Genomic DNA, 54,271 nt, shown 5'->3' with positions numbered 1-54,271 from the left:
TCAGCAACGCCGCCGGCTACGAGAGCGGGGAGGTCACCGACCTCGCCGACGACGCGTGGGAGCAGATGCGCGCCACCAACGTCGACGCCTTCTTCCACCTCGCCAAGGCCGCGCTGCCGCGGCTGGCGGAGTCCGGCGGCAACCTGGTCGCCGTCTCCTCGGTGTCCGGGCTGCGCGGTGACTGGGGGCAGGCCGGCTACAACGCCACCAAGGCCGCGGTGACCAACTTCGTGCGGTCGCTGGCGCTGGACTGGGGCCCGCGCGGCGTGCGGCTCAACGCCGTCGCGCCGGCCTTCACGTTCACCGAGCTCAACGCCGACGCACCCCGCGACGACGAGTCGCTGGCGCCGTTCCGCAACCGCATCGCGCTGGGCCGCCCGGGGGAGCCCGAGGACATCGCGCCGTCGGTGCTGTTCCTCGCCTCCGAGGGCGCGCGGTACGTCACCGGCGCCGTGCTGGCCGTCGACGGCGGCACCAGCGCCTCCACCGGCCAGGCCCACGTCTGACGGCGCACGGGTGACCGGCCGCGCCGCCTCCGACCGGCTGGCGTTCGTCGCCGGCGTGGTCGCGGCCGCGCCGGGGGAGCGGGTGCTCGAGGTCGGCTGCGGCGCCGGCGTGCTGGTCACGGAGCTCGCGGCCACGGTCGGCGGCGGCCGGGTGGTCGCGGTGGACCGGTCGGCGCGGATGGCCGCCGCGGCCGCCCGCCGCAACCGGGAGGCGGTCGACGCCGGCCGGGTGCGGGTGCTCGCCGCGCCGCTGCTCGACGCCGACCTCGCCGGCGAGCGCTTCGACGCCGTCGTGGCCGTCGACGTCCGGGCGTTCTGGACGCCCCCGGCGCCGGAGTGGGACGTCGTCGCACGGGTGCTGGACCCGGGCGGGCGCGTGGTCCTCGGGTTCTCGGTGATGCGCCCGGGCGACCGGGACCGGGTGCGGGCGGCCGTGGCGGGGCCGGCGGGGGAGCGCGGGTTCGCGGTGACCGTGACGGCGGAGGCGGCCACGGTCCCGTTCCCGACGGCCGCGATCGAGGTGCGCCGTCCCGGGTAGGGGAGGGGCACCCACCGACCGGAGGACCTGCGATGACCGACGAGCTGCCCGGCGACCTCTACGGCTACGAGACGCTGCTGGACGACGACGAGCGCAAGGAGCTGGCGGGCATCCGGCGCTTCCTGGCCGAGGAGGTCCGGCCGCGGGTCAACGACGCCTGGGCGGCGGCGGAGTTCCCGATGGACCTGGTGCCGCGCTTCGCCGAGGAGGGCATGGTCGGGCGCAGCTACGACCTGGAGCACCGGCCGCGCGCCTCGCGGCTGTTCACCGGGTTCATCGCGCTGGAGGCCGCGCGGGTCGACCCGTCGATGGCCACGTTCCTCGGCGTGCACAACGGCCTGTCGATGGGCTCGATCGTGCTGCTGGGCTCCGACGAGCAGCGCGCGCGGTGGGTGCCGGACATGGTCGCGCTGCAGAAGATCGGCGCGTTCGCGCTCACCGAGCCGCACGGCGGCTCCGACGTCGCCCGCGGGCTGGAGACCACCGCCCGCCGCGACGGCGACGGGTGGGTCATCGACGGCGCCAAGCGGTGGATCGGCAACGGCACCATCGCCGACGTCGTCGTGGTGTTCGCCCGCGACGTCGCCGACGACGCGGTGAAGACCTTCGTCGTCGAGAAGGGCACCCCCGGCTTCACGCCCACGAAGATGGAGGGCAAGTACGCCCTGCGCACCGTGCAGAACGCCGACATCGTCTTCGACGGCTGTCGCGTGCCCGCCGAGAACAAGCTCGAGCACGGCAACTCCTTCAAGGACGTCAACCGGGTGCTCAAGCTGACCCGCGGCGGCGTCGCGTGGTCGGCGGTCGGCTGCCAGATGGGCGCCTTCGAGGCGGCGGTCGCCTACGCCAGGGAGCGCGAGCAGTTCGGCCGCCCGATCGGCGGGTTCCAGCTGATCCAGGACCTGCTCGCCCGGATGGCCGGCAACGTGACCGCGAGCCTGGGCATGGCGGTGCGGGTGTCGCAGCTGCAGGAGGAGGGCGTGTTCAGGGACGAGCAGGCGGCGCTGGCGAAGGCGTTCGTCACCGGCCGCGCCCGCGAGACGGTGGCGCTGGCCCGCGAGCTGTTCGGCGGCAACGGCATCCTGCTGGAGAACGACGTCGTGCGGTACTTCGCCGACGCCGAGGCCCTCTACTCCTACGAGGGCACCCGGGAGATCAACAGCCTGATCGTCGGGCGGGCGCTGACCGGGCTGAGCGCCTTCGTCTGAGAGGGCCCCCTCGCGAGGGGGAGGCCGCCCCGCGCCCGGCTGCACGCCGCGGCGCGGGGCGCCGATGTCCTCCAGGTGACGGGCGGGACCGCCGCCCGCGGGCCGGGGAGGTGCGGTGGGCGTGCAGTCGGTGCTCGTCGTGGAGGACACCGAGGAGATCCGCGAGCTGGTGGTCACGGTGCTGGAGCGGGCCGGGCTCGACGTCCGCGCCGTCGGCTCGGGCGCGGAGTGCCTGGCGGAGGTGCGCCGGTCGGCGCCCGACCTCGTCGTCCTCGACCTCGGGCTGCCCGACGGCGACGGCACCGAGGTGTGCCGGCAGCTGCGCGCCGAGAGCGGCTGCTACGTCCTCATGCTCACCGCCCGCGCCGAGGAGGTCGACCTGCTCGTCGGCCTCGCCGTGGGCGCCGACGGCTACATGGCCAAGCCGTTCTCCCCGCGGGAGCTGGTCGCGCGGGTGCAGGCGATGCTGCGCCGCCCGCGCACGGTCGTCGCCGTGCCGGAGCCGGACGACGCCGTCGTCCGGCTGGCCGACCTCGAGGTCGACGAGGACACCCGCGAGGTGCGGGTCGACGGCGTCGTGGTCGACCTGACCCGCACCGAGTTCGACCTGCTGGCCGCGCTCGCGTCCCGGCCGGGCCGGGTGCTGCAGCGCGAGACGCTGCTGCGCGAGGTGTGGCGCACCGACTGGGCCGGCAGCCTGCGGCTGGTGGAGGCGCACATGTCCAACCTGCGCCGGAAGCTGACCGCCGCGGGGCTGCGGGCGGCGCAGATCCGCACCGTCCGCGGGGTGGGCTACCGGCTGGTGGCCTGACCCCGCCGGGGCTCGGGCACCCGGGTGCCGGCGCAGCAGGTGGCCCGCGCGCGCAGCCGCCGCACCAGGACCGGGTCCGCCGCGGGGGTCGCCGGGGCGGCCGGTGCCGCGGCGGGATCGGCGAGGAAGGCCAGCAGCCGGGCCGGCAGCTCGCTGCCCGGCTCCGGGGCCCGCTGTACCGGGTCGGCGTCCTGCGTGCTCACGCCGGGGAGCCTGTCACCGGCCCCGCGGACGGTCCGCAGGACCCCCGCGCGATCCCCGCAGGACCGGTGTGCTCAGCGCGGCAGGACCAGCGTCGCGGTGGTGCCGCGGCCCTCGGTGCTCGCGAGCTCCAGCCGCCCGCCGTGCGCCGCCGCGATGGCGTGCGTGATCGACAGGCCGAGCCCCACGCCCGGCACGCCGGCCCGCACGGCGGTGGTGGCGCGGGTGAAGCGGGTGCCCAGGCCCGCCCGCTCCGCGCCGGGGATGCCGACGCCGGTGTCGCGGACCTCGATGCACACCTCGCCGTCCGCCGTGCCCAGCCCGAGCTCCACCCGCCCGCCGCGGGGGGTGAACTTGACGGCGTTGGACAGCAGGTTGTCGACCGCCTGGCCCAGCCGCAGCGCGTCGCCGGGCACGACCGGCCCGGCCGTGGGCGCGGTCACCGCCAGCGTCACCCCGGCGGTGTCCGCGGTGACCTGCGCCGACTCCCCGGCGGCGCGCACGAGCGCGGCCAGGTCGACCTCGCCCGGGGTCAGCGCGAACCGGCCGGCCTCCACCTGCGCGGTGAACAGCAGGTCGCCGACCAGCCGCTCGAGGCGGTGGGCGTTGCGCTGCACGGTGGCCAGGTACCGGCGCGGGCCGGCGCCCACCGCCGGGTCGTCGAGCACCAGCTCCAGGTAGCCGAGCACCGACGACAGCGGGGTGCGCAGCTCGTGGCTGACCAGGGCGACGAACTGGTCCTTGAGCCGCTCGGCCGCGCGCACCTCGGTCATGTCGGTGCCGACGAAGGTCCAGCCGGCGGGGCCGCCGTCGTCGTCGGCGCGCGGGGTGACGGCCACCGAGACGGTGCGCCGGGTGCCGTCGGCGGCCACGTAGGTCCAGTCGCGGACGTCGCTGCCGCGCGCGGCGGCGACGGACACCAGCGCGTCCAGGCCGCGGCCGGCGAGCTCCCCGGGGTCGTGGAAGTCGGTGATCCGGCGCCGGCGGACGACGTCGGCGCGGGGGAGCCCGAGCAGCCGCTCGGCGCCGGGATTCCACACGCGGACGACGCCGTCGCGATCGGTGCCGACCACGGACTGCTCGGTGATCGCGTCGACCACGCTGGTCATGGTGGCGGCGCGGGCGCGCAGCATGCGGGCGGCGACGGCGAGCTCCTCGCCGCGGGCGTCGACCAGCGCGGTCAGCGTGGCGCGCTCGGCCCGCAGTGCGGCGACCTGCGCGCGCAGCTCCGCGACCTCGGCGTGCGTCACACCGGCAGCGTCGGCCGCCGCCGGGTGCGGCTGCAGCCGGGGCCGGCCCGGGTCACCCGCCGAGGGGAGACACGACAGCGCCCCGCCGGGTGGGACCCGGCGGGGCGCTGCTGAGCTGCTGGGATCAGCTCGACGAGGCCTGGCTCTGCACGGACTCGCGGGACTGCTGGGCCTGGCCCTGCACGTCCTGCGCGGCCGACTGGCCCTCCTGCTTGACGTTCTGCGCCGCGTCCTGCGCGGTCGACTTGACCTCCTCGACGGCCTGCTGGGCGGCCGGCTTGAGCTGCTCGCCGACCTCCTGCGCCGCCTGCTTGGCCGGGGCGAGCAGCTCGTCCTTGTGCTCGCGGACCGCGTTCTCGGCCTGCTCGGCCAGCTGCCGCTCCTTCTCGGTGGCGGGCAGCAGGCTCGACACCAGCCAGCCGACACCGAAGGCGATCAGCCCGGCCGCGAGGGGGTTGCCCTGCGTCTGGCGGACCACCGCGTCGGGGGCCTGCTGGACGGCGTGCGCCGCCTGGGAGGCGGCGTCCTGGACCGTGCCGGCCGCGCTGGACGCCGCGTCCTGCACCGTGCCGGCCGCGCTGGACGCCGCGCCCTGCACCGAGCCCACGGCGTGCTGTGCCACGCCGCGGGCGTCCTGTGCGGTGCCGCGCGCCGAGGACCGGGTGTCGTGGGCCGAGCCCATGACCTTGTCCTTGACGTTGGCGAAGCGGCCCTTCGCCGAGGACATCCGCCGGTCGATGACGCGGGCGGGGTTGACCTTCTCGTTGAGGGCGTCGACGTCGTAGCTCAGCTCGCGACGCGTCTCCTCGATCTGCCGCCGGATGACGTCCGGGTCACTGCTGCTGGTCATGTCTGCTCCAGGGGGTGTGGTGGCCTGACCGGTCGGGTCGCGGGCCGAGGGTCAGTGGGGCTTGAGGGCGCCGGGGACCTGCTGGAGGGTGTCCACGGTCCGTTCGGGCTTCGGGTTCACCTGCCGGAACTTCTTGCGCCCCATGGCGTAGGCGACGGCCCCGATGACGCCCCAGATGACCGCCACGATCAGCGCGGCCAGGCCGGCGTCCATCACGTTCTCCAGCGCCCACCACAGGGCGAAGGAGAGGAACAGCAGCGTCATGTAGCCGGCGAAGCCCGCGGCGCCGAACATGCCCGCGCCCTGCCCGGCCTTCTTGGCCTCGACCTTGAGCTCGGCCTTGGCCAGCTCGAGCTCCTGGCGCATGAGCACCGACAGGTCCGTGGTGACCTCGCTGATGAGCTCGCCGACGGAGGTGCCGGAGACCTCGGGCCGGCCGGCCTCGGTCATCGGGGTGCCGCGCTCACCGGCGTGCGCCCCGTAGGACTGGGTCGGGTACTCCTGCTCGCCCGCGTAGCCCTGCTGACCGGTGTAGCCCTGCTCGTAGCCGGGGGTCACGGCGTAGTTCGCCTGCGGCGGCTCCGGGGGGTAGCCCTGCTGGCCGCCCACCGGCGTGGCGCCGGAGTAGGGGGAGGTCATGGTCAGACCCCCTGGCCCGGGCGGCGGGTCGGGTCGTCCCAGCCGGCGGGTGCCGACGGGGGCACCACGCTGCCGGCCGGCGGGACCGTCCCGTACGGCGGGGGCGGCACCGGGGTGCCGGGGGTGGCGGCGTGCTCGCCGTAGGAGCCCGTCGTCGTCTCGTAGCCACCGGTCGTCCCGTAGCCGGTGGTCGACTCGTAGCCCGAGTAGGTCGGGGCCGGGTCGACGTAGTTGCCGGTGGTGTAGCTCGACGGCGTCGAGGCGAACTGCTGGGTGCCCGACGAGGAGCCGTTGCTGTGCGCGGCCTTGACGCCGCTGGTCAGCCGCCCGGCGAGGACGCCTGCGACGGCGGCGCCGAGGAGGAAGGTCCCCGGCCGACGACGGGCGAAGGAGCGGACCTCCTCGAGCAGGTCGGCCGGCTCGCGGTTCTGCAGCATCTCCGCGAACTCCTGGACCTTGCCGGCGCCCTGCTGGATGAGGTCGCGGGCGGGGCCGGGGGCCGGGGCGTTGCCGTCGACCATGCCGCGCAGCTGCTCGGCCAGGCTCGACAGGCTCTGGCCGGCCTTCTGCTGCTGCGACACGACCTGCTGGCGGGCCTGGGTGCGGCCCTGCTCGACCAGGCTCTGCGCCTGCTGCTTGGTCTCGGCGACGACGTGCCTGGCCTCGTCCGCGGCGGTCGAGGCGACCTGGGAGCCGGCCTGCTTCGCGGTCTGGCCGACGTTGCGGGCCTCGTCCTTCGCGACGTCGGTGGTCGACGGCGAGCCCGAGGTGGTGGTCGAGGTCGTACTCGTCTCCCCGTAGCCGCTCGCGCCCGAGGAGGGCGGCGGCGGGAGGGGGGCGTCGATGGAGTGGGTCATCGTTCCTCCTGAGTGGATCTCGGTCGAGGCTGGCGCTACCCAGAAATGGATCACTCACACACATCCCGGCGACGGCCGTCGCCGGGGCGGATGCGGGTGGAGCGGGGCCGGCGACGAGTGCCGCCGGCCCGGTGGACCGTGGGGAAGACGCGGTCGGGGAGCCGGCCGGCCCGGACGTCCGTGCCCGGCGGCGTCGCCGTTCCCGCAGGCCACGGGCTACCCGGACGCCCAGGTCCGAAACGGCGAGGGAACTCCCGGCGAGCGCAGGTAAGGTGAGCCTTCCCTGATCCGAGGAGGGCCCATGGCCGACCGGTCCCCGCGCCGCAGGCGGACGCCCCGTACGGGCACCGTCGTGCGCACCAGCCGCGTGACGCCGCACGTCGTCCGCGTCGTCCTCGGCGGGGAGGGGCTGTCCGGCTTCGCGCCGCAGCACACCGACTCCTACGTCAAGCTGCTCTTCCCGCCGGCCGGTGCGCCCTACGCCGCCCCGTTCGACCTCGACGACGTGCAGGCCCGCCTGCCGCGCGAGCAGTGGCCCGCCACGCGCACCTACACGGTCCGCTCCTGGGACGCCGCGGCCGGCGAGCTGACCGTCGACTTCGTCGTGCACGGTGACCAGGGCGTGGCCGGCCCCTGGGCCCAGGCCGCCCGCCCCGGCGACACGCTGCAGCTGTTCGGCCCCGGCGGCGCCTACACCCCGGCCGCCGACGCCGCCTGGCACCTGATGGCCGGCGACGAGACCGCGCTGCCGGCGATCGCCGCCGCGCTGGAGGCGCTGCCCGCCGGGGCGCGGGCGGAGGTGTTCGTCGAGGTGGCCGGGCCCGAGGAGGAGCAGGAGCTCGCCACCGGCCCGGGCGTGCGGGTCACCTGGGTGCACCGCGGCGCGGCCCCCGGGGTGGCGCTGGTCGCGGCCGTCGTCGCGGCGGACCTGCCCGAGGGCGACGTGCACGTGTTCGTGCACGGCGAGGCCGGCGCCGTCCGCGAGCTGCGCCGGTTCGTGCGCACCGGGCTCGGCGCCCCGCGCGAGCGGCTGTCGGTGTCCGGCTACTGGCGGCTCGGCAGCACCGAGGACCGCTGGCAGGCCGAGAAGGGCGAGTGGAACGCCGCCGTCGAGGCGGAGGAGCAGGGCCTGTCGGTGGCCTGACCGCCCATCGCGCGCGAGAGGCTCCTCACGGCCTCCAGGGGAAGCGCGGGGTGCGCCGCTCGGTGAAGGCGGCCACGCCCTCGGCGAGCTCGCCGGCGGCGATGGTCTCCCGGTACCAGCGGCGCGCCACCTCCTCGCCGTCGCCGCCCGCGGCCAGCGCGGCGGTGACCTCCTTGGCGGCGCGCTGGGTGAGCGCCGACCGCTCGGCCAGCACCCCGGCGAACCGGCGCACCTCGCCGGCCAGGTCGCCGGCGGGCAGCAGCCGGTCCACCAGGCCGGTGCGCAGCGCGGTCTCGGCGTCGACGAGCTCCCCGGAGTACAGGAGGTAGCGGGTCGTCGCCGGGCCGACGAGCTCCACCAGCTGCCGGGTCGACGTCGGCGTGTAGACGATGCCGACCTTCGCCGGGGTGACGCCGAAGACGCCGGTCGGGTCGGTGAACCGCAGGTCGCAGCAGGTGGCGAGCTCGACGCCGCCGCCGATGCAGTGGCCGCGGATCATCGCGAGCGTCGGCCGCGGGAAGTCCCGCAGCGCCGCCTGCGCGGCGAGGTTGTCGCGGCGCAGGCGCGCCATGGGGTCGTCGGTGTCCGGCCCGCCGAGCAGGTCGGAGATGTCGGCGCCGGCGCAGAAGCTCGTCCCGGCGCCGGTGAGCACGAGCACCCGCACGGACGGGTCCTCGGCCAGCCCGGCCAGTACCCGGGGGAGCGCGGCCCACATGCCGGCGGTGAGCGCGTTGCGCTTGTCCGCGCGGTCGATGGTCAGGACGGCGACGGCGCCGTCGCGGCCGACCCGCAGGTGGTCGGCGGGGTCGCTCGGGGTCACGGGCTCAGCCCAGGTCGTCGGTCGAGAAGGTGTCGCACTGCCGCGGGTCGCCGGTCTCGTACCCGGTCAGGAACCAGCGCCGGCGCTGCTCGGAGGAGCCGTGGGTGAAGGTGTCCTGGTCCACGGTGCCGCCGCCGAGGTTCTCCTGGATGAAGTCGTCGCCGATGCGGCCGGCGGTGTCCAGCGCCCGGTCGACGTCGTCCCGGGTGATCTCGGCGATCAGCGGGGCGCCGGACTCGTCGGGCACCGTCTCGGCGTGGTTGGCCCACACGCCGGCGTAGCAGTCGGCCTGCAGCTCCAGCCGCACCGTGCCGCTGGTCGGGCCGGTCTCGCCCGGGGTCACCTGCCGGTTGGCGCCGAGCAGGTTCTGCACGTGGTGCCCGTACTCGTGGGCGAGCACGTACGCGTTGGGGAACGCGCCGCCCTCGGCGCCGAACTGGCTGCGCAGGGTGTCGAAGAAGGTCAGGTCGATGTACACGAGCTGGTCGGCCGGGCAGTAGAACGGCCCCGACCCGCTGGTGGCGCCGCCGCACTGCGTCTGCACCTCGGTGGAGAAGAACACCGTGTCGGTGGGGACGTAGTCCGCGCCGAGCGCCTGCGACCAGTAGTCCTGGATCGAGTCGACGTCGGCGACGACGGCGCACTCGACGGAGGTGTTGGCGTCGCCGCTGTCGTCGCAGGACTGCTCGAGGGCGCTGTTGTCGGCCGTCTCGCCCGCGCCCAGGCCGCCGGACAGCGCGCCGAGCCCGGCGCCGGCACTGCCCCCGCCGCCGAGGACCTGGAACAGCACGATCACCAGGAGCCCGACGAGGCCGATCCCGCCGCCGCCGACCGCGAGCCCCCGGCCCCCGCCCAGGCCCCCGCCGCGTCCGCGCCGGTCCTGGATCGACGACGTGTCGAGGTCGCCGCCCTCCCTGTACCTCATCCTGTGCAGTCCTCCCGGTGGCTGGCCGTCGTCCGACCGTGCCACCGGCCCCCGCGCTCCGCGACCGGAGGGTCAGGGCCCGCGATCACGGCGCCGTGACCGCCCCGGGACGCCGGACCGTGGTTCCGGCGCCATGATCGCGGCCTGGCGGCGCGGGTCAGGCGCGCTCGGCGGGCTCGGCGCCGGTGCGCGGGGCGGCGTCGCGGTCCTCGCGCAGGAACAGGTACCAGTACGACGTCCCGACGAAGACCACCGCGCCGACCAGGTTGCCCGCCCCGGCCAGCAGCCAGTTGGTCACGGTGTCGCCCCAGTTCGCGCCCTCGACGCCGGCGAACACCGCCGCCGGCAGGAAGAACATGTTGGCGACGACGTGGTCGAAGCCCATCGCCACGAACGCCATGACGGGGAAGAAGACCGCCAGGATCTTGCCCGACACGCTCGAGGACGCCAGCGACATCCACACCGCCAGGCAGACCAGCCAGTTGCACCCGACGCCCCGCAGGAACGTCTCCCACGCCGTGTGGTGGGTCTTGCCGTCGGCGATCTCCGCGAGCCGGGTGAAGGTCAGCTGCGCGCTGCCGGTGCTGTCCGGGTCGCCGATCACCCCGGTGGAGACGGCGAGGAAGTAGGCGACGAACAGGGCGCCGAGCAGGTTGCCGAGCAGCACCAGCGTCAGGTTCCGGAGGACGTCGCCGCCGGTGATCTTGCCGTTCATCGCGCTGAGCGGGACCAGCATCATGTTGCCGGTGGCGAGGTCGGAGCCGGCGATGAGCACCAGCACCAGGCCCAGGGTGAAGGCCGCGCCCATGAACAGGGTCGGCAGCGTCCCCCACGTGTCGGCGGACAGGCCCGAGGAGACGGTGATCGCCACCAGCGCGCCGAAGGAGATGTAGGCGCCGGCGAGGAACGCGCTCACCAGTATCCGGTCCCAGCTGCGGTGCACCTTCTTGGCGCCGGTCGCGGCGGCGACCTTCGCGACCTCGGCGGGTTCCTTCGCGGTCATCACGCCTCCCGGGACGGCGGGCTCGCCCCGGGACGCTAGTGGAACAGCTCCGTCCGCGCCGCCCGGGGACGCCGACTCCGCAGGTCGGGCCTAGGGTCGGGCCGACGATCACACGGGGAGGAGCCCATGGCGTTCGGCAACCGGGTGCGCAGCGCCCTGACCACCACGGTGCTGGCCACCGCCGCCACCGGTTTCCTCGCCGGCTGCGGCTCCGACGACGAGCAGGAGCAGGTCGCCTACTGCACGAACGAGGACGGCGAGATCGTCGACGAGGACTACTGCGACGACGACTACCGCGGGGGCGGCGGGCTGTTCTTCCTGTACCTGGGCGCCTTCCGTCCCGGCCTGCCGGTCGGCACGGTGCTGCCGGCCGGCGGCACCCGCGTCAACCCCACCGACACCGCGGCCCGCCAGCGCTACGGGCTGCCCGCCACCGGCAAGGTGTCCGCCGGCCAGCGGGTGACCGGCGGCATCGGCTCGGGCGTCGGCGGCGGCTCGGGCTCCTGAGTGCGGCGCGTCGAGGGCGGCGTCGTCCGGCCCGGCTGGGAGGCCGAGGTCGAGGCGCAGGGGCTGGTCTACAACCGGACGACGACGCCGGGCGGTGAGGTCCGCAGCTACTGGCGCGAGGGCCCGTACTACGACTTCACCGCCGCGGAGGTCGAGCGGCTCGAGGGCGCCGTCGCGCAGCTGTTCGAGATGTGCGTCGCCGCCGGCGACCACGTCATCGAGCACGACCTGTTCGACCGGATGGGCATCCCGCTGATCGCCCGCTCCGGCATCCGCGCCTCCTGGGAGGCCGAGCCGCCCAGCGTCTACGGCCGCTTCGACCTGCGCTACGACGGCGAGGGCCCGCCCAAGCTGCTGGAGTTCAACGCCGACACCCCGACCGGCCTGGTCGAGGCGGCGGTGACCCAGTGGAACTGGCACCTGTTCACCGGGCAGGGCCGCGACCAGTGGAACGCGCTGCACGAGAAGCTGGTCGCCGCCTGGCAGCGCAACCTGACCCGCTGGGAGCGGCGCACGGGGGTGCGGCCGCGGGTGCACCTGGCGTGGACCAGCGCGGAGACCTCCGGAGAGGACCGGATGACCGTCGCCTACCTCATGGACACCGTCGTCCAGGCCGGCTACGAGGCGGTCGAGGTCCTGGTGGAGGATGTCGCGCTGGACTCCGGCGACGGCCGCTTCTACGACCCCGCCGGCCGCCACCTCGACGTGGTCTTCAAGCTCTACCCCTGGGAGTGGCTGGTCGACGACGAGTTCGGCGCGGCCGTCCTCGCCGACGCCGCCCGGCCGGGCGGCACCACGTGGGTCGAGCCGGTCTACAAGATGCTGTGGAGCACCAAGGCGCTGCTGCCGGTGCTGTGGCAGCTGTTCGGCAACGACCCGGTGCTCGGGCAGTACCTGCTGCCGGCCTACTTCGCCGACGAGATGCCCTCGTCGTGGCGGGACTACGTGCGCAAGCCGCTGTGGGGCCGCGAGGGCGCCAACGTGCAGGTCGTCCGCGGCGGCCAGGTGGTCACCGCGATGCCTGGCCGCTACGGCACCGAGGGGTTCGTCGTCCAGGAGTTCGCGCCGCTGCCGGACTTCGCCGGCGTCGACGGGCCGCACCACCCGGTGCTCGGCGCCTGGGTGGTCGACGGCGAGCCCGCGGGCCTGGGCATCCGCGAGAGCGACGGGCTGATCACCGACAACCTCAGCTTCTTCGTCCCGCACACCGTCGACGCCCGCTGACGGTCAGGCCGGCCGGTAGGTCAGCAGCGTGACGCCGCCGGCGAGAGCGCGGGAGCCGGCGGTGGTGAGCCGGACGTCGGTGCCGTCGGGGAACAGCCGCCGGCCGCGGCCGAGGACGCGGGCGTGCACGAACAGCCGGTACTCGTCGGGCAGCCCGGCGCCGATCAGCGCGTGGCACAGCGTGATGCTGCCGGTCACCCCGACCTCGCCGTCCCGGTCGGCCACCAGCCGGCGGACCTCCTCGACCGGGTCCCCGGACAGCACCGTGGTGTTCCCCCAGCCCGGCTCGGTCAGCGTGCGCGAGACGACGGCCTTCTCCACCGCGTCGAGGTGCGCGGTGATGCCGGTGCGGTCGTCGGTCTGCCGCGGCCAGTACGACCGCATGTCCTCGAAGGTGCGCCGGCCGGTGAGGAACACCGTCTGGGCGGCCATCTGCTCCCGGACCACCTCCAGCAGGTCCGAGGGGTCGTCGCGCTGCGGCGCGAACCAGTCGTCGACGGCCTCCGCGACGCCGTCGACGGTGACGTTCTGGGTGACCACGAGCCGTGCCATCCCGCTCTCCTCTCCTCGCCGCCTCCGCCAGGGGTGACCGGCCGGGCGGCGCGGACTCGTCGCGCCTACGGTCGGGGCATGCCGCTGGAGGGGAAGTACGAGCCGAGCCCGCAGCAGTGGGTCCGCGACCAGGTCGAGCGCTACGAGGCGACCGGCGGCCGCGAGGCGAACACGCTGCGCGACACCGGCCTGCCCGTCGTGGTCTTCTCGACCCGCGGGGCGAGCACCGGGAACGTCCGCAAGCAGCCGCTCATGCGGGTCGAGAAGGACGGCGTCTACGCGATGGTCGGCTCCCAGGGCGGGGCGCCGAGGGACCCGGCCTGGGTCGCCAACCTGCGCAAGCACCCGGACCAGGTGACCGTGCAGGACGGCCCGGAGCCCTGGGACGGCGTCGCCCGCGAGATCACCGGCGAGGAGAGGGCCGAGTGGTGGGAGCGCGCGGTGGCCGCCTACCCGCCCTACGCCGAGTACCAGCAGAAGACCGACCGCGTCATCCCCGTCTTCCTGGTCGAGCGGGAGAACTGACCCGCCCTCTCGACTGAGGAGAGGCTGTCCTAAGTTGACTCCCGGCGCCGGGCGGTCCGGTGCCGGGAGGAGGGCAACGGTGCTCTGTGCGGGAACGGGCCGGCGGGTCGCCGGGACGACGGCGGGCGGGCTGCTGCTGGCGGCGGCGCTGCTGACCGGGTGCGGGGACACCGACCCCGTGGCCGAGGCGGCGCCCGCGGAGGAGACGCGCACGGTCGAGCACGCGATGGGGGAGACCGAGGTCGCCGGCACCCCCGAGCGGGTCGTCGTCCTCGACACCGGGGAGCTCGACGCCACCCTCGCCCTCGGCGTGACCCCGGTGGGTGCGGTCCGCACCGACGTCAGCGACGAGCTGCCCGGGTTCGTGGCGGAGGCAGGCGTCGACCCCGCCGACATCGCCGCCGTCGGCACGATCGCCGAGCCCGACCTGGAGGCGATCGCGGCGCTGGAGCCGGACCTGATCCTGTCCAACTCCGTGCGGCACGCCGACGTCTACGACCAGCTCGCGCAGATCGCCCCCACCGTGTTCGCCGAGGCCATCGGGGAGAGCTGGCAGGAGAACCTGCTGCTGGCCGGCGAGGCGCTCGGCCGCGAGGAGCAGGCGCAGGACCTGCTCGACGAGTTCGCCGCGCGGGCCGAGGAGGTCGGCGGCCTCTACGGCGACCCGGCGCAGACCGAGGTCAGCGTCGCCCGCTTCCTCGACGGCACGACGGTGCGGCTCTACGGCGAGGGCTCGTTCATCGGGTCGGTGCTGGCCGACGTCGGCTTCGCCCGGCCGGAGCTGCAGCGGACGGCGGAGACCTTCGTCGAGGTCTCGCCCGAGCAGGTGACCCAGGCCGACGGCGACCTGCTCTTCTACGGCGCGTACGGGGCCGACGGCGCGACGGCGGCCGACCAGGTCACCGCCGGGCCGCTGTGGCAGTCGATCCCCGCGGTCGCCGAGGGCCGCGCGGTCGCGGTGGACGACGACCGCTGGTTCCTCGGCCTGGGCCCGCTCGGCGCCGGGCTGGTGCTCGACGACCTCGAGGAGCTCGCGCCGCAGCTGGCCGGCTAGGTGTCCTGACCGGACAGGTTGTTCACGCGGCGAGGCGGCTGATCGGTGGGTGACCGCCGAGGGCGGAGTGGCTGCGGGCAGTGTTGTAGTGGCTCAGCCAGCTGTCGAGGGCGGCGGTGCGCTGGTCGTTGCTGGTCCAGCCGGTGGCGTAGGCCCACTCGGTGCGCAGCGTGCGGTTGAACCGCTCGGCCTTGCCGTTGGTCCAGGGCCGGCCGGGCTGGATGAAGCGGCGGGCGATGCCGAGCTCGGCGCAGGCGGTGATCCAAGCGGCGCCGCGGCGGTAGCTCATGGCGTTGTCGGTGAGCACCCGGGCCACCGCGACGCCCTGGGCGGCGAACCAGGCCACCGCGCGGATCAGAAACCCGGCGCAGGTGCCGGTGCGCTCGTCGGGCAGCACCTCGACATAGGCGGCTCGGGAATGGTCGTCGATGGCCACGTGCACGAAGTCGAAGCCGATCAGGGTCGGCTTGTGCCGATGGTCGACGGTGCCCGCCCGGCCGTGCACCCGCCAGCCGCCGCCGGCGGGGATGCGGCCGAGCTTCATCACGTCGACGTGCAGCAGCTCGCCGGGATGCTCGCGCTCGTAGCGGCGGTCGCTGTGCCGCCGGCCGCGCAACAGCTCGCCGGTGAGCCGATCGAGATCGGCCAGCCTAGGCACTCCGGCCCGGGCGATGACCGCGCCGATCGTCGAGGCGGCCATGCCGAGGAGCGCGGCCAGCCGCAGTGGCCCGGCGTGGTGCTCCCGCCGGGCGGTGAGGATGCGCCCGACCGTCTCCGGTGAGCTCCGCCGCGGCATCCGGTGCGGGCGGGAGGAGCGGTCGGCCAGCCCGGCGGCCCCCTCGGTGCGCCAGCGGCGCAGCCACTTGTAGACCGTCTGCCGGCTGATTCCCAGCTGTTTGGCCACCTCGCCAGGCCGGTGCCCGGCCAGGACGCGGACGACGATCAGCTTGCGGGCATAGACGGTGGTGCGGGCATTAGCGTGGGCCACGGAGACCTCCGGTTGGCAACGGCGACGTCAGACATCGCCACTCCTTCCGGAGGTCTCCTTCACAATCAACCCGCCACGCCGACCGTCAACAACGTGTCTGGTTGCGACAGCTAGGACGCGGCGAGCCGGCGGCCGAGGTCGGCGGCCACGGCGTCGTCGCCGCGGGCGCGGGCGCCGAGCAGGCCCCAGCCCAGGTCGGCCACGACCCGCGCGGCGTGCACCCGGGCGGTGAGCGCCGGCGTGGGCAGCAGCTCGGCCCGGGCGGCGGCCGACACCTCCGCCAGGTGGTCGAGCGCGGCGTGCAGCCGGCGGTCGTCGCCCGCGGCCGCCGCGGCGGTCACCTCCCGCACCGCCGCGGGCAGCCGCCGGCTCGAGGCGCGGGGGAGCAGCGTGAGGCCCGCGGCGAGCGCGGCGACGACGCCCACGCCGGTCTCGGCCAGCCGCTCGGCGACCAGCTGCCCGGCGGTGGGCGCCGGGATGCCGAGGTGCACCAGCAGCAGCGCCAGCGGGGTGATGCAGGAGACCGCGAGCACGTACTGCGCGGCGATGAGCAGCTCGACGGCCAGCTGCAGCAGCCCGGCCAGCGCGATCGCGACGGCGACCGGCGGGTCCAGCGCGACCAGCAGCCCCGCGACCAGCACGCCGAGGGCGGTGCCGACCGCGCGCTGCAGTCCCCGGGCGCGGGTGGCGCGGGCGTCGGTGCCCAGTTGTACCGCGACCGCCGTCGTCACTGCCCAGTAGGGGCTGGACAGCCCGAGCGCGACGGCGGCCAGGCCCGCGGCGGCCGACCCGACGCCGAGGCGCAGCGCCGTCGCCGCCGCGGGGGCGTGCCACCACCGCGACGGTGCCGGGTCGAGGGGCGGGGCGGCCGCCGGCGGGGGCGCCGCGGGCAGCGCGGCGAGGAACCGCCGCTCGACGTCGTCGAGGCGGGCGCGCAGCCGGCCGTCGCCGCGGGCGCTGCCGCCGCGGACCGCGACGTCGGCCAGCCGCACCGCCCGGGCCGCGCCCGCCGGGAGACCGCCTCCCGCCGCCGTCCCCACCGCCGCCTCGGCCGCCTCCAGCGCGCGCCGCTCGGGGCCGGCCGGGTCCCACAGCCAGGGCAGCATGCAGCCGGCCCAGGCCAGCGCCGCACCGGCCGCGGCGGCGAGGGCGTGCGCGCCGAGCCCGCTCGGCGTCGTGCCGAGCGCGCTGGAGCCGCCGGCCACCAGGACGACGCCCAGCGGGCCGGGCGGGCCGACCCGCCGGACGACGCCCGCCGCGGCGGCCGCCGCGGCCAGCGCCGCGCAGACGAGCACCAGCGCGGCCGGGTGCCCGCCGGCCAGCGCGCCGAGGGTGCTGCTCGCCACCAGCACCACCCCGACGACGGCGACGACGCCCGCGCGCCGGCGGTAGGGCAGCGCGTGCCCGTAGACCGCGGTGAACGACGCCAGGCCCGCCGCCGAGCCGAGGTCCGGGCGCCCCAGCGCCACCCCGGCGGCCAGGGTCAGCACCAGGCAGGCCGCGGCGGTCACCCCGCGGCGCCCGCCGGCCTGCCACAGCGCCCGGAGTGGGGGGACCGGCGGGCCGAGGAGCGGGCGGACGGCGGTCACCCTCCCATCGTCGCCGCGCCCCGCGGGCCCGGCCGCGCGCCGCGGGCGTGATCCCGGTCCCTGGACGCGCCGCGCCCGGCTCCGGGACCATGCCCGGCACGACCACCGACCGGCTGCTGCGCGCCGCTGTTCGTCAAGGGACTCGACGGCGCGGTGGAGCTGCTGGCGGGCCTGGCGCTGCTGGCGGCCGGCCCGCGCGCGCTGGACGGCCTGACCCGCCGGGTGGTCGGCCACCACCTGCTGGGCAGCCCGGACGGCGCCCTGGCCGGGCGCGTCCTCGCCGGCGAGGCCGCGCTCGGCACCGAGCGGACCTTCGCCGTCGTCTACCTGACCCTGCACGGCCTGGTGAAGCTGGGCCTCGTGGTCGCGCTGCTGCGCGAGGTGCTGCCCGCCTACCCGGTCGCCGCCGCCGTCCTCGGCCTGTTCGGCGGCTACGAGGTGTACCTGGCGGTGGACCGGGGCTCGTGGGGGATGTGGGCGGCGGGCGGCCTCGACCTGCTGCTGACCGTGCTGGTGGTGCGCGAGTACCTGAGGCTCAGAAGCCGACGACGGCGTGCGGGCGGTACGGCTCCTCCAGGCGGGCGACCTCCTCGTCGGTGAGCCGCAGGTCGACGGCGGCGACGGCGTCGTCGAGGTGCGCGGCCCTCGTGACGCCGACGATCGGCGCGGTGACCACCGGCTTCGACAGCAGCCAGGCCAGCGCCACCCGCGCCCGCGGGAGGCCGCGCTCGCGGGCCACCTCGGCCACCCGCTCGACGATCGCCCGGTCGCCGGCCTCGTCGTAGAGGCGGCCGCCGAACGCGTCGTTCTCCGAGCGGTGCGTCGTCTCGTCCCAGTCGCGGGTCAGCCGGCCGCGGGCCAGCGGGCTCCACGGGATGACGCCGATGCCCTGGTCGGCGCACAGCGGCAGCATCTCCCGCTCCTCCTCCCGGTTGAGCAGGTTGTAGTGGTCCTGCATCGACACGAACCGGTGCCAGCCGCGCTCGCCGGCCAGGTGCAGCGCCTTGCCGAACTGCCAGGCCCACATGCTGCTCGCGCCCAGGTACCGCACCTTGCCGGTGCGGACGGCCGAGTCCAGCGCCTCGAGCGTCTCCTCGACCGGCGTGGCGGGGTCCCAGCGGTGGATCTGGTAGAGGTCGACGTGGTCCACCTGCAGCCGGCGCAGGCTGGCCTCGAGCTCGCGCAGGATCGCGACCCGGGAGAGCCCGCCGCCGTTGGGGCCCGGGCGCATCCGGCCGTGCACCTTGGTGGCCAGGACGACGTCGTCGCGGGTGGTGAACTCGCGGATCGCCCTCCCGGTGATCTCCTCGCTGGAGCCGGCCGAGTAGACGTTGGCGGTGTCGAGGAAGGTGACGCCGGCCTCGAGCGCCTTGCGGATCAGCGGCATCGCCTCGTCCTCGGGCAGGCTCCACGGCGTCATCCCGCGGTCGGGCTCGCCGAAGCTCATCATCCCGAGGCAGATCCGCGAGACCTCCAGGCCGGTGGCGCCCAGGCGCACGTACCTCATGCCGTCGTCTCCATGCGCCCAGCCTTCCCCGGCGACCCCGCCGTCGCCTCCCGGCCGCGCACTGCCGGGGTTCCCCGTGCGCTGCCGGTGCTGCAGCACGGGCAGCGGACGAGGAGAGCCCGCACTGCGGTCGGGTTCGGCTCCAGGTGCGTTCTCCACGCTCCCGGGCTCCTGCGGAGCTCCAGCTGCGCGAGACGGGCTCCAGGACCGGCGTCCGAGCGACTTCCGCGGTGCTGCCCCCTCTCTTGCGGTGCTGCAACCCCGCAAGAGCGGTCCCAGGACCGCAGAAGCGGCTCGTCGCCGGCGTCCTCGGTGCACTGCCGGTGCTGCAGGGCCGTGCGCGTGCCGAGCGCGCGGCGGCCGAGAACACCGGCGACCACGCGTCAGGGGAGGGCGGCGGCGAGCTCCGGCACGCGCTCGGCGACACCCTCGGGGAAGGCGGTGAACGGCTCGGCGGTGGCGACCCGCTTCGCGCCCTTCCCGGTCCACCGCCACGTGCCGACCACCTGGCCGCCGCAGACGACGGTGGACCGGAACACCCCGTTGCCGCCGGGCACGATGCGGTCGGCGAACTCCGGCGGCACCGTGCAGGTGCGGTCGGCGTAGCCGAGGACGACCTCGTCGAAGCCGGGCAGCAGGTGCAGCCCCTCGGCGTCGGCGCGGCAGGCGGCCAGCCGCTCCGGGGTCTCCGGGTCGAGGTACGCCTCGGTGCCGCCGACGTCGACCGCGGCCAGCCGGTCCCGCACCCGCGCCAGGCCCGCGCGGGCGTCACGGACCGTCGTGCCCGCCCAGCGCACCAGGTCCGCGACGGTGGCCGGCCCGTGCCCGGTGAAGAACCGCAGCGCGAGCTCGGCCAGCGCCTCCTCGCGGTCCAGGCGGCGCTGCGCGGGCACCCACTCGTCCAGCAGCACGAACGCCTGGTCGCCGTCGTCGGTGGGGCCGAGCACCAGCGTCCCGGTCTGGGAGAGGTACCAGAGCGTGTGGTAGCCCCTCTGGCCCGCGACGTCGCAGCCGGCGTCGCCGAGGGCGGCCAGCAGCGCGGCCCGGCCCAGCCGCCGCCCGCCGGTCAGCGCGGCGACGGCGACCTCCCGCGACCGCTCGAGGTCCTCCTCGGTCAGCCCCACGACCGCCCGCCGCTTCGCCGCGCCGGCCAGCACCCGCCCGCCCAGCAGCTCGAGCATCCACGGCAGGTCCTCGGCGGCGACCAGGTGCAGCGTCCCGCGCATCGGCCACGAGCGGACGACGTCGCCGGCGTCGAGGGCCGCGGTCACCCCCGTGCGGGAGCGGCCGGCGGTGCGCAGCGCCACCGACGTCAGCGCCCCGGGCAGGTCCTGGCCCTGCACCGCGCCGAGCGCCCGCACCGCCGCCGCGGCGTCGGGGAACGGCGGCCCGGCCACCCGCTGGGCCACCAGGCGCAGCAGCGCGACCTCCCGGGGCGTCACCGTCGTCATGCCGGGAGGGTGCCAGCCGGGGGTGACCGTCAGGCGTCCTGCCCGCGCTCGAGCCCCAGCGTGGCGAGCAGGTCCTCGTGCAACTGGATCCACACCGTGTGGCAGGAGTCGACCTCGGGGGAGTCCACCCAGCGCCGCTCGCCGCGGTCGACCCGGGCGAGCGCGGCGGCGTAGCGGTCGGAGTAGCCGTCCAGGCGCTGCAGGCAGCGGGCCGGCGGGTCGGTCACCGCGGCCAGGTCGCGGCCGAGCGTCCCCAGCGCCCGCAGCACCCGCTCGTCCCACCTCCAGTCGGTGTGGTCGTTGGCGGCCATCGGCTCGGTGCGGGTCGGCCGCAGCTGCCAGTCGGTGCACACCTTCCCGAACCTGCGGTTGAGCGGGACGAACCGGCCGTGGGCCTCGGCGACCACGTCCCGCGCGCCGGTCAGCTCCAGCTCCGCGCCCATCCGCCGCTCGTCCTCGGCGCGGCCGGCCTCGGTGAGCGACCACCCGGCGCTGTCGGCGAAGCGGGTGTGGGTGACCCAGCCCCGGGTGGCGTGCTCGATCAGCCGATCCTCGACCTCGTCGCGGTCGAGCCCGAAGCGGGCGGCGATCCGTCCCGGGGAGGCGAAGCCGAGCACCCGGGGGCCGTGCAGCGCGAGGTCGTCGGGGTCGGAGACGTGTGCGGGCACGGGGCCATCCTCGGTCACGGCGCCGCCCCGGTCAGCGCTCCCGGTGCAGGTAGAGCATGTCCTCCGCGTCGGGCTCCGTGGTCAGCGGCGTGAACCCGGCCGCGGCGGCGACCCGCAGGCTCGCCGCGTTGTCCGGCTCGATGCCCAGCACAAACTGCTCGACGTCGGCGGTCTCGGGCGTGGCCACCAGCGCCCGCAGCGCGGCGCTGCCGTGGCCGCGCCCCCGGCACGCCGGGTCGACGACGTAGGCGACGCCCATCGTGCGGCGCGCGTCGGTGGCGAGGACCCGTTCGGCCACCGGGTCCCACGTCGTCCACCGGTCGTAGACGTCCCCGCCGAGCTGGGCGACCGGGCGCCCGGTGTCGTCGAGCGCGACGAAGGAGTGGCTGCGCAGCACCCGGCGCCCGCGGAACTCGTCGGTCCACCGCGTGCTGCGCAGCGCCATCTCCCGCACCGGCCACTCGCGGCCGCCCAGCCGCCGCCGCGTCGCCTCGTCGTCGAACCACGGCGTGACGGCGGGCAGGTGCTCCGGCTCGAAGCGGACCAGCCGGAGGGCGCTCACCCGCCCACCCTCGCCCCGGCCCGGGCGGTGCGCACGTCGTCGCTGCCACACTGCGGCCCGTGCAGGCCGAGGACTGGGACGCGCGATACGCCGAGCGGCAGCAGTGGTCGGGGGAGCCCAACCCGCTGGTCGCCGCACTGGTGGAGGACCTGCCGCCGGGCGACGCCGTCGACCTGGCCGCGGGGGAGGGCCGGCACGCGCTGTGGCTCGCCCGGCGGGGCTGGCGCGTGACCGCCGTCGACTTCTCTGCCACCGGCCTGGCCCGCGGGCAGGCGCAGCCGGACGCCGGCCGGGTCACCTGGGTGACCGCCGACGTGACCACCTGGTCGGCGCCGCCCGCCTCCCTCGACCTGGTGCTGGTCGCCTACCTGCACCTGCCGGACCCGCCGATGACCGACACCCTCCGCCGGGCCGTCGGCTGGCTGCGCCCCGGCGGGCGGTTCCTGCTGCTGGGCCACGACGCCGAGAACGTGCCCGCCGGCGTCGGCGGGCCGCAGGACCCCGCGATCCTGCACAGCACCCGGCGGCTGGCCCCGGTCGCCGGCCTGCTCGACGTCGACCGGCTCGAGCAGGTCCGCCGGGAGACGCCCGACGGCACCGCGCTCGACACCCTGCTCTGGGGACGGCGACCTGCCTGAGACGTCGTCCGGCGGCGCTACCGTCCGGTCCGTGACCGACACCGTCGAGGAGTGGTTCGCCGCCGCCGGGCCGCGCGAGGCGGAGCTGCGCCGGGTCGACGCCCTGGTCCGCGAGGCCGCGCCCGGGCTGGACCGGGAGCTCGTGCCGGCCGGGGCGGGGCGGATGCTCGGCTACGGCCTGCTGCCCTACCGGCCCCGGTCGGCGAGGGAGACCACCCGCTGGCCGCTGGTCGCCCTCGCCGCGCAGAAGCGGCACCTGTCGCTGTACGTGTGCGCCGTCGTCGACGGCGAGTACCTGCCCGAGGCGCGCGCCGCGCGTCTGGGGCGGGTGTCCTGCGGCAAGAGCTGCATCCGGTTCACCTCGCTGGACCGGGTCGACCGGGCCGAGCTCGCCGCGCTGGTGCGCGACGCCGCCGCGGTCACGTCGTCGGGCGGCAACACCTTCTTCGTCTCCTGACCGACACGCCGGGCCGGTCCTCGGCGGGGGACGAAGGTCCCTGTTTAACACCCGTCCCACCCGCCACCGTGGACGCCGTACCCCGCACGGACCGAGCGAGGAGTCCCGCGCGCCCATGACGTCGATCGAGCAGATCCCCGCCGACCCCAGCGTCGAGCAGGCCGTCACGCGCCTCGTGGAGGAGTTCGGCACCCGGCTGCGGCCCCAGGTCGTCGGCAACGTCGTCCGCATGTCCCGGCAGGACCTCAGCGGCGTCCCCGCGACCGCGCTGCCGGAGATGGTGGAGCGGCTGGCCCGGACCCGCCTCCAGTCGGTCGGCTGAGGAGGCCCCGCCGAATCCACTTGCCCGGCCCCGGACGATGTCGGGGTGGGTTACGTCGACGTGAGCGGGGTCCGGTACACGCTGCCGGGCGGCCGGGTGCTGCTGGACGACGTCTCGTTCCGGATCGGCGAGGGCGCCCGCGCGGCGCTGGTCGGCGAGAACGGCGCGGGCAAGACGACGCTGCTGCGGATCGTCGCCGGTGACCTCGTGCCGGAGGCCGGCACCGTCGCGCGCAGCGGCGGCCTCGGCGTCATGCGGCAGTTCATCGGCTCGGTGCGCGACGACACCACCGTCCAGCGCTTCCTCGTCGACCTCTCCGCCCCCGCGGTGCGCGCCGCCTGGGCCGCCGTCGAGGCCGCCGAGCTGGCCCTCATGGAGACCGACGACGAGCCCGCGCAGCTCGCCTACGCCGACGCGCTCGCGCAGTGGGGCGACGCCGGGGGCTACGACGCCGAGGTCACCTGGGACACGGTGACCGTCGCGGCGCTCGGCGTCCCCTACGACCGGTGCAAGTACCGCGAGCTGTCCACGCTGTCCGGCGGGGAGCAGAAGCGGCTGGCGCTCGAGGCGCTGCTGCGCGGGCCCGAGCAGGTGCTGCTGCTGGACGAGCCGGACAACTACCTCGACGTCCCCGGCAAGCGCTGGCTGGAGCAGCGGCTGCTGGAGACCCGCAAGACGGTGCTGTTCGTCAGCCACGACCGCGAGCTGCTCGCCACCGTCGCCGACCGGGTGGTCACCGTCGAGGGCGGGACGGCGTGGGTGCACGGCGGCGGGTGGTCCTCCTATCCCGAGGCCCGCGAGGCGCGGCACGAGCGGATGGCGGAGCTGCGCCGCCGCTGGGAGGAGGAGCACGAGCGCCTCGTCGAGCTGGTCCGCACGCTGCAGCAGCAGGCGGCCAACTCCCCGGACATGGCCTCGCGGTACCGGGCGATGCAGACCCGGCTGGCGAAGTTCGAGGCGGCCGGGCCGCCGCCGGACCGGCCGCCGCAGCAGCAGGTGACGATGCGGCTGCGCGGCGGGCGCACCGGCGTGCGGGCGGTCATGGCCGAGCAGCTCGAGCTGACCGGCCTCATGCAGCCGTTCGACCTGGAGGTCTGGTACGGCGACCGGGTCGGCGTCCTCGGCGCCAACGGCGCGGGCAAGTCCCACTTCCTGCGGCTGCTGGCCGGCCAGGACGTCGCCCACACCGGGTCGTGGCGGCTCGGGGCGCGCGTCGTCCCCGGCTCCTTCGCCCAGACCCACGCGCACCCGGAGTGGCAGGACCGCACGCCGGTGGACCTGCTGTGGCACGGCGAGCCCGGCCGGCCCGGCGTCGACCGCGGGCGGGCGATGGCGGTACTGCGCCGCTACGGGCTCACCGACTCCGCCGACCAGCCGTTCCGGACCCTGTCCGGCGGGCAGCAGGCGCGCTTCCAGGTGCTCGTGCTCGAGCTGTCCGGCGCCACGCTGCTGCTGCTCGACGAGCCCACCGACAACCTCGACGTCCTCTCCGCCGAGGCGCTGGAGGAGGCGCTGGCCGCGTTCGACGGCACCGTGCTCGCGGTGACCCACGACCGCTGGTTCGCCCGCTCCTTCGACCGGTTCCTCGTCTTCGGCGCCGACGGGCGGGTGTACGAGTCCGCCGAGCCGGTGTTCGACGAGACGCGGGTCGTCCGGGCGCGATGAGCACCCGCGAACGGAACCGGCCGGACCTCCGTCGTGGGAGGTCCGGCCGGGGACGAGCGGCGTGGGACTACGGGAGGGCGTAGAAGACGCGGTCGGTCGAGTCGAAGCTCACCGTCGGCTCGACGGACAGCTGCCCGCCCGCGATGGCGGCCGGCGGGACGTCCATGCAGAACTGGAACGTGTCCGAGCCGCCCGGGTTGAGGGTCGGGGCGTCCATGGCGTCGTCGGCCAGGATCGCCGTGCACTCGGCGTCGCTGTACTGGCGGGCGTCGGAACCATGGAAGACGGTGGTCAGGTCGAAGCCGGGCATGCCCTCCGTCGTGCCGGTGTAGGTGACGGTCAGCTGGGTGAGCACGTACTGGCCGGTGGCCGGCTCGTTGTACTCGTAGGCGGCCAGCACGGCTTCGTCGGCGTCGAGCTCCACGGCGTCCACGGTGACCAGGTAGTCGCCGACCTGGGCCGGGACCCCCAGCGGCACGACCTCGTCGGCCGGGGCGGCCTCCTCGGGGGCGGGCTCGAGCAGCCCCGCCGTCCCGCCGTCGGGCAGGACACCTTCGCTGCTGAGCTCCTGGTCGAGGCTGTCGGCGACCTCGTCGACGACGCTGGCGTAGAAGGCCTGCGTCGCGAACACCACGGCGATGGCCACCACCGAGGTGACGAGGCCGGTGATGGCCAGCCCCTTGCCGCGGTGGGTGCCGCGCCGGGCGCGCAGCAGCGCGGGGATGCCCAGGGCCAGGCCGACGACGGCGATCACGGCGGCGACGTTGTTGATGATCGGCACCCAGCTCAGCAGCAGCGCGATGATCCCGAGGACCATCGACGCGACGGCCAGGCCGGCGCCCTTCTGCTGGGGGGCGTACGGCGGCTGGACCGGAGCGTAGGGCTGCTGGTACGGCGCCTGCGGGGGGTGGGACACGGAACGGCTCCTCGCGAGGGCTGGGTGGAATCGGATCGAGACCGTGTCGTTCTTCGGCCGAACTGCCCCGCAAGTGATCCGAACCGCCCGGAGGCGTCTCAGCCGCCGCAGGAGAAGCACCCGTCCCGTCGGGGCGGCCGCGCGTCGGCATCCCGTGCCTGTCAGGCCGTCCTGACGGACGATGGGTCATGGACGTCGACGACCTCGAACGGCGGCACACCCTCGCCAGCGCCGTCCGCCGCTACGACGAGCTGCGCACGCGCGACTCGCTGGCCGACCCCGACGACCCGGCCGGCCCGCGGCCGCTGACCCGCGAGGAGGCGCTGGAGCTGCTGGCGCTGGGCGAGGTGGTCGCCCGGCGGGCGGCCCAGGGGCGCCAGCTCACCGTCCGGACGGCGCGGGCGACCGGCGCGTCGTGGGCGCAGATCGGCCGGGCGCTGGGCGCCACCCGGCAGTCGGCGTGGGAGGCGCACCGGCGCTGGGTCGACGCCCAGGTCGACCACCCGGAGGGCTCGGGCGGGCTCACCGAGGAGGAGGCCGCCGAGGCGCGGGCCCTCCTCGCCAACGACGCCGACTGAGGCGCTCCCCAGGGACGGCAGGAATGGCCATCTCTGCCGCCTCGGCCAGTCGATCACCGGACGTGTGCACGGTCGGCCGGCGTGTCCGACCGTGTCGCGGGCACGCGTCCGATGATCACGTCGGGGGGCTCAGCCGAAGGCGTGGCCCTCGCCGCGGTAGGTGGGAACGGCGCCGGTGAGCCGGTCGCCGGCCAGCGTGTGCAGGACGTCGACGTGCTCGCACAGCTCGCCGGCCTTGGCGTGCCGGAACCAGACGCGGTCACCGACGGCGAGCCCGTCGGCATCCGGACCGCGCAGCGGCGTCTGCACCTCCCCGGCGCCCTCGGTGCCGAGCACCCGCAGCCGGGCCGGGTGCACCGGGCGCGGCAGCCGGTCGGCGCCGGGCGGTCCGGAGGCGATCCACCCGCCGCCCGCGACGGTCACCGTCCCGGGGGCGGGGCGGCGGGTCACCGGCAGCGCGAACAGCAGTGCCGGGCGGCCGCGGAAGGCGCGGTACCCGTCGAACAGCGTCGGCTGGTACAGCCCCGAGCCCGCGGCGACCTCGGTGACCGACGGGTCGGCCGCGGTCCGCTCCAGGCTCCCGGTGCCGCCGCCGTTGACGAACGCCAGCGGCGCGACGGCGGAGACGGCGGCCACCGCGGCGGCCCGCCGGGCGGTCAGCTCCCGCACCGACAGCGCCTGCACCCCGCGCACCGCCAGGCCGCGCAGCGGGCGCCCGGGCGGCGCGTCGGGCACGCCGGCGACCTGCGCCTCGTAGGCCATGAGCCCGACCAGGGCGAAGCCGGGCCGGTCGCACACCGCCCGGGCCAGCGCCGCGGCGGCCGCCGGGTCGTGCACCGGCGACCGGCGCACCCCCACGTGCAGCCGCCCGGCCCGCAGCGACGCGTCGAGGTCCAGGCAGATCCGCACCGGCGGCCGCGAGCCGGGCCGCGCCACCGCGTCGACGACGTCGAGGTGGTCGGGGGAGTCGGCCATCAGCGTCACCCGCGCGGCGAGCGCAGGGTCGGCCACCAGCGCGCGCAGCGCCGCGCGGTCCACCGAGGGGTAGGCGACGACGACGTCGTCGGACACCGGGTCCTCGCCCCCGGCCAGCCACAGCGCCTCGGCCAGTGTGTAGGCGAGCACGCCGGCGAAGCCGGGCCGGGCCAGTGCCCGCCGCAGCACCGCGCGGCTGCGCACCGACTTGCTCGCCACCCGGACCGGGCGCCCGCCGGCGCGGCGGACCAGGTCGGCGGCGTTCGCGTCCAGCGCGTCGAGGTCCAGGACGGCCAGCGGCGGGTCGAGGTCCGCGGTCGCCCGGTCCAGCCGGGCCCGCGCTGCGGCCGGGGAGGTCATGGCGCGGCAGCATCCTCGCGGACCGTCGAGTGGGTCAAGCGTCCCAGTCGCTTGACCCGGTCCAGCGGGCACGGGACGCTGCCGCCCACCAGCGGAGGAGGCGGCGTGGGCACCTGGCGCAACTGGGCCGGCAACCAACGGGCGGACGGCGTGACCGTCGTGCACCCGGCGGGCACGGAGGAGATCGCCGCCGCGGTGCAGGACGCCGCCGCCGCGGGCCGCCGGGTCACCGCCCTGGGCAGCGGCCACTCGTTCACCGGCATCGGCCGCCCGGAGGACGTCGGGTTGGCGCTGGACCGGCACGCGGGCCTGGTCGGCGTCGACGACGCCGGGCTGGTCACCGTGCAGGCCGGCATGCCGCTGCACCGGCTGAACGTGGAGCTGGCCGCCCGCGGCTGGGCGCTGACCAACCTCGGCGACGTCGACCGGCAGACCGTCGCCGGCGCGATCTCCACGGGCACCCACGGCACCGGCGCCCGGTTCGGCGGGCTGGCGACGCAGGTGCGCGGGCTGGAGCTCGTCACCGCCGACGGGTCGGTCCTGCGCTGCTCGCCCGACGAGCACCCCGACGTGTTCTCCGCCGCGCGGGTCGGCCTGGGCGCCCTCGGCGTGCTGAGCACCGTGACCCTGCAGGCGGTGCCGGCGTTCGCGCTGCGCGCCGAGGAGGGCCCCGCCGCGCTGCCGGACCTGCTGGCCGACTTCGACGGCTTCACGTCCTCGACCGACCACGTCGAGTTCTACTGGTTCCCGCACACCGACCGGTGCCGGACCCTGCGCAACACCCGGGTGCCGCTGGCCGAGGTCGCGCCGCTGGGCCGGGCACGCGCGTTCTGGGACGACCAGGTGCTGGCCAACGCCGGCTTCGCCGCCGTCGTCGCCGCGGGCCGCCGGGTGCCCGCGCTGGTGCCGCCGCTGGCCCGCGTCTGTGCCGGCGGGTGGGGCGGGCGCACGTACACCGACGTCGCGCACCGGGTGTTCGTGTCCCGCCGGCGGGTGCGGTTCCGGGAGACGGAGTACGCGCTCCCGCGGGAGGCGGCCCCGGCCGTGCTGGCGGAGCTGCGGCGGGTGGTCGACGCCGGCCCGCACCGGGTGCCGTTCCCGGTGGAGGTGCGCGTCGCCGCCGCCGACGACGTCCCGCTGTCCACCGCCTACGGCCGCGACACCGCCTACGTCGCCGTCCACGTGCCCGCCCGCAGCGAGCCCGGCGGGTACTTCGCGGCGTTCGAGGCGATCGCGCTGGCCGCCGGCGGGCGCCCGCACTGGGGCAAGGAGCACGGCCTGGACGCCGCGGCGCTGGCGCAGCGGTACCCGCGGTTCGAGGAGTTCGCCGCGCTGCGCGCGCGGCTGGACCCCGCCGGGGTGTTCGCCAACGCCCACCTCGCCCGGGTCCTCGGCCCGGCCGGGCAGCCCGCCGGGCTGGCCTGAGGTGCCGCGGCTGCCGGCCGCGCAGCGGCGCGCGGCCCTGGTGGAGGCGGCGCTGCGGGTGATGGCCCGGGACGGCCTGGCCGCCGGCACCACCCGCGCGGTCGTCGCCGAGGCGGGGATGCCGCTGGCCGCCTTCCACTACGCCTTCTCCTCGCGCGACGAGCTGCTGCGCGAGCTGGTCACCCGCGTGGTCGGCCGCGAGCTGGCCGCCGCCACCGCCGGGCTGGACCCGGCCGCGGGCCTGGCCGGCTGCCTGCGCGCGGCCGCCGCCGGCTACCTCGACCACCTCGAGCGCGAGCCCGGCGCCGAGGCGCTGATGCTGGAGCTGACGCTGCACGCGGTGCGCGACCCGGCGCTGCGGCCGGTGGCGGCCGCGCAGTACCGCGCCTACACCGCGGCGGCGACCCGCCTGCTGGAGGAGGCCGCCGCCGCGACCGGCGCCACCTGGCGGCGGCCGGTGCCGGAGCTGGCCCGGCTGCTGGTCACCGTCGTCGACGGCGCGACGACGACCTGGCTGGTCGACCGCGACACCGCCGCCACCCGCGCGGTGCTCGAGGCCGCGGTCGACCAGCTCGTGGCACACGCCGCCGGGCCCTGAGCGGCGGAGATGGCCATTTCTGCCGCTCGGGGCCCGGCGGGTCAGAGGTCGACGTCGGGCTCGCCGGTGCCGCCGATGCGGTCGAGCTCCGCCATCTCCAGCGGCCCCAGGACCCGCGCGCCGGCCTGCAGGTTCTCCTCGAGGTGTGCCACCGACGACGTCCCCGGGATCAGCAGGACGTTGGGGGAGCGGGCCAGCAGCCACGCCAGCGCCACCTGCATCGGCGTGGTCTCCAGCCGCCGCGCGACCGTCTCCAGCGCCGCGGACTGCAGGGGCGTGAACCCGCCGAGCGGGAAGAAGGGCACGTAGGCGACGCCCTCGCGGGCGAGCGCGTCGAGCATCGGGTCGTCGTCGCGGTGCACGAGGTTGTAGTGGTTCTGCACGCACACCACCGGCGCGATCGACCGCGCCTCGGCGTACTGCTGCGTCGTCACGTTGGACACGCCCAGGTGGCGGATCAGGCCCTGCTGCTGCAGGTCGGCCAGCGCCTCGAACGGCTCGGCCAGCGAGCGCTCCACCGGCGCGGCGAACCCGGGCATGCGCAGGTTGACCACGTCGAGCACGTCGACGCCGAGGTGGTCGAGGTTGTCGTGCACGGCCTGCTTGAGCTCGTCGGCGGACAGCGCCTCGGGCCACGCGCCGTCCGGCGTCCGGCGGGCGCCGACCTTGGTGACGATCGTCAGCTGCTCGGGATAGGGGTGCAGCGCCTCGCGGATGACCTCGTTGGTCACGTGCGGGCCGTAGTAGTCGCTGGTGTCGACGTGGTCCACGCCCAGCTCCACCGCCCGGCGCAGGACGGCGACGGCGGCCTCCCGGTCGGCCGGCGGGCCCATGACGTGCGGGCCGGCCAGCTGCATCGCGCCGTAACCGATGCGGTGGACCGGCCGGTCCCCGAGCGTGAACTGTCCCGACCTCTCGGCCGTCGGAGTCGTCATGCCCGCCTCCTACCCGGGGAGGCCGGGAGAACCCTCAGGCGGCCAGCCGGCTGCCGACCTCCGCGTGCCACCGGCCGACGTCGGCGGTCACCCGGGCGGTCTCGCGCCGGTCGGCCCGCCGGGCGACCAGCGCCAGGCCACTGCCCAGGAGCGCCAGGCCCGCGCCCACCCACATCGGCGCGGTGTAGCCCAGGCCGAGGGAGATGACCAGCGCGCCCAGCGCCGCGCCCACCGCGTTGGCCACGTTGAACGCCGCCTGGTTGGCCGCCGACACCAGGCTGCCGCCGGAGACCCGCGCGGCCACGATCACGCCGTTCTGCACGACCGGGCCCATCGCGAAGGCGACCGTGCCGAACAGCACCAGCAGGACGACGGCGGCCGCGGGGGTGCGGGCGAGGAAGGCGAACGCGGCCAGCAGCACCGCGGTGGCGAGCAGCCCGACGACGACGAACGTCCAGCCGAACCGGTCGCCGAGGCGGCCGCCGGCCAGCGTGCCGACGGTGGTGCCGACGCCGAACAGCGCCAGCACGGGCGTCACCCAGCCCTCGGGCAGGCCGGCCAGGTCGGTGAGGATCGGGCTGACGTAGCTGTAGACGGCGAACAGCGCGGCGAAGCCGACCATCGTCAGGCCGAGCACCAGCCACACCTGGGGACGGCGGAAGGCGGCCAGCTCGGCGCGCAGGTCCCCGCGCTCCCCGGTGCCGGCGGGCAGCCAGGTCAGCAGCCCGGCGATCGTCACCAGCCCGATGCCGGCGATCGCGCCGAGCACCAGCCGCCAGCTCAGCTGCTGGGCGACGAACGTGCCGAGCGGGACGCCGACGACGTTGGCCAGCGTCAGCCCGACCATCATCAGCGAGATCGCCTGGGTGGCCCGCTCCGGCGGGACCAGCCGCCGCGCGGCCACCGCGCCCACGCCGAAGAACGACCCGTGCGCCAGGGCGGTCAGCACCCGCGCCGCGGCGAGGGTCTCGTAGGTGGGCGCCACCGCCGACAGCGCGTTGCCGACGACGAACACGACCATCAGCGCGACCAGCGTCTGTCGCGGGGAGAACCGGACGCCGAGCGCGGTGAGCGTCGGCGCGCCGAGGACGACGCCGGCCGCGTAGGCCGAGATGAGCAGGCCGACGGCGGACACCGAGACCCCGAGGCCGCCGGCGATCTCGGGCAGCATGCCCATCACGACGAACTCGGTGGTGCCGATGCCGAAGGCGCCGATGGCGAGCGCGAGCAGACCGCGGGGCACGGGGGACTCCAGGAGGGACGACGGCGGACGGGGAGCGTGCGGACGTCGTCGTCCGTGCTGGGTCCTGCGGGGGGACTACCTACCGATGGGCAAGGCACCGGCCGCGCGGGACATGCCCCGCGCGGCCGGTGGGTGTGCTCACACCCGGGTCAGGGCTGCAGCAGCACCTTGACCGCGCCGTCCTTCTTCTCGCGGAAGTCGGCGTAGGCCTGCGGCGCCTGCTCCAGCGGCACCCGGTGGGTGGCGAAGTCGTCGACGCCGAGCGGGTCGCCGTCGACCAGCAGCGGGAGGATGTCGGGCACCCAGCGCCACACGTTGGCCTGGCCCATCCGCAGCTGGATCTGCTTGTCGAACATCCGCATCAGCGGCAGCGGGTCGGTGGCGCCGCCGTAGACCCCGGACAGCGAGATGGTGCCGCCGCGGCGGACCGCGTCGATGGCGGTGTTCAGCGCGGCCAGCCGGTCGATGCCGGCGACCTGCATGACCTTCTCCATGATCGCGTCCGGGACGACCGCGGTCGCCTTCTGCGCGATCTGCGCCAGCGGCGAGCCGTGCGCCTCCATGCCCACGGCGTCGATCACCGCGTCGGCCCCGCGGCCGGCGGTCGCGTCCTGGATCTGCCGGACGACGTCGTCCTTCTTCGTCGAGCGGATGACGTGCGTGCCGCGGGCGGTGGCCCGCTCGAGCCGCTCCGGGACGACGTCGGAGGCGTACACGTTCTCGATGCCCAGGTGGTGGGCGATCCGGGTGCACATGTCGCCGATCGGCCCCAGGCCCAGCACGAGCAGCGTGCCGCCGGGCGGCGTCGCGGCGTACTGCACCGCCTGCCAGGCGGTGGGCAGGACGTCGGAGAGGTAGACGAAGCGGTCGTCCGGCGGGCCGTCCGGGACCTTGATCGGCAGGGTGTTGCCGAAGGGCACCCGCAGGTACTCGGCCTGGCCGCCGGGCACCTGCCCGTAGAGCTTGGTGTAGCCGAACAGCGAGGCGCCGAAGCCCTGGTCGCGGTTCTGGGTGGTCTCGCACTGCGACTGCAGGCCCTGCGAGCACATCCAGCAGGTCCCGCAGGAGATGTTGAACGGGACGACGACGCGGTCACCGGGCTTCACCGCCGTCACCGCGGAGCCGACCTCGCGGACGATCCCCATCGGCTCGTGGCCCATGACGTCGCCCTTGGTCATGAACGGCGCCATCACCTCGATCAGGTGCAGGTCGGACCCGCAGATGCCGCTCGAGGTGATCTCGACGACGACGTCGGTGTCCTCCTGCAGCGTGGGGTCGGGGACGGTGTCCACCTGTACGTCGGCACGTCCGTGCCAGGTCACTGCGCGCACGAGATCCTCTCCTCGGGTCGTCGGCCGGAAGCGCTGTCGATCGGGCTGTCCAGGGGCCTCGTGCCCGGTGTGGGCCTCCTCGCCCCTCGTTCAACGCTCAACCGGCGTGTTGATCACGGTGCGTCACGTCAGTTCGACGCACCGTCGAATGACACCCGTGCAGCTCGGTGACCCGGGTCACGCATTTGGCCCTCCATACCCAGGTCGTCAGATCACGTAACGGTCACGGCGTGTTTACATGGGCCCCGCCCGCTCCCCCGGGCACAGCACGACGTCCCTGTCCCCGACGGAAGTCAGGTGCATGACCGAGCTCCACCCGGACCGCCTCCTCGACGGAGGGACGGCCGCGCAGTCCGCGGCCGGCACCCCCCTCCGGAAGGCAGCGGCAGCGTCGCCCGACGGGCGACCCGCCGACGCCGCGACGACGGCCCCGCGGCCCACCCCGTACCGACGTCAGGGGGAGACGTCGCCGAGCGGGGACCGCACCGAGTCCCGATCCCAGTCCCGCCCCGCCCGCCGTCCGAGCCCCCGGCCGCGGCCCACGCCGTCGCCGCGGACCTCGCCCGAGGCGACCGCCGTCGAGACGCCTGCTCCCGCGACCCCGGTGGCCGGCCTCGAGGCCCGCACCGTCGTCACCGGGACCGAGCCCGCCCCGGCTCCCGAGGCCGCCGAGCCCGCCGAGGTCCTCGCCGTCGCCGTTGCCGTCGCCGACGCCGCCGAGCTGGTCGAGGCCGCCGACGCCCAGGCGCTGGCCGCCGTCACCGCCGCGGGCGCCGACGACACCGCCGCCGTCGAGCCCGAGGGGGCCGACGCCGCAGAGGAGCGCGTCCCGGTCACCGTCGTCGCCGGCCACGGCCGGCACCGGGCGCTGGCCCGGCTGCGGCAGCTGCCGCGCCGCCGGCCCGCCTTCTACCTCGCCGCCGCGCTGGTCGGCGCCGTCGGGATCGGCTCCTTCTCCGCGGGGGACCGCGTCGCCCAGGCCGACGGTCCGGAGGCGGTCAGCTCCTCGGTCAGCGTGGCCGAGGAGCTCGGCATCGCCGACCAGGACCTCCCCGCGGCCGCCGAGGTCGCGACCCTGCGCTCGGAGGCCACCCTGCTCGGCGCGGTCACCGCCAGCCGCAACGCCCGCGAGGCGCAGGAGGCCGCCGCGGCGCAGGTCCAGGCCGACGCCGACCGTGCCGCCCAGGAGGCCGCCGCGGCCGCGGCCGCCGAGGCCGCCCGGCCCAGGACCGTGCTGCCGGTCAGCGGGGCGCGGCTCACCAGCGGCTTCGGCGCCCGCTGGGGCACGCTGCACGCCGGCATCGACCTCGCCGCGCCCATCGGCACGCCGGAGTACGCGGCCGCCGACGGCGTCGTCCTCGAGGCCGGCCCCGCCAGCGGCTTCGGCCTCGCGGTGTACATCCAGCACGAGAACGGCGACGTCACCGTCTACGGGCACATGGAGGAGATCCTCGTGCAGCCCGGCCAGGTGGTCCGCGCCGGCGACACCATCGCGCTGCTGGGCAACCGCGGTCAGTCGACCGGCCCGCACCTGCACTTCGAGGTGCACGTCGGCGGCATCGACGGCGAGCGGATCGACCCGCTCCCGTGGCTGCGGGACCGCGGCGTCGCGATCTGAGCAAGGACCCCGCTGCCCCCCCGCCTCGCGAGCTCGGCGCGGGCCCCTGCAGCGGGGCCGTTCCAGCCCGTCACACGACACACGCCCCCTCCCGGCAGGTCCGGGCAGGGGGCGCGTGCCGTCGGAGGACACTGGAGGGGGAGGTGGGCCGATGGGAGCCGGGCACGCACACGGCCGTGCACACGGACACGCGCACGGGCACGCCACCGCCGCGGCGGCCTCGCGGGGGCGGCTGGCGGTCGTCCTCGGGCTCACCCTCGCCGTCCTCGTCGCCGAGGTCGTCGGGTCGCTGGTCTCCGGCTCGCTGGCCCTGCTCGCCGACGCGGGCCACATGGCCACCGACGCGCTCGGCGTCGGCCTCGCCCTCGGGGCGGTGACGCTGGCGCAGCGCCCCGCCCGCGGGCGGCGCACCTTCGGCTGGCAGCGGGTGGAGATCCTCGCCGCGGTGGCCAACGGGCTGCTGCTGGCCGGCGTCGCGGTGTTCGTCCTCGTCGAGGCGGTGCGGCGGATCGGCGACCCGCCCGAGATCACCTCCGGGGTCGTCCTCGCCGTCGCCGCCGGGGGCCTGGCCGCCAACCTCGCCGGGCTGGCGCTGCTGCACCGCGGCCGCCGGGGGTCGCTCGCCGTCCGCGGCGCGCACCTCGAGGTGCTCGGCGACGCGCTGGGCTCGGTGGCCGTCCTCGTCGCGGCCGGCGTGATCGCGCTGACCGGGTGGACACCGGCCGACACGATCGCCGCGCTGCTCATCGGCTGCCTGGTGCTGCCCCGGGCGTGGGCGCTGCTGCGCGAGTCCCTCGACGTCCTGCTGGAGGCCGCGCCCCGCGACGTCGACCTCGACCAGGTGCGCGCGCACGTCCTCGGGGTGCCCGGCGTCATCGGCGTCCACGACCTGCACGCCTGGACGATCACCTCCGGCCTGCCGGTGCTGTCCGCGCACGTCGTCGTCACCGACGAGGCCCTGGCGGCGGGGCACGGCGGCCGCGTGCTCGACGCGCTGTGCGCCTGCCTCGGCGACCACTTCGACGTCCCGCACTGCACCTTCCAGATCGAGGCCGAGGCGCACGCCGGCCACGAGGCCCCCGTCCACGACTAGAAGGACCACCCTTCCCCCCACGCCTCGCACGCTCGGCGCGGGACCCTGAAGGGCGGCCGTTCCATCACGTCACCTGGTGGGACAGTGGACGAGTACGTCGGACGGTCTGGAGGCGCAGGTGGAGCACGGGCACCACTCGGGCATGTGGGTGCCCGACGAGCCACCCACGTGGGGACGGGTCTTCCTGCCCCACCTGGACGCGTGGTCGGTGCTGCCGGTCCTCGCCCTGCTCGGCGTGCTGGCCTACCTGGCCGGCCTGGTCCGGCTGCGCCGCTCGGGCGTGGCCTGGCCGTGGTGGCGCGCGGCGTCCTGGGTGGCCGGCTGCCTGTCGCTGTTCGCCGTCACCGGGACCTGGCTCAACGGCTACAGCATGGTGCTGTTCAGCGTGCACATGGCGCAGCACATGGTGCTGTCCATGGTCGCGCCGCTGCTCCTGCTGCTCGGCCGGCCGGTGACGCTGGCGCTGCGGTCACTGCCACGGGGCAGGGGAGTGGCCGGCGTCCCGCGGGCGCTGCTGCTCGACGCCCTGCACAGCCGGGTCGCGCGCTTCCTCTCGCACCCGCTGTTCACGCTGCCGCTGTTCCTGGTCAGCCTCTACGGCGTCTACTTCACGCCGATCTTCGACGCGCTGATGGGCGACCCGGTCGGCCACCAGTTCATGCTCGCCCACTTCACGGTGACCGGGCTGCTGTTCTTCGGCCCGATCCTCGCCCAGGACCCGTGGCCCCGGCAGGTGGGTCACGCCGGCCGCATGCTCGAGCTGCTGATCCCGATGCCGCTGCACGCCTTCTTCGGCGTCGCGATCATGATGTCGACGTCGCTGGTGGTGCGGACCTTCGCCGACCCGCCCGCCGGCTGGGGCGTCGACCCGCTCGCCGACCAGAACGCCGCCGGCAGCATCGCGTGGTCCTTCGGCGAGCTGCCGACCGTCCTCGTCCTCGTCGTCGTCCTGTTCAGCTGGATGGGCTCCGAGGAGCGCCGCGGCCGCCGGATGGACCGCGTCGCCCGGCGCACCGACGACGCCGAGCTCGAGGCCTACAACGCGCGCCTGAAGCAGCTCGCCGCCCGCTCCGGCTCCTGAACGCGGCACCGCCCGCGTCCCCGGGCGGGGACGCGGGCGGTGCGCTGCGGAGGGACGGTCAGCCGACGTGCACGGCGACGTCGCCGGCCGGCAGGTCCTCCTTGGTGGCCTTGATGAGGACCGCGGCCACCAGCGCGCCGACGACGAGCAGCGCGGCCGCCCAGGTGAAGGCGGTGGTGTAGCCCTCGACCTGGCCCTGCAGGCCGACCGCCGGGTCCTGCGGGTTCGCTCCCGAGGTCAGCGCGTCCGCGGTGTAGGCGCTGATCGCGCCCACCGACAGCGAGGCCAGGACGGCGGTGCCGATCGAGGCGCCGACCTGCTGGGTGGCGTTGAGCATCGCGCTCGCCGCCCCCGCGTCGTGCTCGCCGGCGCCGACCAGCGCCAGGTTGGACAGCGGCACGAAGGTGAAGCCCAGGCCCAGGCCGAGCAGCAGCTGGCCGGGGAAGGGCAGCTCCCAGAAGCCGGTGTCCAGGCCGACGAACGACAGCGTGAACAGCCCGCCCGCGGCGAGCAGGCCGCCGAGCACCATGAGCGGCTTCGGGCCGACCCGCGGCACCAGCGCGCTGGCCGCGCCGGCCGAGATGAACACGCCCAGCGTCGTCGGCAGCGAGGCGACGCCCGCGACGACCGGCTCGTAGCCGAGCACCTGCTGGAAGTACAGGCTCAGGAAGAAGAACGCCCCGATGAGCCCGGCGCCGACCAGCGTCGAGGTCAGGTAGGCGCCGCCGCGGTTGCGGTCGAGCACGATGCGCATCGGCAGCAGCGGGTTGCGGGTCCGCAGCTCCAGCAGCACGAACAGCGCCACCAGGACCAGGCCCGCGACGATGAACACCCACGCCAGGCCGTCGGCCCACCCGGACTCGGGGGACACGAGGGTGGTGCTGCCCTGCGCGGCGGCCTGCGCGTTGGCGGCCGCGGCCTCGGCGGCGTTGGTCTGCGAGGCCTCGGCCACCCGGGTGAAGCCGTAGACGATCGAGGCGAGGCCGAGGGTGACCAGCACGGCGCCGGGGATGTCGTACCTGGTGTCCCCGGGCGCCCGGCTCTCCGGGACGATCGGGATCGCCAGGACGACGGCGAGCAGCGCGACCGGCAGGTTCACCCAGAAGCACCAGCGCCAGTCGGCGTACTCGGTGAGGACGCCGCCGAGCAGCAGGCCCACCGCCGACCCGCCGCCGGCGATCGCGCCGTAGACGCCGAACGCCTTGGCGCGCTCCTTCGGGTCGGTGAACAGCACGGTGAGCAGCGCGAGCGAGGCCGGCGCCAGCAGCGCGCCGAAGACCCCCTGCAGCGCGCGGGCGCCGAACAGCATCGCCTCGTTCTGCGCGATGCCGCCGAGCGCCGAGGCGATGGCGAAGCCGGCCGCGCCGACCAGGTAGGTGCGCTTGCGGCCCCAGAAGTCGGCGATGCGGCCGCCGAGCAGCAGGAAGCCGCCGAAGGTGAGGGTGTAGGCGGTGACGATCCACTGCTGGGTCGCGGCCGAGATGCCGAGGTCGGCCGACACCGCCGGTAGTGCGATGTTGACGATCGTGGCGTCGAGGATGACCAGCAGGACGGTCATCGCGATGACGCCGAGGGCGAGCCAGCGCTTCTCGTAGGGCGCCGCGGCCGGGGTGTCCGGCCCGGCGGCAGGGGTGGACGACGGGTGGGTCATGGGGTCCTCAGGGAGTGGTGAGCAGGGGCCGAGGTCGTCGGCCGAGGGAGCAACCTAGCCCCCTGCGACCATGGGGTCGTGTCCGTCTCGCTGGTGGTGACCGCCGACACGCACCTCCCGAAGCGGGCCCGTGACCTGCCGCATTCCCTCTGGGCCGCCATCGAGGCCGCGGACCTCGTCGTGCACGCCGGCGACTGGGTCGACGTCGCGCTGCTCGACGCCCTCGAGTCCCGCGCCCGGGCCGTGCTCGCGGTGTACGGCAACAACGACCACGGTCCGCTGCGCGAGCGGCTGCCGGAGGTGGCGCGCGCCGAGGTGGGCGGGCTGCGGGTCGCCGTCGTCCACGAGACCGGTGACGCCAAGGGGCGCGAGCGCCGCTGCGCCGCGCGCTTCCCGGACACCGACGTGCTGTTCTTCGGCCACAGCCACATCCCGTGGGACACCACCGCGGACACCGGCCTGCGGCTGGTCAACCCCGGCTCGCCCACCGACCGGCGCCGGCAGCCGCACGGCACCTTCGTCACCGCGGTCGCCGACGGCGGCGTGCTCACCGAGGTGGTCTTCCACCCGGTCGCCCGGTGACGGCCCTCCCGCCGGCGTCCCCGCCCGCCGCCCGCTGGCGCCACCTGGCCGTCGGCCTGACCGGACTGGTCGCCGCCTGCGCGGCGCAGAACGGGATGCCGTTCCTCACCCTGGCGCTGCGGGAGGAGGGGCTGACGCTGCCGCAGGCCGGCCTGCTGGTCGCCGCGCCCACCGCCGGCCTGGTGTGCGCGCTGTTGCTCTGGGGCGTGCTGGCCGACCGGTACGGCGAGCGGCTGGTGCTCTCCGCCGGGCTCGCGGTCGCCGCCGGGGCGCTGACCGGCGCCGCACTGGCCGACGCCGCCGTGCCCACCGGCCTGTGGCTGCTGCTGGCCGGGGCGGGCAGCGCGTCGGTGCACGCGGCCAGCGGCCGGCTGGTGCTCGGCTGGTTCCCGCCGGAGCAGCGCGGGCTGGCGATGGGCGTCCGGCAGGCCGGCCAGCCGCTGGGCGTGGGCCTCGCCGCCCTGACGCTGCCGCGGCTGGCCGCCGACGGCCCCGGCGGCGCCTTCGCCTTCCTCGCCGCCGGCTGCGCGGTCACCGCCGTCCTCGTCGGCCTGCTCGTCCGCGACCCGGCCCGGCCGCCGCGCACCGACGGTGCCCCGCGGCCCGCCTCGCCCTACCGCAGCCCGGTGCTGTGGCGGGTGCACGCGGCCAGCACCCTGCTCGTCGTGCCGCAGTTCGCCGTCGCCGGGCTGGCCTTCGACTGGCTGGTGCGCGGCGCCGGCTGGAGCGCGGCCGGCGCCGGGACGCTGCTGGCGGTCGCGCAGGCCGGCGGGGTCGCCGCGCGGCTCGGCGCGGGCGCGTGGTCGGACCGGGTGGGCAGCCGGCTCGGGCCGCTGCGGCACGTCGCGGGGGCGGTGGCCGTCGTCGTCGGGCTGCTCGCCGCGGTCGCGGCCCTGACGCCGGACCTCCTCGGCCCGGGGGCCGCCGCGGCGGCGGTGGCGCTGGCCGCGGTCGCCACGGTGAGCCCGAACGGGGTGGCGTTCACCTCGGTGGCCGAGCAGGCCGGCAGCGCCTGGGCCGGGCGCGCGCTGGGCGCGCACAACACCGCGCAGAACCTGGCGGCCGCGCTGACCGTCCCGCTGGCGGCGCTGCTCGCCGACGGCGGACCCGGCTACCCGGCGGCGTTCGCGCTCGGCGCGGCCGCCGCCGCGGCCGCCGTCGCCGTCGTGCCCGCCCGGACGGCCGAGCCGGCGCCGCCCCCGGTCACGGTCGGTGCGCCGTGAGCCGGTGGCGGCCCTGGCCGCCGCGGGCGGTGGCAGTGCTGGCCTGTCCCGTCTGCGGCGCGGAGCTGGCCGCGCTCGCCGGCGACGCCGGCCTGCGCTGCCCGGCCGGCCACTCCTTCGACCGCGCCCGGCAGGGCCACGTGACGCTGCTGCCGCCGGGCCACACGCCGCCGACCGGGGACACCGCGGCGATGGTCGCCGACCGCGCGGAGGTGCTCTCCGCCGGGACCTACGCCGGGCTCACCCGGGTCCTGGCCGCCGCGGTCGCCGCGGGGGAGGGGCCGGTGGACGCCGTCCTGGACCTCGGCGGGGGCACCGGGCACCACCTGGCGGGCGTGCTGGACGCGCTGCCGGGCGCCGTCGGCGTGGTGCTCGACTCCTCGCGGTACGCGGCCAGGCGGGCGGCCGGTGCCTCGCCGCGGGCGCTCGCCGTCGTCGCCGACACCTGGGCCCGGCTGCCGGTCCGCGACGCCGCCGTCGACCGGGCGATGGTGGTGTTCGCCCCGCGGAACGGCCCGGAGACCGCGCGGGTGCTGCGCCCCGGCGGCCGGCTGGTGGTCGCCACCCCGGCGCCCGAGCACCTCGCCGAACTGGTCGGGCCGCTGGGGCTGCTGCGGGTGGACCCGGAGAAGGAGGCCCGGCTGTCCGCGGCCCTGGAGCCGCACCTCGTGCCGGCCGGGCGCGTGCGGCACCGGGAGGAGCTGGAGCTCGACCGCCGCACCGTGACCACCGTCGTGGGGATGGGGCCGCACGCCCGGCACCTGACCTCGGAACGGCTGGCCGCCGCGGTCGCCGCCCTGCCGGAGCGCGTGCGGGTGACCCTCGCGGTCGACGTCACCACCTGGACCCCGCCCGCACACGCAGGAGGGGCCCGGCCGTGACGGCCGGGCCCCTCCTGTGCGACTGGACGCAGGGCTCCCGATGTCCCCCGAGGCGCCGGGGGTCCCGCGTGGGTCAGACGCGCGTGCGGGTCCGTCCGCGGGTGGCGAAGACGTAGACCAGCAGCACCACGATCGCGCCCAGGATCGAGCCGATGATGCCGGCGGTGCCGAGCTCGAAGCCGTTGCCGCTGATCAGGCTGCCGAGCAGGTTGCCGACGAACGAGCCGATGATGCCGAGGACGATCGTCATCCCGACGCTCATGGACTGCTTGCCGGGGACGACGGCCCGCGCGATGAAGCCGGCGATGGCGCCGACCACGATGAGCACGATGATGTTCCAGAGAAGCTCCACGTGGGACCTCCTGAGGGGATGGCCGGGTGGCCGAGGCGCTGGGATCTCCAGGCTCGGACGGTCCTGTTCCCCTGGTGAGCAGCGCGGAAACCCGTCTTGATCATGACGTGACCTGAACGCCGTCCCCGACGGCGCCGTGAGCTGCGGCGCGCCTCCCCGGTCGGGCCCGACGGGCCCGACGCCCTCGGTCTAAGCTGCGCTCGTGACGATCGCGCCTGCACCGATCGTGAGCCGGCCCAGTCCGGCTCGCGAGGTCCAGCGGGGTGCGCGGCTCTCGAACCTGCTGCGGACCACGGACCACAAGACCATCGGCCTGATGTACATGGCCACCTCGTTCGCCTGGTTCATCGTGGGTGGCTTCATGGCCATGCTGATCCGCGGTGAGCTGGGCCAGCCCGGGCTGCAGTTCCTGTCGCCCGAGCAGTACAACCAGCTCGTCACGATGCACGGCACGATCATGCTGCTGATGTTCGCGACGCCGCTGTTCTTCGCGTTCTCGAACCTGATCATGCCGCTGCAGATCGGCTCGCCGGACGTCGCCTTCCCGCGGCTGAACGCCTTCTCGTTCTGGCTGTTCTTCTTCGGCAGCCTCATCGCGGTCTCGGGCTTCTTCACCCCCAGCGGCGCGGCCGACTTCGGCTGGTACGCCTACGCCCCGCTGTCCGACGCCGTCCACTCCCCGGGCCCCGGTGCCAACCTGTGGTTCTCGGGCCTGGCGGTCAGCGGTCTGGGCACCATCCTCGGCGCGGTCAACTTCACCGCCACGATCGCCTGCCTGCGGGCGCCGGGCATGACCATGTTCCGGATGCCGATCTTCACCTGGAACACGCTGGTCACCAGCCTGCTGGTGCTGCTGGCCTTCCCGATCCTCACCGCCGCGATCTTCGGCATGCTGGCCGACCGCAACCTCGGCGCCCTCGTCTACTCGGACGAGAACGGCGGCCCGATGCTGTGGCAGCACCTGTTCTGGTTCTTCGGCCACCCCGAGGTCTACATCATCGCGCTGCCGTTCTTCGGCATCATCACCGAGATCATCCCGGTGTTCTCGCGCAAGCCGCTGTTCGGCTACAAGGGCATGGTCGGCGCCACGCTGCTCATCGGTGGCCTGTCGCTCACCGTGTGGGCGCACCACATGTACGCGACCGGCGCGGTCCTGCTGCCGTTCTTCGCGTTCCTGACCTACCTCATCGCCGTGCCGACCGGCATCAAGTTCTTCAACTGGATCGGCACCATGTGGCGCGGCCAGCTGACGTTCGAGACGCCCATGCTGTTCTCCATCGGCTTCCTCGTGACCTTCCTCCTGGGCGGCCTGACCGGCGTGCTGCTGGCCAGCCCGCCGCTGGACTGGCACGTCAACGACAGCTACTTCGTCGTCGCGCACTTCCACTACGTCGTCTTCGGCACCGTGGTCTTCGCCGCCTACGCCGGCATCTACTTCTGGTTCCCGAAGATGTCGGGCCGGATGATGGACGAGCGGCTGGGCAAGCTGCACTTCTGGCTGGTGTTCATCGGCTTCCACGCGACGTTCCTCGTGCAGCACTGGCTGGGCACCGAGGGCATGCCGCGGCGGTACGTCGACTACCTGCCCACCGACGGGTTCACCACCCTGCACGTGATCTCCACGATCGGGTCGTTCGTCCTGGGCGCCTCGACCATCCCGTGGCTGTACAACGTGGTGAAGTCGTGGAAGTACGGTCGGCTCGCGCTGCGCGACGACCCGTGGGGCCACGGCAACTCGCTGGAGTGGGCGACGTCCTCGCCGCCGCCGCGGCACAACTTCACCGAGATCCCGCGGATCCGGTCGGAGCGCCCGGCCTTCGAGGCGCACTACCCGCACCTCGTCGAGCGGCTGCACGCCGAGGCGCACGTCGGCAAGCGGCACCAGCCCTACGGCGGCGTCAGCGAGCTCGCCGAGGGCACCGGCCCCCGTCAGGGTCCCAACGACCCCGACCCCTTCTAGGAGGACCCCGCTGCCCCACCCCTCGCAGGCTCGGGGTGGGACCCTGCAGCGGGGCCACCCACAAGGCACCTCGTCACGACGACGCCCCGTCGGCTCCGGCCGGCGGGGCGTCGCCTCGTCTCCGGGACCACCGCCCGGAGCCCCCGCGGGAGTGCGGCACGATGGCCGCCGTGCCGCTCGACCCCGCACCCCGCACGCGTCCGCAGGCCGCCCCCGACGGGCCCCGCGCGGTCCTCACGGTCACCGGCGCCGACCGGCCCGGCGTGACCGCCCGGCTGTTCGGGGCCCTCGCCTCCGGCGACCAGGGGCTCCCGCCGGTCGAGGTGGTCGACGTCGAACAGGTCGTCGTGCACGGCCAGCTGGTCCTCGGGGTCGTCATCGGCGCCCGGCCGGCCGACGGCGCGGTGGACGAGGCCGGGTTCCTCGCCTGCCTGGGCCGGCTGGCCACCGAGGTCGCCCGCGCCACCGGCCTCCGGGTCGCGGTGGAGACCGCCTCCGGCCGCGGCGCCGGCACCACGCCCACCGGGCGGCCGCACCACGTGATCCTGCTCGGCCGGCCCGTGCCGCCCTCCGCGGTCGCCGGCGCGGCCACCGCCATCGCGGGCGTCGGCGGCAACATCGACGCGATCCGGCGGCTGTCGGACCGCCCGGTCACGTCGCTGGAGCTCACCGTCTCCGGGGCCGGGGCCACCGAGCTGCGCACCGCGCTGGCCGCCGTCGCCGCCGCCACCGGCGCCGACATCGCCGTCGAGCAGGTCGGGCTCGCCCGGCGCAGCAAGCGGCTGATCGTCCTCGACGTCGACTCCACGCTGGTGCGGGGCGAGGTCATCGACGAGCTGGCCGCCCGGGCCGGGCGCGCGGCCGAGGTCGCCCGGATCACCGCGGCGGCGATGAACGGCGAGCTGGACTTCGCCGAGTCGCTGCGGGCCCGGGTGGCCACGCTGGCGGGCCTGCCGGTCGAGGTGCTCGACGAGGTGCGCGAGCACCTGGAGCTCACCCCGGGCGCCCGCACGCTCATCCGCACGCTGCAGCGGCTCGGGTTCCGCTGCGGCATCGTCAGCGGCGGGTTCAGCCAGATCACCGACCCGCTGGCCGCCGCGCTCGGCCTCGACTTCGCCGCGGCCAACACCCTCGAGGTCGCCGACGGGAGGCTCACCGGCGGCCTGGTGGGCGAGATCGTCGACCGGGCGGGCAAGGCCCGCGCGCTGGCCCGCTTCGCCGCCGAGCACGGCATCCCGCTGGAGCAGACGGTCGCGGTCGGCGACGGCGCCAACGACCTCGACATGCTCAACGCCGCCGGGCTCGGCATCGCGTTCAACGCCAAGCCCGTGGTGCGCGAGCAGGCGCACACCGCGCTGAACCAGCCCTACCTCGACGCCGTCCTGCAGGTCCTCGGCTTCACCCGCGACGAGGTGATGGACGCGCTGTGACACTGTGTGATCTGCCGTCCTACCGGACGGCACCGCGGCCACGGGTCGTACCCCTTCTGCGTCGAGCCCGCCCGTCGCACCCGGCGGGGACCCTCCGGGCCCGCCCCCGGGCACGACCGCTCGCAGGGGCGGCTCGCCTCAGGGGTGGGTGACCGCGCCCTCCAGCTCGACGCCGGCGGTGCGCAGCTGGTCCAGCGCCGCCTCGGTCGAGGCCTCGGACACCCCCGCGGTGAGGTCGAGCAGCACGCGGGTCGCGAAACCCGCCGCGACGGCGTCGAGCGCGGTGGCCCGCACGCAGTGGTCGGTGGCGATCCCGACGACGTCGACGGCGTCCACGCCCCGCTCGTGCAGCCAGTCCGCCAGGGGGACGCCGTCGGCCCGACCCTCGAAGCCGGAGTAGGCCGCCGCGTAGTGGCCCTTGTCGAACACGGCGTCGAGCGGCCCGCGGTCCAGCGACGGGTGCAGCTCCAGCCCGCTCGTGCCGGCGACGCAGTGCGCCGGCCAGGTCTCCAGGTAGTCCGGTTCCTCGTGGAAGTGGTCGCCCGGGTCGACGTGGTGGTCGCGCGTGGCGACCACGTACGCGTAGTCGGCGGACCGCACGTGCTCGGTGATCGCCGCCGCCACCGCCGCACCCCCGGCCACCGCCAGGCTGCCGCCCTCGCAGAAGTCGTTCTGCACGTCCACCACCAGCAGTGCGCGCGTCACCGCGGGACCTCCGTTCACGCCGTCACCGTCTCCAGTGCGGGTTCCCCGCGGGAGAGCGCCCATGCCTCCTGCGGCAGGGCCTCGCGCGCCCGGCGGTGGTGCGCGGCCGCCGCCTGGAGCGCGTCGGCCGGCGACGCCGGCGTCACCGGCTCGCCGCCGCGGACCAGCTCGACCAGCAGCTGCCGGTCGCCGTCGCGCGGCTCGACCCGCCCGCTGCTGACCACCTCGGCGGTCGCCGTCCCGTCGGCGTCGTGCCGGCGGACAGCGGTCTTGCGGCCGCCGGTGGAGTTCTTGCCCTCCGAGCGCTTGGCCACCGGCACGCCGTCGCGCTGCACCAGCTTGTAGACCATCCCGGCGGTCGGCGCGCCCGAGCCGGTGACCAGCGAGGTGCCGACGCCGTACCCGTCGACCGGCGCGGCCATGAGCCCGGCGATCGCGTACTCGTCGAGGTCGCTGGTGACGATGATCCGCGTCTTCGTGGCGCCCAGCTCGTCGAGCTGGCGGCGGGCGGCGGTGGCCAGCGTCGGCAGGTCGCCGGAGTCCAGCCGGATGGCGCCGAGCTCCGGCCCGGCCACCTCGACCGCCGTCGTGATGCCCTGGACGACGTCGTAGGTGTCCACCAGCAGCGTGGTGCCGACGCCGAGGGTGTCGACCTGCGCGCGGAAGGCGGCGGCCTCGTCGTCGTGCAGGAGGGTGAACGCGTGCGCGCTGGTGCCCGTCGTCGGCACCCCGTACCGGCGGCCGGCCTCCAGGTTGGAGCTGGCGGTGAAGCCGACCAGGTAGGCCGCCCGCGCCGCGGCGACCGCGGCCTGCTCGTGGGTGCGCCGCGAGCCCATCTCGATGCACGGCCGCTCGCAGGCCGCCCCCACCATGCGGGCCGCAGCCGAGGCGATCGCGCTGTCGTGGTTGAGCACCGAGAGGACCAGGGTCTCCAGCAGCACGCCCTCGGCGAAGGGCGCGCGCACGGTGAGCACCGGGGAGCCGGGGAAGAACAGCTCGCCCTCGGCGTAGCCGTCGACGTCGCCGGAGAAGCGGAAGTCGGCCAGCCAGTCCAGCAGCCGCGCGTCGGTCAGGCCCTGCTCGCGGAGGGTGGCCAGCTCCTCGTCGCCGAAGCGGAAGGAGGGCAGCAGCTCCAGCAGCCGGCCGGTGCCGGCGACGACGCCGTAGCGGCGGCCGTGCGGGAGGCGCCGGGCGAAGACCTCGAACACGCAGTCGCGGTCGGCGGTGCCGTCGGCCAGGGCGGCGGCGACCATGGTCAGCTCGTACCGGTCGGTGAGCAGGGCGGAACCCGTCGGCATGATCCAGACCCTAGGTCGGCCGCCGCGACCGCACCCGGGGGAGCGGGGCAGCCACCGTCCTAGAGTGGTCGGGTGGCCGGACCACTCGCGCCGACACGGACGCCCGAACCCACGGTCGAGGAGACCGCCGACCTCGACCGTCCCTGGGTCACCATCGTCTGGAACGACCCGGTGAACCTCATGACCTACGTGACCCACGTGCTGCGGGAGCTGTTCGGCTACGACGAGCCGACGGCGACCACGCTCATGCTGCAGGTGCACAACGACGGCAAGGCGGTGGTCAGCTCCGGTCCACGCGAGCGGATGGAGCACGACACCAGCCGGCTGCACGCCTACGGCCTGTGGGCCACCTACCAGCAGGACGCATGAGGCCGTTCCGCCGCAAGGGGGCCGACGTCGTCGCGCGGCTCGAGCCGGCCGAGGCCGGCGTCCTCGGGCTGCTGCTCGACCAGCTCGAGCAGCTGCTGGGCGCCGACCCCGAGGACGTCGAGGGCGACCCGGTGGTCGCCCGGCTGCTGCCGGCCGGGCACCGCACCGACCCCGGGCTCGCCGCCGACTACCGCGAGCTGACCGAGTCGGCGCTGCGCGCGGGCAAGACCGACGACCTGGCCGCCGTCCGGGCCTCCCTCCCCGCCGACGGCGGGGAGGTGCGGCTGGACCGGGACCAGGCCGGCGCGTGGCTGCGCACCACCAACGACCTCCGGCTGGCGCTGGGGGAGCGGATCGGGATCACCGAGGAGACCGAGCCGCCCGAGGACCCGGCCGGCGAGGAGGGCCAGCAGCTGGCCGTCTACTACTGGCTCACCGGGCTGCAGGGGTCGCTCGTCGACGCGGTCGCCGCCGGGCGCGACGCCCGAAGGTGAGCAGCACCAGCACCGCCAGCAGCAGGTCCAGCACGAAGAAGACCGGCACGAGGCTGGGCAGCTCCAGGTCGCGGACGACCGCCCCGACGGTGGAGACGAGCGTCACCGCCGACAGGGACAGCACCAGCAGGAGCACCAGCACGCGCACCGCGACGAGCAGCCCCAGCGACAGGCGGTCGGCGGCGACGTCGCTGCTGTAGTGCCCGCTGCGCAGGGTCAGCCCCCGGAGGCCGAGCCACAGCGCCGGCAGCGCGACGACGACCACGCCGGCCGCCATGATCAGCTCGAGCCACACGGGTCCGCACCGTATCCGGTCGGCGACGGCCGGGTGTCCTGCCCCGGTCGGGCGAGGGTCCTCCCGGTGCCCGCGGTGCCGCTCCCGGGCGCCGCCTAGACTGGGGACGTGCTGCGCATCGACCGCGCGACCTACGACGCCATCGTGGCCCACGCCCGGGAGGACCACCCGGACGAGGCCTGTGGCGTCGTCGCCGGGCCCGAGGGCAGCGACCGTCCCGAGCGGTTCATCCCGATGCTCAACGCCGCCCGCTCGCCGACGTTCTACGAGTTCGACTCGGCCGACCTGCTGCGCCTGTACCGGGAGATGGACGACCGGGACGAGGAGCCGGTGGTGATCTACCACTCGCACACCGCCACCGAGGCGCACCCCTCGCGGACGGACGTCGCGTACGCGTCCGAGCCCAACGCCCACTACGTGCTCGTCTCGACCCGCCACCACGGCCGGGAGACCGGCCTGGCCGGGGACGAGGTCGAGTTCCGCAGCTTCCGGATCGTCGACGGCGAGGTGAGCGAGGAGGACGTCGAGGTCGTCGAGTCCTACCTGTTCGGCCACTCGCCGACCACCGTCGTCTACGACTGAACGGTGCCGTGCCGCCCGGGTACGGAATCCCCGGCGGCGGGCGGGCGTTGCCCGCACCGACACGCGCTCACGTCGAGCGCTCCCGCACGTCCCCACCCTCCCGAGGAGAACCGCACGCCATGGCCATCGAGGTCCGGATCCCGACCATCCTGCGCACCCACACCGGCGGCAACAAGACCGTCGAGGGCAGCGGGGACACCCTCGGCGCGCTCGTCGACGACCTCGACGCCCAGCACCCCGGCCTCAAGGGCCGCCTGGTGACGGAGGAGGGCAAGCTGCACCGCTTCGTCAACGTCTACGTCAACGACGAGGACGTGCGCTTCACCGGCGCCCTGGACACCGCGGTCAAGGACGGCGACTCGGTCACCATCCTCCCGGCGGTCGCCGGCGGCTGCTGAGGCAGCTCCGTCCCGCCCCGCCCCCCAGACCCGGAAGAGCTCCCCATGGCCCGCTTCAACTCCCTCGTCGACTCCCTCGGCGGCACCCCGCTGGTCGGGCTGCCGAACCTGTCGCCGACTCCGGACGTGCGGCTGTGGGCCAAGCTCGAGGACCACAACCCCACCGGGTCGATCAAGGACCGCGCCGCGATCTCGATGATCGAGGCGGCGGAGAAGGACGGCACGCTCCAGCCGGGCGCCACCATCCTCGAGCCGACCAGCGGCAACACCGGCATCTCGCTGGCGATGGTGGCCCGGCAGCGCGGCTACAGGCTCATCTGCGTCATGCCGGAGAACACCTCCGTCGAGCGGCGCCAGCTGCTGGAGATGTACGGCGCGCAGATCGTCAGCTCGCCGGCGGCCGGCGGCTCCAACCAGGCCGTCGCGATGGCCAAGGAGATGGCCGCCGAGCACGACGACTGGGTGATGCTCTACCAGTACGGCAACCCGGCCAACGCCGAGGCGCACTACACCGGCACCGCCCCGGAGATCCTCGCGGACCTGCCGTCGATCACCCACTTCGTCGCGGGCCTCGGCACCACCGGCACGCTTATGGGCTGCTCGCGCTACTTCCGCGAGCACAAGCCCGGCGTCCAGGTGATCGCCGCCGAGCCACGCTACGGCGAGCTGGTCTACGGCCTGCGCAACATCGACGAGGGGTTCATCCCCGAGCTCTACGACCCGTCGCTGCTGGACTCGCGGTTCTCCGTGGGTCCCGAGGACGCCGTCCACCGCACCCGGCAGCTGGTCGAGCGCGAGGGCATCTTCGCCGGCATCTCGACCGGGGCGATCCTGCACGCGGCGCTCGGCGTCGCCGACCGCGAGGTCGCCGCGGGACGCAAGGCCGACATCGTGTTCATCGTCTGCGACGGCGGCTGGAAGTACCTGTCCACCGGCGCCTACGCCGGCACCCTCGAGGAGGCCACCTCGGCGCTCGAGGGCCAGCTCTGGGCATGACGACGGACCACCCTGCCCCCCGCCGCTCGCACGCTCGCGGCGGTCCCCTGCAGGGTGGCCGACGGCTCCTCGCCAGGGGCCTGCTGTTCGACAACGACGGTGTCCTGGTCGACTCCGACGCCGCCGTCACCTCCTCCTGGTCGCGCTGGGCGCTCGAGCACGGCCTGGTGCCCGCCGACGTGCTCGCCGTCGTCCACGGCCGGCAGTCGGCCGACACCGTGGCCGACCTGGTGCCCGGGCCCGGCCGGGGCGCCGCGACGGCGCTCATCGACCGGTACGAGCTCGAGGACGCGACCACCGTGGCCGCCGTCCCCGGCGCCGCCGACCTCCTGGCCGGCCTGCCCGCCGGCGTCTGGGCGGTGGTCACCTCCGGCACTCCCGACCTCGCCACCGCCCGGCTGACCGCCGCGGGGCTGCCGCTGCCCGGCGCCCTGGTCACCGCCCGCGACGTGCGCACCGGCAAGCCCGACCCCGAGGGCTACCGCCTCGGCGCCCGCCTGCTCGGCGTGCCGCCGGAGGACACCGTGGTGTTCGAGGACAGCCACGCGGGCATCGCCGCCGGCCGGGCGGCCGGCGCGCGGGTCGTCGGCGTGGGGGAGCGGGCGCTCGGCGCCGGGGCCGACGTCGTCGTCCGCGACCTGGGCGGCCTGTCCTGGGCCGACGGCGTCCTGTCCGTCCCGGCCGCCGCCCTCCTCCCGACCGGCGGTTAGCCTGGCGCCCGCCATGGACAGCGGATGGACGTGCGACCGGCCGGGGGGCGCGGCATGAGGCTCACGGTCGTGGGCTGCTCGGGCAGCGGGCCCGGCCCCGCGTCGGCGGCCTCCTGCTACCTCGTCGAGCACGACGGCTTCCGGGTGCTGCTCGACCTGGGCAGCGGCGCGTTCGGCGCGCTGCAGGCGCTGGCCGACCCCGACTCGATCGACGCCGTCTACCTCTCCCACCTGCACGCCGACCACTGCCTCGACGTCGTCCCGTTCGTGGTGTGGCACCGCTACTCGGGCCGCTCGTCGCGGCGCCGGGTCCCGATGGTCGCCCCGGCCGGCGCCGAGCGGCGGCTGGGCCTGGTCTACGACGAGGGCGGCGCGCCGCTGACCGACGTCTTCGACTTCGCGCCCACCCCGGTGTCGGCGGTCCTCGGCCCGTTCACCGTGCAGACCGCGCGGACCGCGCACCCGATCGAGTGCCACGCCGTCCGGCTGACCGCGCACGGCAGCTCGCTGGTCTACACCGGCGACACCGGGCCGTCGCAGGCCGTCGTCGACCTCGCGCACGGCGCCGACGTGCTGCTGGCCGAGGCCGCCCACCCCGACCGGGACGGGCTCCCGCCGGACCTGCACCTCACCGGCCGGCAGGCGGGGGAGGCCGCGGCCGCGGCCGGGGTGCGGCGGCTGCTGGTCACCCACGTGCCGGCGTGGGTGGACCCCGTCGCGCAGCTGGCCGCGGCGCGGACGGCGTTCCCCGGCGCGGAGCTGGCCACCCCGGGCGCCACCTACGACGTCTGAAGGACCCCCCTCCCGCCGCCCCTCGCAGGCTCGCGGCGGGCCCCTGCAGAGGAGCCGAGGAGAACGGAAGAGGTCCGTCTTGCCGCGCCCGGGCGGGGCGGGCACGGTGGGCCGGTGGTCGACGACGAACGGGACGGCGTCCGGCTGACCAGCCTCGACGCGCCGCTGGGGGACGGGCTGGGGGTCACCAAGGGCGACCTGGTCGACCACCTCGACGCGTTCGCGGACCGGCTGGTGCCGCAGCTGGCGGGCCGGCCGCTGTCGGTGAAGCGCGTGCGGCCGGGCCAGGAGCCGTTCATGCAGCGCAACGTGGCCAAGGGCGCGCCGGACTGGGTGCGCACCGTGCCGGTGTGGTCCTCCGGCGCCCACCGCGAGGTGCACCAGGTGCTGTGCGACGACCGCCGCACCCTGCTGTGGCTGGCCAACCAGCGGGCCGTGGAGTTCCACGTCCCGTTCTTCCACGCGGGCGCGGAGACCGAGCCGACCGGCATCGTGCTCGACCTCGACCCGCCGGAGGGCGCCGACTTCGCGGTCGTCGTGCAGGCCGCGGAGCTGGTGCGGCGGGCGCTGGCCGACGCCGGGCTGGCCGGGGCGGTGAAGACCAGCGGGTCCAAGGGCGTGCACGTCGTCGTCCCGGTGCGCGGGGCCGGGCCCGAGGACGCCGCCGCCGCGACCCGCGCGCTCGCCGCCCGCGCCGCGACCCTCGACCCGGACCTGGCCACGACCGCCTACATCAAGGAGGACCGGCACGGGCGGGTCTTCCTCGACTCCACCCGCTCCGGGTCCTCGACGATCGTGGCCGCCTACAGCCCGCGGATCCGCCCGGGCCTGCCCGTGTCGGCGCCGGTCGCGTGGGAGGACCTGCCCTCGGTCCGGCCGGGCGACGTCACGGTCACCACCGCGCCGGACCGGCTGGGCGACGGCGACCCGTGGGCGCGGCTGCTGCCCGCGCCGCAGGAGCTTCCGGCCGACCTGGTCGCCGAGGGCCACACCATCCCGGTCGCGCGGGTGGCCGCGATGCACGAGGGCAAGCGGCGGGCGCGGGCCAGGCGGTCCGCGGAGGGCTGAGCCGGGGGACCCGGGGACCGACGGTCCGGCCGCCGTCGTCCACAGGGAGGACCCGCGTCCACCACCGGGTGTGCGCGGGCGCGTCCTGTCGGTGCCGACCCGCAGGCTCCGGGCATGACGCACGACCCGCAGACCACCGCCTGGCTGGACCAGGAGGACGCCCACCTCGCCGCCGTCATCCGCCGCGCCCGCTTCGCCGTGCAGTACGTCGGGCCGGGGGACCGTCCCGACGAGCCGGCGTTCGGCTACACCATCGGCCTGTTCGGCCTCGGCCACCCCGAGCTGGTGCTCGCCGGGCGCGGGACCTCCGCCACGCACGCCCTGCTCGACGCGGTGGCCCGCGAGGTGGTGGCCGGCCGGTCGCTGGTGCCCGGGGAGCTGCTCGAGGCCGGCCGGGAGGAGCTGGTCGTGGAGGAGTGCCCCAACCCGGGCGAGGTGCTGCTCGGCGCCAACCGCTGGTACCGGCGGCCGGCCGAGTACTCGGTGCCGGCGCACGTCCTCACCTGGGCCTCGCCCGCCGGGTGCTTCCCGTGGGACCCGGGCTGGGACGGCGGCCGGTACGGGCAGCCCCGCCCGGGCACGTGGACGGCCTGAGTCCGCCCTGGGAGAACGCCCCTCGTCCCGGGCGCCGGGAGGGGCCAGGATGGCCCGCGTCGCGGGTTGCCGGGACGCGCCCGGCGGGCGGGAGGTGCACGTGACCGCGCGAGCCGATCGACCGTCCGGGGTGCACGCCCACGCCCGGGTGCTGCCGACGACGGAGCACCACACGGTCACCACGCTGGAGCTCTTCTTCGACCTGGTCTTCGTCTTCGCGATCACCCAGGTCACCGCCTTCATGGCCGAGGACATCGGCTGGCGCAGCGCGGTGCGCGGCCTGCTCGTCCTCGCGCTGCTGTGGTGGGCCTGGAGCAGCTACGCGTGGCTGGGCAACCAGGCCCGGGCCGACGAGGGCGTCGTCCGCGGCGCGCTGATCACGGTGATGGGCGCGCTGTTCCTCGTCGCGCTGTCGATCCCCGAGGCGTGGCGCGACGAGGGCGACGGGTTCAGCGCCCCGCTGGTGCTGGCCGCGTGCATCGCCGTGGTACGCCTGGGGCACCTCGCGGTCTACCTCGTCGCGGCGGGGGACGACGCCGGGTTGCGCCGGCAGCTGCTGCGCACCGCGGTCCCGGTCGTCCTGGCCGCCGGGCTCCTGGTGGCCGGGGCGCTGGCCGGCGGGACCACCCAGACGCTGCTGTGGGTCCTGGCGCTGCTGGTCGACTACACCGGCATCTACGTCTCCGGCACCGACTGGCGCCTGCCGGCGCCGCGGCACTACGCGGAGCGGCACGGCCTCATCGTGATCATCGCCCTCGGCGAGTCGATCATCGCGGTCGGCGTGGGGGTCGCCGACCTGCCGCTGACCCTGCCGATCGCGGCCGTCGCGCTCCTCGGGCTCACGGTCAGCGTGTGCCTGTGGTGGTCCTACTTCGACGTGGTCGCCCCGGTGGCGGAGCGGGTGCTGGCCGGCAAGCAGGGCGTGGACCGGGTCCGGCTGGCCCGCGACTCCTACACCTACCTGCACTTCCCGATGATCGCCGGGATCATCTTCCTCGCCCTCGGGCTGAAGAAGGTCGCCGAGTACGTCGGCGACGTCGAGCACCACGACCTGACCGACCCGCTGAAGGGGACCGCCCTGTGGTCGCTCTACGCCGGCGTCGCGGTGTACCTGCTGGCGCACCTGGCGTTCCGGCTGCGCAACGTCGGGTCGGTCAACCGGCCGCGGGCCGTCGTCGCGGTGCTGCTGCTGCTCGCGCCGCTGGCCGTGGCGCCCCTGCCGGCGCTGGCGCAGCTCGCGGTGCTCGCCGCGGTCCTGGTGGGGCTGCTGACGTTCG

General features: G+C 75.7%; 60 protein-coding genes (2 of these 60 cut by a window edge). 35 read left to right on the top strand and 25 right to left on the bottom strand.

Annotated features, from left to right (window positions below):
• The 4 genes from ACI8AA_RS15740 to ACI8AA_RS15725 form a co-directional block, all read left to right on the top strand.
• On the top strand, positions 1-506 hold the 3' portion of the coding sequence (locus ACI8AA_RS15740; RefSeq protein ID WP_457045337.1) for an SDR family NAD(P)-dependent oxidoreductase. Its footprint begins 271 nt before the window's first position; 506 of the gene's 777 nt are visible here — the last part of the coding sequence; its start codon lies off the left edge, out of view; its stop codon occupies positions 504-506.
• 10 nt (positions 507-516) lie between these two features.
• A complete protein-coding gene (locus ACI8AA_RS15735) occupies positions 517-1,044 on the top strand; it encodes a methyltransferase domain-containing protein (protein ID WP_457045336.1) in 528 nt (175 codons plus the stop codon).
• A 32-nt stretch (positions 1,045-1,076) separates the two neighbouring features.
• Positions 1,077-2,252, top strand: a complete 1,176-nt coding sequence (locus ACI8AA_RS15730) for an acyl-CoA dehydrogenase family protein (RefSeq protein WP_457045335.1) — start codon at positions 1,077-1,079, stop codon at positions 2,250-2,252.
• Between the two features lie 115 nt (positions 2,253-2,367).
• Complete coding sequence (locus ACI8AA_RS15725; protein ID WP_457045334.1) at positions 2,368-3,063, top strand: response regulator; 696 nt, start codon at positions 2,368-2,370, stop codon at positions 3,061-3,063.
• Here the strand turns inward: ACI8AA_RS15725 and ACI8AA_RS15720 are convergent.
• The 5 genes from ACI8AA_RS15720 to ACI8AA_RS15700 all read right to left on the bottom strand — a co-directional run bounded on the left by ACI8AA_RS15720 (position 3,045) and on the right by ACI8AA_RS15700 (position 6,860).
• Complete coding sequence (locus ACI8AA_RS15720) at positions 3,045-3,266, bottom strand: hypothetical protein (RefSeq protein WP_457045333.1); 222 nt, start codon at positions 3,264-3,266, stop codon at positions 3,045-3,047. The genes ACI8AA_RS15725 and ACI8AA_RS15720 overlap by 19 nt on opposite strands.
• Before the next feature lie 72 nt (positions 3,267-3,338).
• Positions 3,339-4,514, bottom strand: a complete 1,176-nt coding sequence (locus tag ACI8AA_RS15715; protein WP_457045332.1) for a sensor histidine kinase — start codon at positions 4,512-4,514, stop codon at positions 3,339-3,341.
• A 124-nt stretch (positions 4,515-4,638) separates the two neighbouring features.
• Positions 4,639-5,364 (bottom strand): DUF3618 domain-containing protein, encoded by a 726-nt coding sequence (locus ACI8AA_RS15710; protein WP_457045331.1) that lies wholly within the window; start codon positions 5,362-5,364, stop codon positions 4,639-4,641.
• Between the two features lie 51 nt (positions 5,365-5,415).
• A complete protein-coding gene (locus ACI8AA_RS15705; RefSeq protein WP_457045330.1) occupies positions 5,416-6,003 on the bottom strand; it encodes a phage holin family protein in 588 nt (195 codons plus the stop codon).
• A 2-nt stretch (positions 6,004-6,005) separates the two neighbouring features.
• Complete coding sequence (locus ACI8AA_RS15700; protein WP_457045329.1) at positions 6,006-6,860, bottom strand: hypothetical protein; 855 nt, start codon at positions 6,858-6,860, stop codon at positions 6,006-6,008.
• 301 nt (positions 6,861-7,161) lie between these two features.
• Between ACI8AA_RS15700 and ACI8AA_RS15695 the strand changes: the two genes are divergently transcribed.
• Entirely contained in the window at positions 7,162-8,004 is an 843-nt protein-coding gene (locus ACI8AA_RS15695; RefSeq protein WP_457045328.1) for a siderophore-interacting protein, read from the top strand.
• Between the two features lie 25 nt (positions 8,005-8,029).
• Here the strand turns inward: ACI8AA_RS15695 and ACI8AA_RS15690 are convergent, their stop codons facing one another.
• The 3 genes from ACI8AA_RS15690 to ACI8AA_RS15680 all read right to left on the bottom strand — a co-directional run bounded on the left by ACI8AA_RS15690 (position 8,030) and on the right by ACI8AA_RS15680 (position 10,752).
• A complete protein-coding gene (locus ACI8AA_RS15690) occupies positions 8,030-8,824 on the bottom strand; it encodes an enoyl-CoA hydratase/isomerase family protein (RefSeq protein WP_457045327.1) in 795 nt (264 codons plus the stop codon).
• A gap of 4 nt (positions 8,825-8,828) precedes the next feature.
• On the bottom strand, positions 8,829-9,749 hold the full coding sequence (ypfJ, locus tag ACI8AA_RS15685) for a KPN_02809 family neutral zinc metallopeptidase (RefSeq protein WP_457045326.1): 921 nt from the start codon (positions 9,747-9,749) through the stop codon (positions 8,829-8,831).
• A gap of 157 nt (positions 9,750-9,906) precedes the next feature.
• Positions 9,907-10,752, bottom strand: coding sequence for a formate/nitrite transporter family protein (locus tag ACI8AA_RS15680; protein ID WP_457045325.1), 846 nt, complete (start codon positions 10,750-10,752; stop codon positions 9,907-9,909).
• Positions 10,753-10,878: 126 nt separating this feature from the next.
• On the opposite strand from ACI8AA_RS15680, the gene ACI8AA_RS15675 reads away from it, so the two are divergent.
• Together ACI8AA_RS15675 and ACI8AA_RS15670 are read left to right on the top strand one after the other, a co-directional pair.
• Positions 10,879-11,259 carry a hypothetical protein gene (locus tag ACI8AA_RS15675; protein WP_457045324.1) on the top strand — a complete coding sequence of 127 codons (381 nt, stop codon included), beginning with the start codon at positions 10,879-10,881 and terminating at the stop codon, positions 11,257-11,259.
• On the top strand, positions 11,260-12,483 hold the full coding sequence (locus ACI8AA_RS15670) for a glutathionylspermidine synthase family protein (protein WP_457045323.1): 1,224 nt from the start codon (positions 11,260-11,262) through the stop codon (positions 12,481-12,483). It abuts the gene before it with no gap.
• A 3-nt stretch (positions 12,484-12,486) separates the two neighbouring features.
• On the opposite strand, the gene ACI8AA_RS15665 is transcribed toward ACI8AA_RS15670, so the two are convergent.
• Positions 12,487-13,035: a dihydrofolate reductase family protein gene (locus ACI8AA_RS15665; RefSeq protein WP_457045322.1), complete on the bottom strand. Its 549-nt coding sequence runs from the start codon at positions 13,033-13,035 to the stop codon at positions 12,487-12,489.
• 78 nt (positions 13,036-13,113) lie between these two features.
• On the opposite strand from ACI8AA_RS15665, the gene ACI8AA_RS15660 reads away from it, so the two are divergent.
• Entirely contained in the window at positions 13,114-13,560 is a 447-nt protein-coding gene (locus ACI8AA_RS15660) for a nitroreductase family deazaflavin-dependent oxidoreductase (protein WP_457045321.1), read from the top strand.
• Between the two features lie 79 nt (positions 13,561-13,639).
• Positions 13,640-14,614, top strand: a complete 975-nt coding sequence (locus tag ACI8AA_RS15655) for an ABC transporter substrate-binding protein (RefSeq protein WP_457045320.1) — start codon at positions 13,640-13,642, stop codon at positions 14,612-14,614.
• A gap of 22 nt (positions 14,615-14,636) precedes the next feature.
• On the opposite strand, the gene ACI8AA_RS15650 is transcribed toward ACI8AA_RS15655, so the two are convergent.
• Both ACI8AA_RS15650 and ACI8AA_RS15645 read right to left on the bottom strand, forming a co-directional pair.
• On the bottom strand, positions 14,637-15,602 hold the full coding sequence (locus ACI8AA_RS15650; RefSeq protein WP_457045319.1) for an IS481 family transposase: 966 nt from the start codon (positions 15,600-15,602) through the stop codon (positions 14,637-14,639).
• Positions 15,603-15,712: 110 nt separating this feature from the next.
• Complete coding sequence (locus ACI8AA_RS15645) at positions 15,713-17,191, bottom strand: FUSC family protein (protein ID WP_457045318.1); 1,479 nt, start codon at positions 17,189-17,191, stop codon at positions 15,713-15,715.
• Positions 17,192-17,251: 60 nt separating this feature from the next.
• Between ACI8AA_RS15645 and ACI8AA_RS15640 the strand changes: the two genes are divergently transcribed.
• On the top strand, positions 17,252-17,791 hold the full coding sequence (locus ACI8AA_RS15640; protein ID WP_457045346.1) for a DUF2127 domain-containing protein: 540 nt from the start codon (positions 17,252-17,254) through the stop codon (positions 17,789-17,791).
• Here ACI8AA_RS15640 and ACI8AA_RS15635 read toward each other — a convergent pair.
• The 4 genes from ACI8AA_RS15635 to ACI8AA_RS15620 form a co-directional block, all read right to left on the bottom strand.
• Positions 17,727-18,698, bottom strand: coding sequence for an aldo/keto reductase (locus ACI8AA_RS15635; protein ID WP_457045317.1), 972 nt, complete (start codon positions 18,696-18,698; stop codon positions 17,727-17,729). The genes ACI8AA_RS15640 and ACI8AA_RS15635 overlap by 65 nt on opposite strands.
• Positions 18,699-19,081: 383 nt before the next feature.
• The gene (locus ACI8AA_RS15630; protein WP_457045316.1) at positions 19,082-20,149 is read right to left on the bottom strand and encodes a winged helix DNA-binding domain-containing protein; all 1,068 of its coding nucleotides are present in this window, start codon (positions 20,147-20,149) and stop codon (positions 19,082-19,084) included.
• Positions 20,150-20,178: 29 nt separating this feature from the next.
• On the bottom strand, positions 20,179-20,817 hold the full coding sequence (locus tag ACI8AA_RS15625) for a hypothetical protein (protein WP_457045315.1): 639 nt from the start codon (positions 20,815-20,817) through the stop codon (positions 20,179-20,181).
• Between the two features lie 31 nt (positions 20,818-20,848).
• Positions 20,849-21,379 carry a GNAT family N-acetyltransferase gene (locus tag ACI8AA_RS15620; protein ID WP_457045314.1) on the bottom strand — a complete coding sequence of 177 codons (531 nt, stop codon included), beginning with the start codon at positions 21,377-21,379 and terminating at the stop codon, positions 20,849-20,851.
• 59 nt (positions 21,380-21,438) lie between these two features.
• Between ACI8AA_RS15620 and ACI8AA_RS15615 the strand changes: the two genes are divergently transcribed.
• The 4 genes from ACI8AA_RS15615 (at position 21,439) to ACI8AA_RS15600 (ending at position 24,461) form a co-directional block, all read left to right on the top strand.
• Positions 21,439-22,017 (top strand): class I SAM-dependent methyltransferase, encoded by a 579-nt coding sequence (locus ACI8AA_RS15615; protein ID WP_457045313.1) that lies wholly within the window; start codon positions 21,439-21,441, stop codon positions 22,015-22,017.
• Positions 22,018-22,048: 31 nt separating this feature from the next.
• The gene (locus ACI8AA_RS15610) at positions 22,049-22,474 is read left to right on the top strand and encodes a DUF1801 domain-containing protein (RefSeq protein WP_457045312.1); all 426 of its coding nucleotides are present in this window, start codon (positions 22,049-22,051) and stop codon (positions 22,472-22,474) included.
• A 115-nt stretch (positions 22,475-22,589) separates the two neighbouring features.
• Positions 22,590-22,796 (top strand): hypothetical protein, encoded by a 207-nt coding sequence (locus ACI8AA_RS15605; RefSeq protein WP_457045311.1) that lies wholly within the window; start codon positions 22,590-22,592, stop codon positions 22,794-22,796.
• Between the two features lie 45 nt (positions 22,797-22,841).
• Entirely contained in the window at positions 22,842-24,461 is a 1,620-nt protein-coding gene (locus ACI8AA_RS15600; protein WP_457045310.1) for an ABC-F family ATP-binding cassette domain-containing protein, read from the top strand.
• Positions 24,462-24,528: 67 nt separating this feature from the next.
• On the opposite strand, the gene ACI8AA_RS15595 is transcribed toward ACI8AA_RS15600, so the two are convergent.
• Positions 24,529-25,377, bottom strand: coding sequence for a DUF4190 domain-containing protein (locus ACI8AA_RS15595; RefSeq protein ID WP_457045309.1), 849 nt, complete (start codon positions 25,375-25,377; stop codon positions 24,529-24,531).
• 188 nt (positions 25,378-25,565) lie between these two features.
• On the opposite strand from ACI8AA_RS15595, the gene ACI8AA_RS15590 reads away from it, so the two are divergent.
• Entirely contained in the window at positions 25,566-25,955 is a 390-nt protein-coding gene (locus ACI8AA_RS15590) for a hypothetical protein (protein WP_457045308.1), read from the top strand.
• Between the two features lie 129 nt (positions 25,956-26,084).
• Here ACI8AA_RS15590 and ACI8AA_RS15585 read toward each other — a convergent pair whose 3' ends face one another.
• Complete coding sequence (locus ACI8AA_RS15585) at positions 26,085-27,290, bottom strand: amino acid deaminase/aldolase (protein ID WP_457045307.1); 1,206 nt, start codon at positions 27,288-27,290, stop codon at positions 26,085-26,087.
• A gap of 105 nt (positions 27,291-27,395) precedes the next feature.
• On the opposite strand from ACI8AA_RS15585, the gene ACI8AA_RS15580 reads away from it, so the two are divergent.
• Positions 27,396-28,715 (top strand): D-arabinono-1,4-lactone oxidase, encoded by a 1,320-nt coding sequence (locus ACI8AA_RS15580; RefSeq protein WP_457045306.1) that lies wholly within the window; start codon positions 27,396-27,398, stop codon positions 28,713-28,715.
• 1 nt (position 28,716) lies between these two features.
• Entirely contained in the window at positions 28,717-29,313 is a 597-nt protein-coding gene (locus ACI8AA_RS15575) for a TetR/AcrR family transcriptional regulator (protein WP_457045305.1), read from the top strand.
• A gap of 41 nt (positions 29,314-29,354) precedes the next feature.
• Here the strand turns inward: ACI8AA_RS15575 and ACI8AA_RS15570 are convergent, their stop codons facing one another.
• The 3 genes from ACI8AA_RS15570 to ACI8AA_RS15560 form a co-directional block, all read right to left on the bottom strand.
• On the bottom strand, positions 29,355-30,248 hold the full coding sequence (locus ACI8AA_RS15570) for an aldo/keto reductase family oxidoreductase (protein WP_457045304.1): 894 nt from the start codon (positions 30,246-30,248) through the stop codon (positions 29,355-29,357).
• Positions 30,249-30,282: 34 nt separating this feature from the next.
• Entirely contained in the window at positions 30,283-31,491 is a 1,209-nt protein-coding gene (locus ACI8AA_RS15565) for an MFS transporter (RefSeq protein ID WP_457045303.1), read from the bottom strand.
• 149 nt (positions 31,492-31,640) lie between these two features.
• Complete coding sequence (locus ACI8AA_RS15560) at positions 31,641-32,822, bottom strand: alcohol dehydrogenase catalytic domain-containing protein (RefSeq protein ID WP_457045302.1); 1,182 nt, start codon at positions 32,820-32,822, stop codon at positions 31,641-31,643.
• Positions 32,823-33,426: 604 nt separating this feature from the next.
• Here ACI8AA_RS15560 and ACI8AA_RS15555 point away from each other — a divergent pair.
• The 3 genes from ACI8AA_RS15555 (at position 33,427) to ACI8AA_RS15545 (ending at position 36,614) form a co-directional block, all read left to right on the top strand.
• Positions 33,427-34,440: a M23 family metallopeptidase gene (locus tag ACI8AA_RS15555; RefSeq protein WP_457045301.1), complete on the top strand. Its 1,014-nt coding sequence runs from the start codon at positions 33,427-33,429 to the stop codon at positions 34,438-34,440.
• Between the two features lie 151 nt (positions 34,441-34,591).
• The gene (locus ACI8AA_RS15550; RefSeq protein ID WP_457045300.1) at positions 34,592-35,533 is read left to right on the top strand and encodes a cation diffusion facilitator family transporter; all 942 of its coding nucleotides are present in this window, start codon (positions 34,592-34,594) and stop codon (positions 35,531-35,533) included.
• A 76-nt stretch (positions 35,534-35,609) separates the two neighbouring features.
• A complete protein-coding gene (locus ACI8AA_RS15545; protein WP_457045299.1) occupies positions 35,610-36,614 on the top strand; it encodes a cytochrome c oxidase assembly protein in 1,005 nt (334 codons plus the stop codon).
• A gap of 58 nt (positions 36,615-36,672) precedes the next feature.
• On the opposite strand, the gene ACI8AA_RS15540 is transcribed toward ACI8AA_RS15545, so the two are convergent.
• Positions 36,673-38,265 (bottom strand): MFS transporter, encoded by a 1,593-nt coding sequence (locus ACI8AA_RS15540; RefSeq protein ID WP_457045298.1) that lies wholly within the window; start codon positions 38,263-38,265, stop codon positions 36,673-36,675.
• A gap of 78 nt (positions 38,266-38,343) precedes the next feature.
• On the opposite strand from ACI8AA_RS15540, the gene ACI8AA_RS15535 reads away from it, so the two are divergent.
• Genes ACI8AA_RS15535 through ACI8AA_RS15525 form a run of 3 tightly spaced genes read left to right on the top strand, consistent with a single transcriptional unit; the run spans position 38,344 to position 40,951 of the window.
• Positions 38,344-38,847 (top strand): metallophosphoesterase family protein, encoded by a 504-nt coding sequence (locus ACI8AA_RS15535; protein ID WP_457045297.1) that lies wholly within the window; start codon positions 38,344-38,346, stop codon positions 38,845-38,847.
• Complete coding sequence (locus ACI8AA_RS15530; RefSeq protein ID WP_457045296.1) at positions 38,844-40,070, top strand: MFS transporter; 1,227 nt, start codon at positions 38,844-38,846, stop codon at positions 40,068-40,070. Before ACI8AA_RS15535 ends, ACI8AA_RS15530 begins: the two co-directional genes overlap by 4 nt.
• 29 nt (positions 40,071-40,099) lie before the next feature.
• A complete protein-coding gene (locus tag ACI8AA_RS15525; protein WP_457045345.1) occupies positions 40,100-40,951 on the top strand; it encodes a putative RNA methyltransferase in 852 nt (283 codons plus the stop codon).
• 73 nt (positions 40,952-41,024) lie between these two features.
• Here the strand turns inward: ACI8AA_RS15525 and ACI8AA_RS15520 are convergent, their stop codons facing one another.
• Entirely contained in the window at positions 41,025-41,303 is a 279-nt protein-coding gene (locus tag ACI8AA_RS15520; RefSeq protein ID WP_456926028.1) for a GlsB/YeaQ/YmgE family stress response membrane protein, read from the bottom strand.
• A gap of 202 nt (positions 41,304-41,505) precedes the next feature.
• Between ACI8AA_RS15520 and ctaD the strand changes: the two genes are divergently transcribed.
• Positions 41,506-43,263, top strand: coding sequence for an aa3-type cytochrome oxidase subunit I (ctaD, locus tag ACI8AA_RS15515; RefSeq protein ID WP_457045295.1), 1,758 nt, complete (start codon positions 41,506-41,508; stop codon positions 43,261-43,263).
• A 161-nt stretch (positions 43,264-43,424) separates the two neighbouring features.
• Positions 43,425-44,693, top strand: a complete 1,269-nt coding sequence (gene serB / locus ACI8AA_RS15510; RefSeq protein ID WP_457045294.1) for a phosphoserine phosphatase SerB — start codon at positions 43,425-43,427, stop codon at positions 44,691-44,693.
• Between the two features lie 138 nt (positions 44,694-44,831).
• Here the strand turns inward: serB and ACI8AA_RS15505 are convergent, their stop codons facing one another.
• Together ACI8AA_RS15505 and ACI8AA_RS15500 are read right to left on the bottom strand one after the other, a co-directional pair.
• Positions 44,832-45,398, bottom strand: a complete 567-nt coding sequence (locus ACI8AA_RS15505) for an isochorismatase family protein (RefSeq protein WP_457045293.1) — start codon at positions 45,396-45,398, stop codon at positions 44,832-44,834.
• 14 nt (positions 45,399-45,412) lie between these two features.
• Positions 45,413-46,696 (bottom strand): nicotinate phosphoribosyltransferase, encoded by a 1,284-nt coding sequence (locus ACI8AA_RS15500; RefSeq protein WP_457045292.1) that lies wholly within the window; start codon positions 46,694-46,696, stop codon positions 45,413-45,415.
• A 72-nt stretch (positions 46,697-46,768) separates the two neighbouring features.
• On the opposite strand from ACI8AA_RS15500, the gene clpS reads away from it, so the two are divergent.
• Entirely contained in the window at positions 46,769-47,065 is a 297-nt protein-coding gene (clpS, locus tag ACI8AA_RS15495) for an ATP-dependent Clp protease adapter ClpS (protein ID WP_387985781.1), read from the top strand.
• A complete protein-coding gene (locus tag ACI8AA_RS15490; RefSeq protein ID WP_457045291.1) occupies positions 47,062-47,559 on the top strand; it encodes a DUF2017 family protein in 498 nt (165 codons plus the stop codon). The genes clpS and ACI8AA_RS15490 overlap by 4 nt, the downstream gene beginning before the upstream one ends.
• Here the strand turns inward: ACI8AA_RS15490 and ACI8AA_RS15485 are convergent.
• A complete protein-coding gene (locus ACI8AA_RS15485) occupies positions 47,498-47,854 on the bottom strand; it encodes a hypothetical protein (RefSeq protein ID WP_457045290.1) in 357 nt (118 codons plus the stop codon). The two genes, ACI8AA_RS15490 and ACI8AA_RS15485, sit on opposite strands and share 62 nt — an antisense overlap.
• A gap of 108 nt (positions 47,855-47,962) precedes the next feature.
• Here ACI8AA_RS15485 and ACI8AA_RS15480 point away from each other — a divergent pair, with 108 nt between their 5' ends.
• From ACI8AA_RS15480 to ACI8AA_RS15445, 8 genes are all read left to right on the top strand, one after another.
• On the top strand, positions 47,963-48,436 hold the full coding sequence (locus tag ACI8AA_RS15480) for a Mov34/MPN/PAD-1 family protein (protein ID WP_457045289.1): 474 nt from the start codon (positions 47,963-47,965) through the stop codon (positions 48,434-48,436).
• Positions 48,437-48,555: 119 nt separating this feature from the next.
• The gene (locus ACI8AA_RS15475; protein ID WP_456935201.1) at positions 48,556-48,834 is read left to right on the top strand and encodes a ubiquitin-like small modifier protein 1; all 279 of its coding nucleotides are present in this window, start codon (positions 48,556-48,558) and stop codon (positions 48,832-48,834) included.
• Positions 48,835-48,879: 45 nt separating this feature from the next.
• On the top strand, positions 48,880-49,830 hold the full coding sequence (locus ACI8AA_RS15470; RefSeq protein WP_456935200.1) for a PLP-dependent cysteine synthase family protein: 951 nt from the start codon (positions 48,880-48,882) through the stop codon (positions 49,828-49,830).
• Positions 49,827-50,540, top strand: coding sequence for an HAD-IA family hydrolase (locus ACI8AA_RS15465; protein ID WP_457045288.1), 714 nt, complete (start codon positions 49,827-49,829; stop codon positions 50,538-50,540). The genes ACI8AA_RS15470 and ACI8AA_RS15465 overlap by 4 nt, the downstream gene beginning before the upstream one ends.
• A 54-nt stretch (positions 50,541-50,594) precedes the next feature.
• Entirely contained in the window at positions 50,595-51,332 is a 738-nt protein-coding gene (locus ACI8AA_RS15460) for an MBL fold metallo-hydrolase (RefSeq protein WP_457045287.1), read from the top strand.
• Between the two features lie 114 nt (positions 51,333-51,446).
• Positions 51,447-52,400 carry a DNA polymerase domain-containing protein gene (locus ACI8AA_RS15455; protein WP_457045286.1) on the top strand — a complete coding sequence of 318 codons (954 nt, stop codon included), beginning with the start codon at positions 51,447-51,449 and terminating at the stop codon, positions 52,398-52,400.
• A 114-nt stretch (positions 52,401-52,514) separates the two neighbouring features.
• Complete coding sequence (locus ACI8AA_RS15450) at positions 52,515-52,994, top strand: DUF4262 domain-containing protein (RefSeq protein ID WP_457045285.1); 480 nt, start codon at positions 52,515-52,517, stop codon at positions 52,992-52,994.
• A 100-nt stretch (positions 52,995-53,094) separates the two neighbouring features.
• Positions 53,095-54,271 carry the 5' portion of a low temperature requirement protein A gene (locus tag ACI8AA_RS15445; protein ID WP_457045284.1) on the top strand. The gene runs 65 nt beyond the window's last position, so 1,177 of the gene's 1,242 nt are visible here — the first part of the coding sequence; its start codon is at positions 53,095-53,097; its stop codon lies off the right edge, out of view.

The organism is Geodermatophilus sp. SYSU D01180 (assembly GCF_054050415.1).
This window is presented reverse-complemented; position numbering and strand designations above follow the sequence as displayed.

Coding starts and splice junctions, on each gene's coding strand:
- ACI8AA_RS15730 (WP_457045335.1), top strand. CDS start 1,077: ATGACCGACGAGCTGCCCGGCGACCTCTACGGCTACGAGACGCTGCTG.
- ACI8AA_RS15710 (WP_457045331.1), bottom strand. CDS start 5,364: ATGACCAGCAGCAGTGACCCGGACGTCATCCGGCGGCAGATCGAGGAG.
- ACI8AA_RS15705 (WP_457045330.1), bottom strand. CDS start 6,003: ATGACCTCCCCCTACTCCGGCGCCACGCCGGTGGGCGGCCAGCAGGGC.
- ACI8AA_RS15700 (WP_457045329.1), bottom strand. CDS start 6,860: ATGACCCACTCCATCGACGCCCCCCTCCCGCCGCCGCCCTCCTCGGGC.
- ACI8AA_RS15695 (WP_457045328.1), top strand. CDS start 7,162: ATGGCCGACCGGTCCCCGCGCCGCAGGCGGACGCCCCGTACGGGCACC.
- ypfJ (WP_457045326.1), bottom strand. CDS start 9,749: ATGAGGTACAGGGAGGGCGGCGACCTCGACACGTCGTCGATCCAGGAC.
- ACI8AA_RS15680 (WP_457045325.1), bottom strand. CDS start 10,752: ATGACCGCGAAGGAACCCGCCGAGGTCGCGAAGGTCGCCGCCGCGACC.
- ACI8AA_RS15675 (WP_457045324.1), top strand. CDS start 10,879: ATGGCGTTCGGCAACCGGGTGCGCAGCGCCCTGACCACCACGGTGCTG.
- ACI8AA_RS15665 (WP_457045322.1), bottom strand. CDS start 13,035: ATGGCACGGCTCGTGGTCACCCAGAACGTCACCGTCGACGGCGTCGCG.
- ACI8AA_RS15660 (WP_457045321.1), top strand. CDS start 13,114: ATGCCGCTGGAGGGGAAGTACGAGCCGAGCCCGCAGCAGTGGGTCCGC.
- ACI8AA_RS15635 (WP_457045317.1), bottom strand. CDS start 18,698: ATGAGGTACGTGCGCCTGGGCGCCACCGGCCTGGAGGTCTCGCGGATC.
- ACI8AA_RS15630 (WP_457045316.1), bottom strand. CDS start 20,149: ATGACGACGGTGACGCCCCGGGAGGTCGCGCTGCTGCGCCTGGTGGCC.
- ACI8AA_RS15605 (WP_457045311.1), top strand. CDS start 22,590: ATGACGTCGATCGAGCAGATCCCCGCCGACCCCAGCGTCGAGCAGGCC.
- ACI8AA_RS15590 (WP_457045308.1), top strand. CDS start 25,566: ATGGACGTCGACGACCTCGAACGGCGGCACACCCTCGCCAGCGCCGTC.
- ACI8AA_RS15585 (WP_457045307.1), bottom strand. CDS start 27,290: ATGACCTCCCCGGCCGCAGCGCGGGCCCGGCTGGACCGGGCGACCGCG.
- ACI8AA_RS15570 (WP_457045304.1), bottom strand. CDS start 30,248: ATGACGACTCCGACGGCCGAGAGGTCGGGACAGTTCACGCTCGGGGAC.
- ACI8AA_RS15550 (WP_457045300.1), top strand. CDS start 34,592: ATGGGAGCCGGGCACGCACACGGCCGTGCACACGGACACGCGCACGGG.
- ACI8AA_RS15540 (WP_457045298.1), bottom strand. CDS start 38,265: ATGACCCACCCGTCGTCCACCCCTGCCGCCGGGCCGGACACCCCGGCC.
- serB (WP_457045294.1), top strand. CDS start 43,425: ATGGCCGCCGTGCCGCTCGACCCCGCACCCCGCACGCGTCCGCAGGCC.
- ACI8AA_RS15500 (WP_457045292.1), bottom strand. CDS start 46,696: ATGCCGACGGGTTCCGCCCTGCTCACCGACCGGTACGAGCTGACCATG.
- ACI8AA_RS15490 (WP_457045291.1), top strand. CDS start 47,062: ATGAGGCCGTTCCGCCGCAAGGGGGCCGACGTCGTCGCGCGGCTCGAG.
- ACI8AA_RS15475 (WP_456935201.1), top strand. CDS start 48,556: ATGGCCATCGAGGTCCGGATCCCGACCATCCTGCGCACCCACACCGGC.
- ACI8AA_RS15470 (WP_456935200.1), top strand. CDS start 48,880: ATGGCCCGCTTCAACTCCCTCGTCGACTCCCTCGGCGGCACCCCGCTG.
- ACI8AA_RS15465 (WP_457045288.1), top strand. CDS start 49,827: ATGACGACGGACCACCCTGCCCCCCGCCGCTCGCACGCTCGCGGCGGT.
- ACI8AA_RS15460 (WP_457045287.1), top strand. CDS start 50,595: ATGAGGCTCACGGTCGTGGGCTGCTCGGGCAGCGGGCCCGGCCCCGCG.
- ACI8AA_RS15450 (WP_457045285.1), top strand. CDS start 52,515: ATGACGCACGACCCGCAGACCACCGCCTGGCTGGACCAGGAGGACGCC.